This is a genomic window from Rathayibacter sp. VKM Ac-2801 (genome assembly GCF_009834245.1).
Taxonomy (GTDB): Bacteria; Actinomycetota; Actinomycetes; order Actinomycetales; family Microbacteriaceae; genus Rathayibacter.
On sequence record NZ_CP047183.1, the window covers coordinates 1,580,782 to 1,638,452 of the forward strand.

The window sequence follows — 57,671 nt, forward strand, 5'->3', positions numbered from 1 at the left end:
GCGAGACCCTCGGAGCGGGCCTTGCGCTCCGGGTTGCTGCGGTTCCAGTGCTCCTCGTCGAGCTTGCGGACGTGCGCCTCGACCTTGCGGAGGCGGTCCTCGACGGTGCGCACCTGCTCGCGCGGCACACGGCCGACGGCGTCCCAGCGCTCCTGGATCGAGAGCAGCACGCGCTTGGCCTTCTCGCGGTCCTGCTCCTGCAGGAGCGGCTCGGCCTCCTCGAGAAGGGCGAGCTTGAGGTCGAGGTTCTCGGTGTACTCGACGCTCTCCTGCGCGACGATCTCGGCCTTGGCGCCGTAGATCGCGTCGCCGGCGGCCTTGAAGCGGGCCCAGAGCGCGTCGTCGAACCGCTTGCCGGCGCGGCCGGCGACCCGCCAGCGCTCGAGGAGCGCCCGGTAGTCCGGGATGGCGTCGGCGCCCTGGGGCACCAGCGCCTCGGCCTGATCGATGAGCGCCTGCTTGGCCTGCTTGGCCTCGCGGTGCGCGGAGTCGAGGTCGGCGAAGAACGCCTTGCGGTTCTGCTCGATCGTGGTGCGCGCACCGCGGAACCGGCGCCACAGCTCGTTCGCGTCGTTCTTGGGCAGGCGCGGACCCTGCTGCTGGTGGTTCTGCCAGCGGGCGAAGAGGTCGTCGATCGCGGCGCTGGCCTGCTTCCACTGCGTCTTCGCCGGGTCGACCGCGGCCAGGGTCTCGGCCTCGGCGACGATGGCCTCGCGGTAGGCGAGGGCCTCGGACAGCGCGGCCTTCGACTCGGCCGCCTGCTGCTCGGTCAGATCCTCGACCGAGCCGCTCAGCGCGTCGACCCGGGCCTGCAGCGACTCGAGGTCGCCGACCGCGTTCGCCTGCGCGATGGCCGCGGACAGCGACTGCACCGTGCGGGCGACGTCTCCGGCGGGCGCGCCCCGCTTGGCGCGCTGCTCGAGCAGGGAGACCTGCCCGGCGAGCTCCGTGTACTTGCGCTCGTAGTAGGCGAGCGCCTCCTCGGGAGTCGCATCGGGGTACTGGCCGACCTCTCGCTCCCCGTCGCCGACGCGGACGTAGACCGTCCCGTCGTCGCCGACCCGTCCCCACGGCTGCTGGTCACTCATCGCTCGGAGCCTCACCTTGCTGTTCGATGTCGTGCTTCTCGGTGCCCGTCGCGTCGTCGGCCGGTGGGGCTCGACGGCCGGAGGGCCGAAGACCGCGCTCGGCCGCGAACGGGCAGTGACGACCAGCCTATTGCACTCCCCGCGCGGGCGGACCGTGACGACGCCGCCGGTGCGGCTACTGGACGGAGACGGAGGTGATGGTCACGGGCTCGGCGGGGGCGCCGTCGCCCGATCCGTCGGCCGTGCCCTTCGACACGACGTCGCTGACGAGCGCGTCCAGCCCCGAGGTGACCTGACCGAGCACGGTGTACCCGCCGGCCGCGTCGGCGGGCAGGGTCGTGTCCTGGTAGACGACGAAGAACTGGCTGCCCTGGCTGTAGCCGTTGCCGCCCTGGCGGGCCATCGCGATGGTCCCGGCCGGGTAGACGCCGTCCTCGGGTGCGTTCTCGACGGGGCCGTAGCTGTAGCCCGGTCCGCCGGTGCCGTCGCCGTTCGGGTCGCCGCACTGGAGGACGTAGAGGCCCTCGGTGGTGAGGCGGTGGCAGGAGACGCCGTCGTAGAAGCCGGACTGCGTGAGCGAGATGAAGGACGACACGGCCTGCGGGGCCGCGGCCCCGGCGAGCGTGATGCCCAGCGGGTCCTCGCCGATCGTGAGCGTGCCCGTCCAGTCGCGGCCCTCGGCGATGTCGGAGGAGGGGACGTCGCCGGTGTTCTCGCCCGTCGCAGCGGGCGTCGGGGTCGCGGAGGAGGACGAGGTCGGCGCGGCGACCGGGGTGCCGGGGCCGCCGGAGAAGTAGAGGATCTGGGCGACGACAGCGAGGCCGATCACGACGACGGCCGCGATCGCCGCGATCACGTTGTCGCGCACGCGCCGCTTCTGCCTCGAGCGGTGGAGGCTCTGACGGGCCTGGTAGGCCCGGAGCCGGGTGCGCGCCTCGCGGTCGTTCGACTTGCCCTGGGCCACGTGTTCCTCCGACGTCCTCGTCCGCGCGGCTTCGGCGCGGCGGCCCGCGCACGCAGGCCGCGTCGAGCCTACGAGAACCGCCGGAGGCGCGACAAACGCCGCTCCGTCGCGCCGAGCAGTCGGGCCGGGGCTCTGTCGGAGGCCCTCGTTACGCTGGGGGCATGACCATGCAGCAGGCCGGACTCCGCTCCGGGGCGACTCCGCTCGCCGTGCGGATGCGGCCGCGCAGCCTCGAGGAGGTCGCCGGTCAGCGCCACCTCCTCACGCCCGGGTCACCCCTGGTCGCCCTCGCCGCCGACACGACGGGGGAGCGGGGAGCGGTGTCCGTCATTCTCTGGGGCCCTCCCGGCACCGGCAAGACCACGCTCGCGCAGGCGGTCGCCCACTCCAGCGGCCGACGCTTCGTCGAGCTCTCCGCCGTCACGGCGGGCGTGAAGGACGTGCGGCAGGTGATGGAGGAGGCCCTCTCCACCCGCGACCTCTACGGCACGTCGACGGTGCTGTTCCTCGACGAGATCCACCGCTTCACCAAGGCCCAGCAGGACGCGCTGCTGCCCGGGGTCGAGAACGGGTGGGTGATCCTCATCGCGGCCACGACCGAGAACCCCTCGTTCTCGGTGATCGCGCCGCTGCTCTCGCGCTCGCTCCTGCTGACCCTCGAGCCGCTCAGCGACGACGACCTGGGCGTCCTGGTCGACCGCGCCCTGCACGACGAGCGTGGCCTCCGCGACTCCGTGACGCTGGAGGAGGAGGCCCGCGCGAGCATCGTGCGGCTCGCCTCCGGAGACGCCCGGCGGGCGCTGACCGCGCTCGAGGCCGCCGCCACGTCCGCCCGCTCGGAGGCGCGCGAGGCCGACCGGGTCGCCCGGGCCGCCGCCGCTGAGGAGCCGGATGAGGAGGACGACGAAGACGACGAGCCCACTCCCGTCGCCGCCGCCGAGGAGCCCGCGCTCCCGGTCATCACGACCGAGGTCGTCGCGCGTGCCGTCGACCGCGCCCTGCTGCGCTACGACCGCAACGGCGACGAGCACTACGACGTCATCAGCGCCTTCATCAAGTCCATCCGGGGCTCGGACGTCGACGCGGCGCTCCACTACCTGGCCCGGATGATCGAGGCGGGGGAGGATCCGCGCTTCATCGCCCGCCGCATCATCGTCTCCGCGTCCGAGGACATCGGCATGGCCGACCCGCAGGCTCTCGTCGTCGCGATCGCCGCGGCCGACGCCGTGCAGTTCATCGGCATGCCGGAGGGGCGCATCCCGCTCGCCCAGGCGGTCGTGCACCTGGCGACGGCCCCGAAGTCGAACGCGTCGTACTCCGCCATCGACGCGGCCATCGCGGACGTGCGGGCGGGCAGGGCTGGACGGGTGCCGGCGCACCTGCGCGACGCGCACTACCCCGGCGCCAAGAAGCTCGGCCACGGCAAGGGCTACCGGTACCCGCACGACGCCGACCTCGGCGTGCTCGAGCAGCAGTACCTCCCCGACCCCCTCCAGGGCGCGCGGTACTACCGGCCCACCGAGCACGGCAACGAGCGCGACGTCTCGGCGCGGCTGGCGAAGCTCCTGCGCATCATCCGCGGCGACCGCGGGTGAACGCTCCGACCGGAGGCTGACCAGGAAGACCGCGTGCTCCTGCGACCCGAGGAAGGACCGCGTGCTCCCGCGACCCGCACGGGAGGCCGCGGCCTGATAGTCTTGCGAGGTTGCCCACCGCTCTGTAGCCGAGCGGAGCAGCACATCCCTCTGAATCGCGCAGCCCGCCACTGCGGTCACCCTTCCCCCGCACCCGCGGAGGACACGACCGCGGCGTCCGCCCTCCTCCCGGAGCCGGCGGTCGAGAGCTGCGACCGAACCTCTCAGACCTTGGAAGGACCACCGTGTCGACCACGTCCCGTACCCGCTCGAAGACGCGCCTCTCGCGCGCCCTCGGCATCCCCCTGACCCCGAAGGCCGCCCGCTACCTCGAGAAGCGTCCCTACGCTCCCGGTGAGCACGGCCGCTCGAAGCGCAAGGCCGACTCCGACTACGCGGTCCGCCTGCGTGAGAAGCAGCGTCTGCGCGCCCAGTACGGCATCCGCGAGAAGCAGCTCCGCATCGCCTTCCAGGAGGCGCGACGCACCCAGGGCCTGACCGGTGAGAACCTGGTCGAGCTCCTCGAGATGCGCCTCGACGCCCTCGTCCTGCGCTCGGGCTTCGCCCGCACCACCGCGCAGGCCCGCCAGTTCGTCACCCACCGCCACATCATGGTGGACGGCAAGACGGTCGACCGCCCCTCCTTCCGCGTGAAGCCGGGCCAGGTCATCCACGTCAAGACCCGCTCCGAGGGCACCGAGCCCTTCCAGGTCGCCGCCGCCGGCGGACACGTCGACGTCCTCCCCAAGACCCCGGGCTACCTCGAGGTCGAGATCGACAAGCTGCAGGCGACGCTCCTGCGCCGCCCGAAGCGCGCCGAGGTCCCCGTGACCTGCGAAGTGCAGCTCGTCGTCGAGTACTACGCGGCCCGCTGAATCCAGCCCCGCAGAGAAAGGCCCCGGTGTCCGCACCGGGGCCTTTCCCGTTCCCGGGTGCAGCCGCCGTGCGATCTGCAGGAGCCGGTGCGGTCTGCAGGGGAAGGTGCGATCTGCAGGGGATGTCGGGGTTTCGGCTCCGATGATGCGGAGGAACGGCGGATCCGCACAGCAGAACCTCCAGACGGCACGCCCGCCCCCTGCGGACGGCACAGTGCCCTGCAAACGGCACAGTCTCCTGCAAACGGGACGGTCACCTGCAGACTGCACAGCCTCCTGCAAACGGCACAGTCACCTCAGACTGCACGGTCTCCTGCACACGGCACAGAGCCCTGCAGCTCGCGCGCGGAGTCCCGGCGCGCACGCCCGCTCCGCGGCCCGTCGGTAGGCTGGAGTGCCGCGCTGGGCGGCATCGAACGGAGGTCACCGTGACCGGTGGAGACATCGCAGGGCTCATCGCCGCGGGGGTGTTCGCGATACTGGTGGCGATCACCGCCGTCCCGCTCTGGAAGCTCGGACGCGTCTTCGACAGCACGAGCGAGGCCATCAAGCAGGCCAGCGACGGCCTGACGCCGATCCTCGACGAGTCGGCCTCCACCCTCCGCGAGGCCAACCACCAGCTCGCGCGGGTGGACACGATCACGAAGGACGTCGCCGAGGTCACCGGAAACGTCAACGCGCTCGTCGCCCTCACGGCCGCGACCGTCGGCGGTCCGCTCATCAAGCTCGCCGGCTTCACCGCCGGAGTCCGCGCCGTGCTCGTCGCCGGACGCACTGCCGACAAGGCCGGAGCCGCGGTCGGCCGCTCCGCAGAGAAGCGCACCAAGCGGCCGCGCTCGAAGTAGCGCCGCGCCCGCGCCCTAGAATCGAACGGGTCGTCGCCCCGTCGCGCCCGCCCCACCGCTGTGGAAGGACACCCCGTGAAGAACATCCTCCTGATCGTCATCGGGATCGGCCTCGGATTCGCGGTCGCCCACCAGGTCTCGCGCACCGAGGCGGGCGCCCGGCTCTTCGCCGACATCAACCGCACCGCGAAGGAGCTCGGCGAGGCCGTCTCCGAGGGCTACCACCAGCGCGAGGCCGAACTGAAGGCCGCCATCGGCGAGGGCTGACGCCCCGCCGCCCGACATCCTCGTCGTCACCGACCGAACCGTAACGGAACCCATGCAGACCGCAGACATCCGCAACCGCTGGCTCGACTTCTTCGGGAGCCGCGGCCACACCGTGGTCCCCTCCGCCTCCCTCGTGAGCGAGGACCCGAGCCTCCTCTTCACCGTCGCCGGCATGGTGCCGTTCGTGCCCTACCTCACCGGAGTGGTTCCCGCGCCGTACCCGCGCGCGACCAGCGTGCAGAAGTGCATCCGCACCAACGACATCGAGGAGGTCGGCAAGACGCCTCGTCACGGCACCTTCTTCCAGATGAACGGCAACTTCTCCTTCGGCGACTACTTCAAGGAGGGGGCGATCGGCTACGCCTGGGAGCTGCTCACGGGCGCCGAGAGCGACGGGGGACTGGGCTTCGACGAGAAGGACCTCTGGGTCACCGTCTACAAGGACGACGACGAGGCGATCGCGCTCTGGAAGAAGATCGCGGGACTGCCGGACGAGCGCATCCAGCGCCTGGACAAGGACACCAACTACTGGTCGACCGGCCAGCCCGGCCCCGCAGGCCCCTGCTCCGAGATCTTCTTCGACCGCGGCCCCGCCTACGGGATCGACGGCGGTCCGGCGACGGACGACGACCGCTACGTGGAGATCTGGAACCTGGTCTTCATGCAGTACCTCCGCGGCGAGGGCACGAGCAAGGTCGACTTCGACATCCTCGGCGAGCTGCCGCGCAAGAACATCGACACCGGCATGGGCCTCGAGCGCGTCGCCTTCCTCAAGCAGGGCGTCGAGAACATGTACGAGATCGACCAGGTCCGCCCGGTCCTCGACCGCGCCGCCGAGCTCTCGGGCCGCCGCTACGGAGCCGTCCACGAGGACGACGTCCGCATGCGCGTCATCGCCGACCACGTGCGCTCCTCGCTGATGCTGCTGTCGGACGGCGTGACGCCGTCCAACGAGGGGCGCGGCTACATCCTCCGCCGCCTGATGCGCCGCACCGTGCGCGCCATGCGCCTGCTCGGAGTGGACACCGCGACGTTCCCCGAGCTCTTCACCGCCTCGCGCGACGCGATGGCGTCGGCCTACCCCGAGGTGTCCACGGAGTTCGAGCGCCTCTCGACCAGCGCCTACGGCGAGGAGGAGGCGTTCCTGCGCACCCTCGAGGCCGGCACTGAGATCCTCGACCTCGCCGTGCTGAAGACGAAGAAGGCCGAGTCGCCGACGCTGCCGGGCGACACCGCGTTCCTCCTGCACGACACCTTCGGGTTCCCGATCGACCTCACCCTCGAGATCGCCGAGGAGTCGGGCCTGACGGTCGACCGCGAGGCGTTCGACTCCCTGATGACCGCGCAGCGCACGCGTGCGAAGGCCGACGCGAAGTCGAAGAAGTCGGCGCTGGCCGATCTCTCGGTCTACGCCGACTTCCGCGCCCGCGGGGAGACGCTCTTCACCGGCTACGACGTGCTCGACACCGAGACGCGCATCCTCGGACTCATCGTCGGCGGGCACTCCGTGACCAAGGCGGTCGCGGGCGACATCGCGGAGGTCGTCCTCGAGGCGACCAGCCTCTACGCGGAGTCGGGCGGCCAGGAGGCCGACGCGGGCCGCATCGTCGGCTCCGGCTTCGACCTCGAGGTCCTCGATGTGCAGAAGCCCGTCAAGGGGCTCATCAGCCACAAGGTCCAGGTCGCCAGCGGCGAGGTCGGGGTGGGCGACGCCGCCACCTCCGTCGTCGACCGCGACTGGCGCCGGGGCGCCACGCAGGCCCACTCGGGCACGCACCTCATCCACGCCGCGCTGCGGCAGGTCCTCGGCCCGCAGGCGCACCAGTCCGGCTCCTACAACAAGGCGGGCTACCTGCGCCTGGACTTCTCGTGGAACCAGGCCCTCTCGCTCGAGACCCGCAGCGAGATCGAGGAGATCGCCAACACGGCCATCCGGGACAACCTCGAGGTCGTCACGCGCGAGCTCCCGATCGACGAGGCCAAGGCGCTCGGCGCGATGGCCCTCTTCGGCGAGAAGTACGGCGACGTCGTCCGCGTGGTCGACATCGGCGGGCCCTGGTCGCGGGAGCTCTGCGCGGGCACCCACGTCGGACGCTCGTCCGAGGTCGGCGTGATCAGCCTGGTCAGCGAGTCCTCGGTCGGCTCGACCAACCGCCGCGTCGAGTCGCTCGTGGGCCGCGAGGCCTTCCAGGAGCTCGCCGCCGAGCGCGCCCTCGTCAGCACGATCTCGTCCTCGCTGAAGACCCCGCGCGAGCAGCTTCCCGAGCGGATCGGCGAGCTCGTCGCGAGCCTCAAGGCAGCCGAGAAGCGGATCGCCGCGTTCGAGGCCAAGGCCCTCGCCGACCGTGTGCCCGCCCTCGCAGCGACCTGTCGCACGGTGGGCGGCACGACCGTCGTCGCGGAGAGCATCGGCACCGCGGGCTCGACCGACGAGCTGCGCTCCCTGGTCACCTCCGTCCGCGAGCGGCTCGGCCAGGAGCCGGCCGTCGTCGCGCTGGCCGCCGACGTCTCGGGCAAGCCCGCCGTGATCGTCGCGACCAACCAGGCCGCCCGCGACCAGGGCCGCCGTGCGGGTGCGCTCGCCAAGCGCGCCGCCGGCATCCTCGGCGGCGGCGGAGGCGGCAAGGACGACGTCGCCCAGGGCGGCGGCTCCGACGTCTCCGCCATCGGCGCGGCGCTCGAGGCCGTGGTGCAGGAAGCGACCAGCTGAATGGGCCGGTTCGGCGTCCGGCTCGGCATCGATGTGGGCCGAGCCCGCATCGGGGTCGCCCGCTGCGACGCCGACGGCCTGCTCGCGGTGCCCGTCGAGACGGTCGCGCGGGCGGGTACTGACGGCGGATCCTCGGACGTCTCCCGGATCGCGCACCTCGCCGCCGAGTACGATGCCCAGGCGATCATCGTCGGACTGCCGTTGTCGCTGTCGGGGGCCGAGACGGCCTCGACGGAGGACGCGCGCGGATTCGCTCGACTGCTCGCCGAGGCGGTCCCCACCGCTCCGGTGCGGCTCGTCGACGAGCGGCTGTCGACGGTCACCGCTCAGAGCGCCCTGCACCGCTCCGGACGCACCACCCGCGGCTCCCGAGCCGTGATCGACCAGGTCGCCGCCGTGGTGATCCTGCAGCACGCCATCGATTCCGAGCGCTCGGCCGGCACCCCGGCCGGAGTCCTGCTCGAACCGAACGAAGGACCTCCTCGTGACCGACGTCCCCCCGAGCCGCCGCGACGCCCGCGCCGCCGAGCAGGCGCAGCCGACCCCGCCCGACCCGACTCAGGAGCAGCAGCCCGCGCCGACTGAGGCGCACGATCCGCTGGGCCGCCTCTTCACCGGGCCCGACGTGCCCGAGCCCCGTGGCCGCGACGACGCGGCCGCGTTCGACCCGGACGCGCGCCCGAAGCGGCGCCGTGCGGCCCGTGCGACGGGCGGCGCGAAGAAGCGCCGCAGCCGCCGCGGGCTGATCGGCGGGCTTCTGGCCTTCGGCGTCTTCGCCGCGCTCGTCGCCATCGCGGTGACGATCTTCCTCGAGCCCGTTCGCGGCCTGTTCGCCGAGCCCGAGCCGACCGACTACACCGGCACCGGCTCGAGCGAGGTGCTCTTCACGATCCACCAGGGCGACGGCGGCAGCGACATCGCCAACAACCTCGTCTCGGACGGGGTCATCAAGTCGTACGACCCCTTCTACGACCTCCTCCTCGCCCAGAGCCCGGAGCCCGTCTTCCAGCCCGGCGCCTACTCGCTCAAGGCCGAGATGAGCGCCAAGGCCGCGCTCTCGGCGCTGCTGGACTCCGAGTCGACGCGCCTCGCGAACACCTTCGTCATCCCCGAGGGGACGGCCCTCAAGGAGGCGCTGCCGCTCATCGCGGACGGCACCGGGGTCGCGCTGACGGACCTCGAGGCAGCAGCCGCCGACTGGGGCTCGTTCGGGCTCCCGGCCGGCGCGACGAGCCTCGAGGGGTTCCTGTTCCCCGCGACGTACGACATCGACCCGTCGACGCCCGCGCACGACATCCTGAAGACGCTGGTCGACCGGATGTACCAGGCGCTCGACCAGGCCGGCGTGCCGGTGGACGACCGCTACCGCGTCGTGGTGTTCGCGTCCCTCGTGCAGCGCGAGGCCCGCGTCGCCGAGGACTTCCCGAAGGTCGCGCGCGTGTTCCAGAACCGCCTCGACCAGGGGTGGCGCCTGCAGTCGGACGCGACCGTGGCCTACGGCACCGGAGCGACCGACCGCGTCTCGACCACGGACGCCGAGCGGAACGACGCCGGCAACGTCTACAACACCTACCAACGCGACGGACTGCCGCCCGCGCCGATCTCGAACCCGGGAGACGTGGCGATCGACGCGGTCATGCACCCCGCGGACGGGACCTGGATGTACTTCGTCACGGTGAATCTCGAGACGGGTGAGACGGTCTACTCCACCACCGACGCCGAGCACAACGCGGCCGTCGACCAGTGGCAGGCCTGGATGCGGGACCACCCGGAGTACCAGTGACGGCCGCCGGGTACCGCCTCGCGGTCCTCGGCGCGCCGATCGCGCACTCGAAGTCGCCCGCGCTGCACGCGGCCGCCTACCGGGTGCTCGGACTCGACTGGAGCTACCGTGCCGTCGAGACGACGGAGGCGACCCTCTCCGAGGTCGTGTCCGGCGAGCCCTGGCACGGCCTGTCGCTGACGATGCCGCTCAAGCACGCGGTGCGCCCGCTGCTGGCGGAGGAGGACGCCGTCGCCCGGGTCACCGGGGCGGTCAACACCGTGCTGGTCGACCGCTCCGGCCCGGCACTCCGCCTCCGCGGGTTCAACACCGACGTCGCGGGAATCCTGCGCGCCCTCGCCGAGGCGGGCGTCGTCTCAGCGGAGCGCGTCCAGGTGCTCGGCGGGGGAGCGACCGCCGCCTCCGCCCTCGCCGCCGCCGCCGAGCTGGGCGCGGTGCGGGTCGACCTCGTCCTGCGGACGGCGGCGAGGGCCGCCGAGCTCGCTCCCCTCGCGGAGTCGCTCGGCGTATCGCTCTCTGTCCGCTCCTTCGGCGACTGGTCCACCGGGGCGCCGCTGGTGATCTCGACTCTCCCCGGCGGAGCGGCGGACGGCCTCGACGTGCCCGACGCGGCGGTCGCCGGCTCGACCCTGTTCGACGTGGCGTACTCCCCGTGGCCGAGCGCGCTCGCCCGGCGCTGGGAGGAGGGCGGCTCCCCGGTCGTCTCGGGGCTCGGGATGCTGCTCCACCAGGCCCTCGTGCAGGTGCGGATCTTCGTCGGCGGCGACCCGGCCCTGCCGCTCGACCGCGAGGACGAGGTGCTCGCGGCGATGCGCCGAGCCGTCTCGGCGGCCCCGGCGCACTGACCTCGTGTGCCAGAATCGGAGGATGCTCCGTTGGCTCACGGCCGGGGAATCCCACGGTCCCGAACTCGTCGCCGTCCTCGAAGGACTGCCGGCGGGCGTCCCCGTCTCCCTCGACGACATCCGCGCCGATCTGGCGCGGCGCAAGCTCGGCTACGGCCGCGGCGCCCGGATGAACTTCGAGCAGGACGAGCTGACGATCTCCTCCGGCGTCCGGCACGGAGCGACGATGGGCAGCCCCATCGCCCTGCGCATCGGCAACACGGAGTGGCCGCGCTGGGTGGACGTCATGTCGGCCGAGCCCCGCGACCCCGAGAGCCTGCCGAAGGGCCGCGGAGCCGCGCTCACCCGTCCCCGCCCGGGCCACGCCGACCTCGTCGGGATGCAGAAGTACGGCTTCCCCGAGTCCCGCAACGTGCTCGAGCGCGCCTCCGCCCGCGAGACCGCGGCCCGCGTCGCCCTCGGCGCCGTCGCCCGCCGCTTCCTCGGCGAGCTCGGCATCTCGCTCGTCAGCCACACCCTCGCCATCGGGCCGGTCCGCGTACCCGAGGGCTCGCCGCTGCCGGCGCCGGCCGACGTCGCCGCCCTCGACGCGGATCCGCTGCGCTGCCACGACGCCGCGACCAGTGCCCTCATGGTCGCCGAGGTGGACCGCGCGCACGACGACGGCGACACCCTCGGCGGCGTGGTCGAGGTCCTCGCGTACGGCCTCCCGCCCGGACTCGGCTCCTACGTGCACTGGGACCGTCGTCTCGACGCCCAGCTCGCGGCGGCCCTGATGGGGATCCAGGCGATCAAGGGCGTCGAGGTCGGCGACGGCTTCCTCACCACCACCCGCCGCGGCTCGGAGGCGCACGACGAGCTGTTCCAGGCCGCCGCCGGGATCTCCCGGGCCAGCGACCGGGCCGGCGGCACCGAGGGCGGGATGAGCACGGGGACCGTGCTGCGGGTCCGCGCCGGCATGAAGCCGATCGCGACCGTGCCACACGCTCTGCGCACCGTCGACGTCGCCACGGGCGAGGCGGCGGGCGCCCACCACCAGCGCTCCGACGTCTGCGCGGTGCCGGCGTCCGGTGTCGTCGCGGAGGCGATGGTCGCCCTGGTGCTCGCGAACGCCGTGCTCGAGAAGTTCGGCGGCGACAGCGTCACCGAGACCCGCCGCAACCTGCAGGGCTACCTCGCCGCCCTCCCCGACGAGCTCCGCACGGCCGCCGCGAGCGACCCCGCTCTCGGGCTCGCCTGATGGCCGCGTCCTCGGCGGCCCGCTGATGGCGGGTCACGATACCGGCGCGGCCCGCGCTCGCGTCGTCCTGATCGGCCCGATGGGGGCCGGCAAGACGACGATCGGCAAGCGGGTCGCGAAAACGCTGAGCGCCGGGTTCGTCGACTCCGACGCGGAGTTCGTGCGCACCCACGGCCCGATCGCCCCCTACTTCGACGCCCACGGCGAGCCGGCCTTCCGCCGCGAGGAGCGCCGCGTCGTCGAGCGGGCCGTCCGCCGCGACGTGGTGCTGAGCCTGGGCGGGGGAGCGGTGCTCGATCCTGCGACCCGCGCCGATCTCGCCGACGTGCCCGTCGTGCTGCTCACCACCACGGCCGAGGCCGTCCGCGACCGGCTCGGCTCCGGCTCCCGCCCGCTGGTGCGCGGCGGGGTCGGCGACTGGGTCCGCATCTTCGACGAGCGGCGCCCGGTCTACGAGTCCCTCGCGGACACCGTGGTCGACACGTCCCGGCGGCCGATCACCCTGATCGCCGCCGAGATCGCGGAGTGGGTGCGCACGCAGCGCCCCTCCGCCACCCCTGCACCATCGGACCCGGCGGCCACGAGCCGCCCGAGCGGAAGACAGTCATGAACGACGGCACCACCGCCATTCCCGTCGCCGGAGAGAACGGCTACGACATCCGTGTCGGGCGCGGACTCCTCGACGGCCTCGCCGACGCGATCGGCCCCCGCGCCGCGAAGGTGCTCATCGTGCACCCGCCGACCCTCGCCGTGCTCGCCGCCGAGATCCGCGAGAGCCTGCTCGAGCGCTACGAGGTGCTGCTCGCCGAGGTCCCGGACGCCGAGGCCGCCAAGCGCGTGGAGGTGGCCGCCTTCTGCTGGCAGGTAATGGGGCAGTCCGACTTCACCCGCACGGACGTCGTCGTCGGCTTCGGCGGCGGAGCGATCACCGACCTGGCCGGCTTCGTCGCCGCCACCTGGCTCCGCGGGGTCGACCTCGTGCAGGTGCCGACCACGGTGCTCGGGATGGTCGACGCGGCCGTCGGCGGCAAGACCGGGATCAACACGGCCGAGGGCAAGAACCTCGTCGGCGCCTTCCACGCGCCGCGGGCGGTCGTCGCCGACCTCGATGTGCTGACGAGCCTCCCGCGCAACGAGATCCTCGCCGGCTTCGGCGAGATCGTGAAGTACGGGATGATCGCCGAGCCGCGCATCCTCGACATCATCGAGTCCGACATCGACCTGGCCACCGACCCGACGTCGGAGGAGTTCCGAAGCCTGGTCGAGCTGTCGATCGGCATCAAGGCGCGGGTCGTCGGCGAGGACTTCACCGAGAAGGGCCTCCGCGAGATCCTGAACTACGGGCACACCCTCGGGCACGCGGTCGAGCACGCGGAGCGCTACCAGTGGCGCCACGGCGCGGCCGTCTCCGTCGGGATGATGTTCGCGGCCGAGCTCTCGCGCCTGACCGGATCGCTCAGCGATGCGGTCGTGGACCGCCAGCGCCGCGTCCTCGAGTCCCTGACCCTGCCGACGAGCTACCCGCTCGGCCGGTGGGAGACGCTCCTCGCCGCCATGCAGCGCGACAAGAAGACCCGCGCGGGGATGCTCCGCTTCGTGGTCCTGGACGACATCGCCCGGCCGAGCATCCTGCAGGGTCCGGAGACGTCGCTGCTGTTCGCGGCGTACCAGGAGATCGGCTCGTAGCCCTCGTCGTCAGCCGCCCCCGAGCGCGGCTCTGCGGGCGGAGGCGTGCTCGGCCTCGCTGATCGTCCCGGCGGCGCGCAGGGCGTCGAGCTCGGCGAGCCGGTCGGCGAGCGGGCGGCCACCGCCGAGGCCGTCCCGCGCGATCCGCGCGGCGACGTCGGTCTGCACCGTCAACGGGTTCACGCCGAGGCGCTTCGCGCGGCGGACGTTCACGACGATCAGCACCGCGATCAGGGCGAGGACGAGGGCGATGACGATCGGGACGATCGTGAAGGCCGCGGCGATCCATCCCGGTGCGCCGATGTCCGGTGCAGGTCCCATGGTGCTCCTCCTCGTGTCCGGGTCTCCACCGTCCCGCAGCCGGGCGCGGCTGTCGACACATTCGCATGCGGCGTCCAGACTCCTCGGCCGGAGAGGCCTCGTCGACTACACTCGACGGGTCAGCCGGACCGGCCGATATCGCCGCGCCCGCGTACCGGGCTCGCCGGCGCAGACTTCCACCGAAACGGATCCCCCTTCGCATGGCCTCTACCACCGACATCAAGAACGGCACCGTCCTCAGCATCGACGGCCAGCTCTGGAACGTCATCGACTTCCAGCACGTCAAGCCGGGCAAGGGCGGCGCCTTCGTCCGCACCAAGATGAAGAACGTCCTCACCGGCAAGGTCGTCGACAAGACCTTCAACGCGGGCGCCAAGATCGACACGGCCAACGTCGACCGCCGCGACTTCCAGTACCTCTACCGCGACGGCGCGGACTTCGTGTTCATGGACACCAGCGACTACGACCAGATCACCGTCCCCGAGGCGGTCGTCGGCGACGCGGCGAACTTCATGCTCGAGAACCAGAACGTGACCCTCGCCCTGCACGACGGCGACCCGCTCTACATCGACCTCCCCGCCTCGGTCGTCCTCGAGATCACCTACACGGAGCCGGGCCTCCAGGGCGACCGCTCGACCGGCGGCACCAAGCCCGCGACGGTCGAGACCGGCTACCAGATCCAGGTCCCGCTCTTCCTCGAGCAGGGCACGAAGGTCAAGGTCGACACCCGCACGGGCGACTACCTCGGCCGCGTCAGCTGAGCCGGGCCTCCCGTGAGTGCTCGCACGAAGGCGCGCAAGCGCGCCCTCGACATCCTCTACAACGCCGACGTCCGGCAGATCAGCTTCGCCCAGTCGCTGCGCGCCGAGGCCGAGCGTGCGGTCAACGAGCCGGCCCGTGAGGCCTCGTGGCTCTACGCCCGCGAGATCGTCGACGGGGTCATCGACCACGCCGACGAGATCGACGAGCTGATCGCCCGGCTCGCCCAGGGCTGGACGCTCTCGCGCATGCCCCTGGTCGACCGCGCGATCCTCCGGATCGGGGTGTGGGAGATCCTGCACAACGACGCGGTGCCCGACGGCGTCGCGATCTCGGAGGCCGTCGAGGCCGCCACGTCGCTGTCGACCGACGACTCGGCGGGCTTCATCAACGGGCTCCTCGCCTCGGTCGCGGAGTCCCGCACGACGGCCTGACCCGCTTCGAAGCCCTCCTCGGCCCGCCGGATCCCCGTGACCCGGCGGGCCGAGGCCGTTCCCGGGGAGCCCGTCCGGCGAGGCGCGCGACGGCCCCTATACTCGACACGGCTTTTCCTTTAACAGCCGTCCTGTGAGGCGGGGAAGGAGGTCGGTGTGACGGCACGTATCGTGCTCAACGGCGCTGACATCACGCGAGCGCTCACGCGCATCGCCCACGAGATCCTCGAGTCGAACCGCGGCCCCGAGTCGCTGGTCATCCTCGGGATCCCGACGCGCGGCGTCGCCCTCGCGCGGCGCATCGCCGAGACGATCGCGCGGATCGAGCCGGACGCGGCCCCCGTGTTCGCCGGCTCGCTCGACGTGACGATGTACCGCGACGACCTCTCCCGGCACCCGGTCCGCACTCCTGCGCGCACCACTGTTCCCGCGAGCATCGACGGGCGGACCGTGGTCCTCGTCGACGACGTCCTCTTCTCGGGCCGCACCATCCGCGCCGCCCTGGACGCCCTCAGCGACATCGGGCGTCCGCGAGCCGTGCGGCTGGCCGCGCTGGTCGACCGCGGGCACCGCGAGCTCCCGATCCGGGCCGACTTCGTCGGCAAGAACCTGCCGAGCAGCCTGAGCGAGCGGATCAACGTGCGGCTCGTCGAGACGGACGGCGAGGACCTGGTCGCGATCGAGTCGCACACCACCGGCGAGGAGGCGGCTCCGTGAAGCACCTGCTCTCGACCCGCGACCTCGACCGCGCGAGCGCGGTCGCCCTCCTCGACATCGCCGAGGACATGGCGGACGTGCAGAACCGCGAGGTCAAGAAGCTGCCGACGCTGCGGGGGAAGACCGTGGTCAACCTCTTCTTCGAGGACTCGACCCGCACGCGGATCTCGTTCGAGGCGGCGGCGAAGCGGCTCTCGGCCGACGTCATCAACTTCAGCGCGAAGGGCTCCAGCGTCTCCAAGGGCGAGAGCCTGAAGGACACCGCGCAGACGCTCGCCGCGATGGGCGCGGACGGCGTGGTCATCCGCCACAGCGCCTCCGGAGCCCCCGCGGTGCTGGCGGCGAGCGGCTGGATCGACGCGTCCATCCTCAACGCCGGCGACGGGACCCACGAGCACCCGACCCAGGCGCTCCTGGACGCGTTCACCATCCGCCGACGCCTGCACGGCGCGTCCGCGTCCCGTGGCAAGAGCCTCGACGGCGTCGCGGTGACCATCGTCGGCGACGTCCTGCACTCGCGGGTGGCGCGCTCGAACGTCTGGCTGCTGACGGCGCTGGGCGCCGAGGTGACCCTGGTCGCTCCGCCGACCCTCGTGCCTGTCGACACGCGCGACTGGCCCGCGACCATCCGCTTCGATCTGGACGAGGCGATCGACACCGGGCTCCCCGACGTCGTGATGCTCCTGCGCATCCAGCTCGAGCGGATGTCGAGCGGGTTCTTCCCCAACGGTCGGGAGTACGCGCGGATCTGGGGCCTCGACGACGAGCGGCTCGCCCGGCTGGGTCCCGATACCATCGTCATGCACCCCGGGCCCATGAACCGGGGCGTCGAGATCTCCTCGGCGGCCGCCGATTCGAGCCGCTCCACGGTGCTCGAACAGGTCACGAACGGAGTGTCCGTCCGGATGGCCGCGCTCTACCTGCTGCTGTCCGGCGAACGGGAGGTCCACTGATGAGCACTGCCCAGCAACGTCCGAGCACGGCGCCGGAGCGGATCCTGATCTCGGGGGCGACGCTCGCCGACGAGTCGACCGCCGACCTGCTGATCGACGGGGGCGTGATCGTCGGGATCGGCGCCGACCTCGACTCGCGCGGGGCGCGCGTGATCGACGCCGACGGCCTGCTGGCGCTGCCCGGCCTGGTCGACCTGCACACCCACCTCCGCGAGCCGGGGTTCGAGCAGAGCGAGACGATCCTCACCGGCACGCGCGCTGCGGCCGCGGGAGGCTTCACCGCCGTCTTCGCGATGGCCAACACCTCGCCGGTGCAGGACACCGCGGGCGTGGTCGAGCAGGTCCAGAGCCTGGGCGAGGACGCCGGCTACGCGACTGTCCGCCCGATCGGCGCGGTGACCGTGGGGCTGGCGGGGGAGTCGCTCGCCGAGCTCGGCGCGATGGCCCGCAGCCGCGCGGCCGTGCGCGTCTTCTCGGACGACGGGAAGTGCGTCTCGGACGCGCTGCTGATGCGCCGCGCGCTCGAGTACGTCAAGGCGTTCGACGGAGTCGTCGCCCAGCACGCGCAGGAGCCGCGGCTCACCGTCGGCGCGCAGATGAACGAGGGCGCCGTCTCCAGCGCCCTCGGCCTGCAGGGCTGGCCCGCCGTGGCCGAGGAGGCGATCATCGCGCGCGACGTGCTCCTCGCCGAGCACGTGGGCTCCCGCCTGCACGTCTGCCACGTCTCGACCGCGGGCTCGGTCGACGTCATCCGCTGGGCGAAGGCCCGGGGGATCGACGTGACCGCCGAGGTCACCCCCCACCACCTGCTCCTCACCGAGCAGGCCGTCGCCGGCCAGGACGGGCCGAGCTACGACGCCCGCTTCAAGGTGAACCCGCCGCTGCGCCGCGACGAGGACGTGCTCGCCCTCCGCGAGGCCCTCGCCGACGGCACCATCGACATCGTCGCGACCGACCACGCGCCACACCCGGTCGAGGCGAAGGACTGCGAGTGGGACGCCGCGGCGTTCGGCATGGTCGGCCTCGAGAGCGCGTTGAGCGTGGTGCACGCCGCCGTCGTCGAGGACGGCCGGATGAGCTGGTCCGACGTCGCGCGCGTGCTCTCCTCCGCTCCCGCCCGCATCGGCCGGCTCGACGGCTACGACCGGGGCCTCGCCGTCGGGTCCGCCGCGAACGTCGTGCTCTACGACCCGGAGGCGCGCCGCCGCTTCTCGGCCGGAGACCTGCGCGGGCGCAGCGGCAACTCCCCGTACCTCGGACGAGAGCTCCCCGGCCGCGTCGTCGCCACCCTCCACCGGGGCTTCCCGACCGTGCTGGACGGCGAGCTCGTCGACGCGATGGTCGTCGCCGCCTCCGCGAAGGCCTCCCGTGGATAGGGCCGCGATCACGATCGTCATCGCCGCGGTCGTCGTCCTCGTCTTCGTCGGCATGCTGCTCTCCTGGCGCGCGCGGCGCCGCCGCTCGGCCGGCCTCGCGCCGGAGCCCGTGCCCGCGTCCTCGCTGGGCGCCGAGGTCGAGCGCGTCGACCTCCCGTACGTGGCCACGACCCGCTTCGAGCAGCCGCTCGAGCGCGTCGTGCTGCCGGGGCTCGGCTTCCGCGGCAACGCGGTGCTGCGCCTGCACGAGCGCGGCGTCGTGATCGCCCCCGTCGGCGAGCGCGAGACGGTGATCCCGGCCTCCCTCCTGCGCGGAGCGGGCCAGGGCAGCTACGTGATCGACCGCGTCGTCGAGGAGGGCGGCCTGCTCGTGATCTCCTGGTCCCCCCGCGGCGACGAGACCGTCGACAGCTACCTCCGCGTCGCCGAGCCCGCCCTCCGGGCGCACCTGCTCGCCGAGCTGCAGCGCCTCGCCGGCCCCCGTTCCTCCCCCTCCCACCCCGGGGCCGCCGACGGCGGCCCCGACACGACCCAGAAGGGCTCCTAGTCCGTGCCAACGACACGCCTCAGCACCGAACCCACCGCCGTCCTCGTCCTCGAGGACGGACGACGATTCCGGGGACAGGCCTACGGCGCCCGAGGCCGCACCCTGGGCGAGATCGTCTTCGCCACCGGCATGACCGGCTACCAGGAGACGCTGACCGACCCGAGCTACGCCGGCCAGATCGTCGTGCAGACCGCGCCCCACATCGGCAACACCGGGACGAACGACGAGGACATGGAGTCGCGCCGCATCTGGGTCGCGGGCTACGTCGTCCGCGACCCCTCCCGCGTCGTCTCCAACTTCCGCGCGCAGCGCTCCCTCGGCGACGACCTGGAGTCCGACGGCATCGTCGGGATCTCCGGGGTCGACACCCGGGCGATCACCCGCCACATCCGCTCGGCCGGCTCGATGCGCGCCGGCGTGTTCTCCGGCGAGGACCTCGCCCTCCCCGAGGAGGAGCAGCTCGCGCTGGTCCTCGGCGGCCGGCAGATGCAGGGCCTCAACCTCTCCTCCTCGGTCTCGACCGACGAGCAGTACACGGTCCCCGCCCGCGGCGAGCGCGTCGGCTCGGTCGCGGTGATCGACCTGGGAGTGAAGACCTCGACGGTCACCTACCTCGCGGAGCGCGGCTTCGACGTGCACGTGCTGCCCGAGTCGGTGACCGCCGAGCAGGTGCTCGCGCTCGACCCGTCCGCGCTCTTCTTCTCCAACGGCCCCGGCGACCCCGAGGCCTCGGACCGCCACGTCGAGCTGCTGCGCACCACCCTGCGCGCCGATCTGCCGTTCTTCGGCATCTGCTTCGGCAACCAGCTGCTGGGGCGCGCGCTCGGCTTCGGCACCTACAAGCTCCCGTTCGGCCACCGCGGGATCAACCAGCCCGTTCTCGACAAGCTCACCGGCCGCGTGGAGATCACCTCGCAGAACCACGGGTTCGCCGTGGACGCGCCGATCGAGGGCGAGCTGGACTCGCCCGAGGGCTTCGGTCGCGTCGAGGTGAGCCACTACTCCCTCAACGACTCGGTCGTGGAGGGTCTGCGCTGCCTCGACATCCCCGCCTTCTCGGTGCAGTACCACCCGGAGGCGGCGGCCGGCCCGCACGACTCCAACCACCTCTTCGACCGCTTCCGCGAGATGGTCGTGCAGCGCACGGCCGGGCGCCCAGGCTCGGAGCCCACCGACATCCCCACGACCAGCAGCATCGGAGAGCAGAAGTAATGCCGCGCAGGGAAGACATCCAGAGCGTCCTCGTCATCGGCTCCGGCCCGATCGTCATCGGACAGGCCGTCGAGTTCGACTACTCCGGCACCCAGGCCTGCCGCGTGCTGCGCGCCGAGGGGGTGCGCGTGATCCTCGTCAACTCCAACCCGGCGACGATCATGACCGACCCCGACTTCGCCGACGCCACCTACGTCGAGCCGATCACGCCCAAGGCGATCGAGGCGATCATCGCCAAGGAGAAGCCGGACGCGATCCTGCCGACCCTCGGCGGGCAGACGGCGCTGAACGCGGCCATCCAGCTGCACGACCTCGGGATCCTCGAGAAGTACGGCGTCGAGCTCATCGGCGCGAGCTTCGAGGCGATCAACCGCGGCGAGGACCGCCAGATCTTCAAGCAGCTGGTCCTGGACGCGGGCGCCGACGTCGCGAAGTCATACATCGCGCACACCGTCGACGAGGCGATCGAGTACGCCGAGGACCTGGGCTACCCCCTCGTCATCCGCCCGTCGTTCACCATGGGCGGCCTGGGCTCCGGCTTCGCCTACACCCGCGAGGAGCTGGTGCGGATGGTCGGCGACGGCCTGCACCAGAGCCCCACCACCGAGGTGCTCCTGGAGGAGTCGATCCTCGGCTGGAAGGAGTACGAGCTCGAGCTGATGCGCGACACGGCCGACAACACGGTCGTCGTCTGCTCGATCGAGAACGTCGACCCCGTCGGCGTGCACACCGGCGACTCGATCACCGTCGCTCCGGCGCTGACCCTCACCGACCGCGAGTACCAGAAGCTGCGCGACATCGGCATCCGGATCATCCGCGACGTCGGCGTGGACACCGGCGGCTGCAACATCCAGTTCGCGATCGACCCGGCGGACGGCCGGATCATCGTGATCGAGATGAACCCGCGCGTCTCCCGCTCCTCCGCCCTCGCCTCCAAGGCGACCGGCTTCCCGATCGCCAAGATCGCCGCGAAGCTCGCCATCGGCTACCGCCTCGACGAGATCCCGAACGACATCACCAAGGTGACCCCGGCGAGCTTCGAGCCGACGCTGGACTACGTGGTCGTGAAGGTCCCGCGGTTCGCGTTCGAGAAGTTCCCGGCCGCCGACAAGACGCTGACCACCACCATGAAGTCGGTGGGCGAGGCGATGGCGATCGGCCGCAACTACGCCCAGGCGCTGCAGAAGGCGCTCCGGTCGCTCGAGAAGCGCGGGTCGTCGTTCCACTGGGGCGCGCAGGAGCGCTCGGTCGAGGAGCTCCTCGAGATCGCGAAGACCCCGACCGACGGCCGCATCGTCACCGTGCAGCAGGCGTTGCGCCGGGGCGCCACGGTCGAGCAGGCGTTCGAGTCCACGAAGATCGACCCCTGGTTCCTCGACCAGATCGTGCTGATCAACGAGATCGCCGACCTGGTGCGCGAGCACGACGGCCTCGATGCCGGGCTCCTCCGTCTGGCGAAGGACCACGGCTTCTCGGACGCGCAGATCGCCGAGCTCCGCGGGCTCGACGAGGCGGAGGTGCGCCGCACCCGCCACGCGCTGGACGTGCGCCCGGTCTACAAGACCGTCGACACCTGCGCGGGGGAGTTCCCGGCGCTCACGCCGTACCACTACTCCTCGTACGACGAGGAGACGGAGGTCGTCGCCGCCGACCGCCGCAAGGTCGTCATCCTGGGGTCCGGCCCCAACCGCATCGGCCAGGGGGTCGAGTTCGACTACTCCTGCGTGCACGCCTCGTTCGCGCTCTCGGACGCGGGCTTCGAGACGATCATGATCAACTGCAACCCCGAGACGGTCTCGACCGACTACGACACCTCGGACCGCCTCTACTTCGAGCCGCTGACGCTCGAGGACGTGCTCGAGGTCATCCACGCGGAGTCGCAGTCCGGCGAGCTCGTGGGTGTCGTCGTCCAGCTGGGCGGCCAGACGGCGCTCGGCCTCGCCGCGGGCCTCGAGGCCGCCGGCGTGCCCATCCTCGGCACCACCCCCGCGAACATCGACCTCGCGGAGGAGCGCGGCGCGTTCTCTCGGATCCTCGACGAGGCGGGCCTGCTCGCTCCGCGCAACGGCACCGCGACCGACCTCGACGGCGCCCGCGAGGTCGCCGTGGAGATCGGCTACCCGGTCCTCGTCCGTCCGTCGTTCGTCCTCGGCGGGCGCGGCATGGAGATCGTCTACGGCACGCCGCAGCTCGAGGACTACTTCGAGCGGATGGCCGGCGAGGGGATCATCGACGAGGCGCACCCGCTGCTGGTGGACCGCTTCCTCGACGACGCGATCGAGATCGACGTCGACGCGCTCTTCGACGGCGAGCAGCTCTACATCGGCGGCGTGATGGAGCACATCGAGGAGGCCGGCATCCACTCCGGCGACTCGGCCTGCACGCTCCCGCCAGTGACGCTCGGCCGCCGCCAGATCGACCAGGTGCGGGACGCGACCCTCGCGATCGCGCAGGGCGTCGGCGTCCGGGGACTGCTCAACGTGCAGTTCGCGATCGGCCAGGGCGTGCTCTACGTGCTCGAGGCGAACCCCCGGGCCTCGCGCACCGTCCCGTTCGTGTCGAAGGCGCTGGGCATCCCGCTCGCGAAGGCCGCGTCGCGCCTGATGGTCGGCGAGACCATCGCCGCGCTGAAGGCCGAGGGCCTGCTCCCTGAGCGCGACGGCTCCGACGTCCCGATGGACTCTCCCATCGCGGTGAAGGAGGCGGTCCTGCCGTTCAAGCGCTTCCGCACCAAGGAGGGCCAGATCGTCGACTCGCTGCTCGGGCCCGAGATGCGCTCCACCGGCGAGGTCATGGGGATCGACCGAGACTTCCCGCGCGCCTTCGCGAAGAGCCAGGACGCCGCGTACGGCGGCATGCCGGCGAGCGGGACAGTGTTCATCTCGGTCGCCGATCGCGACAAGCGCTCGATCGTCCTGCCCGCGCTGCGCCTGCGCCAGCTCGGCTTCGACATCCTCGCGACCGAGGGCACGGCCGAAGTGCTGAACCGCAACGGCATCCAGGCCCGCGTGGTCCGCAAGTACAGCGAGACCGCCGAGGGCGACGCGCCCTCGATCGTCGAGCTGATCGCCCGCGACGAGGTCGACGTCGTGATCAACACGCCCAGCGGAGGAGCGACCCGCGCCGACGGGTACGAGATCCGCGCCGCCGCGGTCGCCGCGGACAAGCCGCTGTTCACCACGATCGCCCAGCTCGCGGCCGCGGTCGCCTCGCTCGACGCGGCGAACGAGCCCTTCGAGGTGACGAGCCTGCAGGACTACGCCCTGCGCCGCGCGGAGCGCACGGCGTGAGCGGCGGCGCGGCGGGCACCGCCTCCTTCGGCTCGCGCCTCGAGGCGGCGTTCGCCGCGCACGGCCGGCTCTGCGTCGGGATCGACCCGCACGCGTATCTGCTCGACGCCTGGGGCCTCTCCGACGATGCGGCCGGGCTCGAGAGCTTCGGCCGCACGGTCGTCGAGGCGGCGGCGGGCCGCGTGGGCGTGGTGAAGCCGCAGATCGCGTTCTTCGAGCGGCACGGCTCGGCGGGCTACGCCGCGCTCGAGCGCGTGCTCGCCGACGCCCGCGAGGCCGGACTGCTCGTGATCGCGGACGTCAAGCGCGGGGACATCGGCACCAGCGTCACCGCCTACGCCGAGGCGTGGCTCCGGCCGGGCTCGCCGCTCGAGGCGGACGCCATGACCGCGGCGGCCTATCAGGGGCTCGGCTCCCTCGAGGGGATGCTGACCCTCGCCGAGGAGGCGGGCAAGGGCGTGTTCGTCCTCGCGGCCACCTCCAACCTCGAGGCCCGCCCCGTGCAGCGCGCGCTCGTGCAGGACGGCGGCCGGGCGGGATCCACCGTGGCACGCGCGGTCGTGGCGGACGTGGCATCCTGGAACGACGCTCACGCTCGCGCGTCGATCGGCTCGGTCGGCGTGGTGCTCGGCGCCACGGTCGCCCTGGGCGACTTCGGCATCGGCATCGACGAGCCGCTGCACCCCGCACTCCCGGTGCTCGCGCCCGGCTTCGGCCACCAGGGCGCGGCCGTCGCGGACGCGCAGCGGCTGTTCGGCGCGCTGAGCGCCGCCACCATCGTCAGCGAGTCGCGCAGCGTGCTCGGCGCCGGCCCCTCGGGGATCGCGGCCGAGATCACCCGCCGCGCGACCGACATCCAGGAGACCCTTGTCCGCTGAAACCGTCAGCCCCGATCCCGGCGCCTCGTCGCGCCCGGAGGCCGTGCGCCGTCCCTCGCCGCCCGAGGTCGACCGGCGTGCCGCCTCCGAGGCCGCCATCGCGGCGCGCCGTGCCCGCGCCGCCGTGAAGAAGGCCGTCGCCGCCGGACGCCGCCCCGCGACCGCCGTGCTCGCGGCGGCCCAGGCCGAGCCGCTCGGAGTCGAGGGGCGGATGCGCGTCAGCGAGCTGCTCCGCGCCGTCCCCGCGCTCGGCGTGGTGAAGACGCCCCGGGTGATGGACCAGCTGCGGATCGCCGAGTCGAAGCGCCTCGGCGGGCTCGGCCGGCGCCAGGTCGAGGGCCTGGCGTCGTTCCTGGAGGAGCGGGAATCGCGGCAGCGCCGCCCCGCCCGCAACCGCCTGCTCGTTCTCGCCGGCCCGACCGCGGTCGGCAAGGGCACGGTGTCGACCTACATCCGCGAGAACTACCCGGACGTCCTGCTCTCGGTCTCGGCCACTACCCGGGCCCCGCGTCCGGGCGAGACGGACGGCGTCAGCTACTACTTCGTCGACGACGCCGAGTTCGACCGGATGGTCGCGGCGGGGGAGTTCCTCGAGTACGCCGTCGTCCACAACGCGCACCGGTACGGCACGCCCCGCGGCCCCATCGACGCCGCACTGGAGCAGGGCCGCCAGGTGATGCTCGAGATCGACATCCAGGGCGCGCGTCAGGTGCGCGAGCGGATGCCGGACGCGCGGCTGGTCTTCCTCCTGCCGCCGAGCTGGGACGAGCTGGTCCGTCGGCTGGTCGGCCGCGGCACTGAGAGCGCGGAGGAGCAGGAGCGCCGCCTGGCCACCGCGAAGGTGGAGCTGGCCGCGCAGGACGAGTTCGATTTCGCCGTCGTCAACAGCACCGTGCCCGAAGCGGCCCGCGAGGTCGTAGAATTGATGTCGCCTCGTGCCGACGGCGCGCCCGCTGACCCGGGCCGCTGACACCGGGCCACCGACCACCTCCGGGCCGACGCCCCGGGTCCCACCGGGCTCACGCCCCTCGGAGCCCGCGCGCCGTGTTGCTCCGGAGCCGCAGATCGGCGCTGATGCGCCTGCAAGGAGACACCCATGGCCAACAACCTCGGCATCATCGACCCGCCTATCGACGAGCTCCTCTCGAAGGTCGACTCGAAGTACGCGCTCGTGATCTTCGCCTCCAAGCGCGCCCGCCAGATCAACGACTACTACGCCGACCTCCACGAGGGCAGCCTGTTCGACAACGTCGGCCCGCTGGTCGACTCCACCATCGACGACAAGCCCCTCTCGGTCGCGCTGCACGAGATCAACGAGGACAAGCTCGTCGCCAAGCCCCTCGCCGAGTAGTCACCTCCGGGTGGGCTCCTCTCTCGAGGCCGGCCGACGGCTCAACGTCGTCGTCGGCATCACCGGCGGCATCGCCGCGTACAAGGCCGTCGGAGTCGTCCGCGCGCTGGTCCTCGCGGAGCACGACGTGCACGTCGTCGCGACCGAGGCGGCGCTGCGCTTCGTCGGGAAGCCCACCCTCGAGGCCATCTCGCGGAACCCGGTGCACACCGAGCTCTACGAGGGCGTCGCCGAGGTCCGGCACGTCGCCATCGGCCAGGCCGCCGACCTCATCGTGATCGTGCCTGCCACGGCGCACACGCTCGCCAAGCTCGCCACCGGACTCGCCGACGATCTGCTCGGCAACACGGTGCTCGCGAGCACCGCCCCGCTCGTGGTCGCCCCGGCGATGCACACCGAGATGTGGGCGAACGCCGCCACCGTCGCGAACATGGCGGTGCTCCGCTCCCGCGGCGTGCACGTCGTCGGCCCCGCGGTCGGGCGCCTCACCGGCGCCGACTCGGGCCCCGGCCGCATGGAGGAGCCCGAGACGATCGTCGCCGAGGCCCTCGCCGTCCACGCCCGCTCCGCCTCCGCCCGCCGCGACCTCGCGGGGGTGCGCGTCCTCGTGACCGCGGGCGGCACCCGCGAGCCGCTCGACCCGGTGCGCTTCGTCGGCAACCGCTCCAGCGGCAGGCAGGGCGTCGCGCTCGCGCTGGCCGCTGCGGCCCGGGGCGCGGAGGTCACCCTCCTCGCCGCGAACCTCGACGTGCCGGCGCCGGAGGGCGTCACGGTCCTCCCGGTGGGCACCGCGCTGGAGCTGCGCGAGGCGGCCCTCGCCGCCGCCCCCGGGGCGGACGTCGTGATCATGGCCGCGGCCGTCGCCGACTACCGGCCCGCCGCGGTCGCCGACGCGAAGATCAAGAAGGAGCAGCAGGGCGACCGGCTCGTCCTCGAGCTCGTCAAGAACCCGGACGTCCTCGCCGAGCTCTCCGCCTCCAGGCACGAGGGGCAGATCGTCGTCGGCTTCGCCGCGGAGACCGAGCCGGACCGGGACGCGATGCTCGCCCTCGGCCGCGCCAAGATCGTCCGCAAGGGCTGCGACCTGCTCGTCCTCAACAGGGTGGGCTGGGCCGAGGGTTTCCAGAGCGACAGCAACGCCGTCGTGGTCCTCGATCGGGCCGGCGATATAGTTGGCGAGGCCTCGGGCAGCAAGGCGGAGGTGGCCGACCGCGTCCTCGACGCGGTCGTGCGCTAGCCCCGCCGGTCCGCCCGCCCAGGCGCCGATCGCCTGCCGCCCGGCATCGCGCCCGCCAGGCCACTCCCGGTACGAACGACCCCGGTCCGCACGAGCCGGGACGAGAAGAGAAGCATGACCTCCGGTCCCCTCCGCCTGTTCACCTCCGAGTCCGTCACCGAGGGCCACCCGGACAAGATCTGCGACCAGATCTCGGACCGCATCCTCGACGCCCTGCTCCGCGAGGACCCGCACAGCCGGGTCGCCGTCGAGACGCTGGTCACGACGGGGCTCGTGCACGTCGCGGGCGAGGTCTCCACGAGCGGCTACGTCGAGATCCCCAAGATCGTCCGCGACACGATCGTCGAGATCGGCTACGACTCCTCGGACAAGGGCTTCGACGGCCGCTCCTGCGGCGTCTCCGTGTCGATCGGCCAGCAGTCGCCCGAGATCGCGGCGGGTGTCGACACGGCGCTCGAGGTCCGCTCCTCCGAGGCGGGCGAGGACGCCTTCGACCGCCAGGGCGCGGGCGACCAGGGCCTGATGTTCGGCTTCGCGACCGACGAGACCCCCGAGTACATGCCGCTGCCGAGCTGGCTCTCGCACCGCCTCGCCGAGCGCCTGGCCGCCGTCCGCAAGTCGGGCGAGCTCGACTACCTCCGTCCCGACGGCAAGACCCAGGTCACCATCGGCTACGACGGCACCACGCCGTCCACCATCGACACGGTCGTGCTGTCCACCCAGCACGCCGAGCACGTCAGCACCGAGACGATCCACGCGGACATCGAGGCGCACGTCATCCGCCCCGTGCTCGAGACGGTCGACCTCGACTCCTCCGCCGTGCGCCTGCTGATCAACCCGACCGGCCGCTTCGAGATCGGCGGTCCGCAGGGCGACGCCGGGCTCACCGGCCGCAAGATCATCGTCGACACCTACGGCGGAGCATCCCGCCACGGCGGCGGCGCGTTCTCCGGCAAGGACCCCTCGAAGGTGGACCGCTCGGCCGCCTACGCCATGCGGTGGGTCGCCAAGAACGCGGTCGCCGCGGGGCTGGCCTCGCGGCTGGAGGTGCAGGTCGCCTACGCCATCGGCAAGGCGGCCCCGGTCGGCCTCTACGTCGAGACCTTCGGCACCGGCACCGTCTCCGACGAGACGATCACCGAGGCGATCCGCTCGGTCTTCGACCTGCGCCCGGCCGCGATCATCCACGCGCTCGACCTGCTCCGCCCGATCTACGCGCAGACCGCGGCCTACGGCCACTTCGGCCGGGAGCTCCCCGACTTCACCTGGGAGCGCCTCGACCGGGTCGACGACCTGCGCTCCGCCGCGGGCCTCTCGTAGCGGGCGCGGCGGCGATGGCGACGAGCGGAGCCGTCGCGCGCGTGCTCCTGGACTCTCCCCTCCCGCAGCTCGACCGGCTCCTGGACTACGCGGTGCCGGAGGCGCTGCGGGGCGACGTGGTCCCCGGCGTGCGCGTGCGGGTGCCGTTGCGGACCGGAGGCCGGATCGCCGACGCGTTCGTCGTCGAGACGGGGGAGGGGACCGAGCACGCCGGAGCGCTGAGCGACATCGAGGAGCTGGTCTCGCCGCTCGTCGTGCTGACTCCGGAGGTCTGGGCCCTCGCCCGCCGGGTGGCCGACCGCGCGTCCGGAGGCGCGAGCGATGTGCTGCGCCTGGCCGTGCCGCGCCGCCACGTCCGCGTCGAGAAGGCGCGCCTCGCCGCGGGTCCCGCTCCTGCGGTGCCCGCGGTCGAGGCGGGCGGCGTGACGGGCTACCCCGACGCCTCCTTCGCAGGACTGGCCGGAGGGGCCCGGCTGGCGGTCGGCGCCGTGCCGGCTCCCGTGAGGCTCGACTCGGGTGCGTGGGTCGGCGGGTGGGCCGTCACGCTGGCCGAGCTCGCCCGCGACACGATCGCCGCGGGCCGCGACGCGATCCTGGCCGTCCCCGACTACCGCGACCAGGAGCAGCTGGAGCTCGCTCTCGCGGCCCTCGTCCCCGCGGAGGCGGTGGTGCGCCTCGATGCGCGGCAGAAGGGCGCCGAGCGCTACTCCGCCTTCGTCCGCTGCCTCGATCCCGGGCCGCGTATCGTCGTCGGCAACCGCTCCGTCCTCTACGCGCCCTCCTCCGCCCTCGGCCTGGTCGCGCTCTGGGACGACGGGGATCCGCTCTTCGCCGAGCCGCTCGCGCCCTACGCGCACGCCCGCGACGTCGCTCTGGTGCGGCAGGAGCAGAGCGGCGCCGGCCTCGTCCTGCTCGGCAACACGCGCACGGTCGAGGTCGAGCGGCTCGTCGAGATCGGCTTCGCGACCGAGGTGGAGCCGCGGCCGAGCCGCCGCCCGCACGTCGTGCCGACCGCGCAGCAGTGGGCGGCCGACGAGCACGACGCGGCCGCGCGCATCCCCTCCTCCGCCTGGCGGGAGGCGCGGAAGGCCCTCGACTCCGGCCCGGTGCTGGTGCAGGTCGCGCGCCCCGGCTACGCGCCCGTGGTCGCGTGCGCCCGCTGCCGGACCGTCGCGCGCTGCAACCGCTGCCAGGGTCCGCTCGGCGTGCACTCCGAGGGCGGGCGACCGAGCTGCGGCTGGTGCGGCCTGATCGCGGCCGACTGGACCTGCTCCGTCTGCGAGGCGACGGCTCTGCGCCTCGTCTCCCTCGGCGCCGGCCGCACCGCGGAGGAGCTCGGGCGCGCCTTCCCGGGTGCCAGGGTGATCGTCGCCGACGGGCAGCGCCCCGTGCTGACCCTCCCCGACGAGCCCGCGCTCGTCGTGGCCACGCGCGGAGCGGAGCCGCGGGCCGACGGCGGCTACCACGCCGTCCTGCTGCTGGACGGCGAGCGGATGCTGGCCCGCGAGAGCCTGCGGGTCGCCGACGACGCGCTCCGCACCTGGTCCAACGCCGCGGCACTGGCCCGCCCGGGCGCGCCGGTGCTGCTGGTCGGGGTCGGCGGCAGGCTCGCGACCGCCCTGGCGACCTGGCGGCAGGCCGAGTACCTCCGGGCCGAGCTGCAGGAGCGGCGCGCTCTGCGCTTCCCGCCCGCGGTCCGCCTGGCGACCGTGAGCGGCGACGCGCACGCGGTGGAGGAGGCGCTCGACGCGCTCGACGAGGACGACCGGCACGAGGTGCTCGGACCTGTCGGGCTCGAGGACGGCTCCGTCAGGGCGATCGTGCGGTTCGACTACGCTCGCGGTGCGGAGGTGGCCGCGCGCCTCCGCTCCGCCGTGATCCGCAACGCCACGCGCCGTCGTCGACCGCCGACCACGCCCGGCCGCTTCCGGCCGGCCCCCCAGCTCCGGGTCCGTCTCGACGACCCCGACATCCTCTGACTCCCCAGGAGATCCCCGTGCGCCTCGTCTTCGCCGGCACGCCCGCCGCCGCCGTCCCGACCCTCCGCGACCTCGCCGCCTCCGCGCACGAGGTCGTCGCCGTGGTCACCCGGGAGGACGCCCCGGTGGGCCGCAAGCGCGTGCTCACCCCCTCGCCGGTCGCCGTCGCGGCCGAGGAGCTGGGCATCCCGGTGATCCGGGCCAACCGACTCGACGAGGACGTGACGGACCGGATCGCGGGGCTCGCCCCCGACCTCGGCGTGATCGTCGCCTACGGCGGCCTCGTGCGGCAGCGCCTCCTGACCGTGCCGCGCCTGGGCTGGATCAACCTGCACTTCTCGCTGCTGCCGCGCTGGCGCGGGGCGGCTCCCGTCCAGCGGGCGCTGATGGCCGGCGACGCGCGGATCGGCGCGAGCGTCTTCCAGCTGGTCGCCGAGCTCGACGCGGGCGACGTGTACGCCGAGCTCGCCGTCGACGCGGGGGAGCGCACCGCGGGCGAGCTGCTGGCGGAGCTGGCCGAGAGCGGCGCCCGCCTCACCCTCGGCGTGGTCGACGCGCTGGAGGAGGGCACGGCCGTCGCGACTCCGCAGGCCGGAGAGGCGACCCCCGCTCCGAAGCTCGACGCGGCGGACGGCCGGATCGACTGGACCCTTCCGACGGCGCGGGTCCTCGCCCTCGTGCGCGGAACGACGCCCGAGCCCGGAGCCTCGACCGCGGTCGGCGACGCGCGCCTCAAGGTGCTCGCGGTCCGCGCGGCGGAGGGGGACTTCGGTCCGGGCGTCGTCCGCCTCGACTCGGGGCGCGCCCTCGTCGGCACCGCGGACGGAGCGGTCGAGCTGGTCACCGTCCAGCCCGCCGGCAAGAACCCGATGGCCGGCGCGGCCTGGGTCCGCGGCCTGCGCGAGAGTACGGTGCTCGCGTGAGCGCGCGCCGCGAGGCCGCTCCCGCCCGCCGGGTCGCCTACGACGTCCTGCTCGCCGTGAGCGGGTCGGACGCCTACGCGAACCTGGTCCTGCCCGCGCGGATCAGCGCCGCCGGCCTCTCGCCCGCCGACGCGGGACTGGCCACCGAGCTCTGCTACGGCACCCTGCGAATGTCCGGCTACTACGACCGCGTGATCGCCCTCGCGGCCGGCCGGTCCGTCGAGAGCATCGACCCGCCGGTGCTCGACGCGCTGCGCCTGGGCGTGCACCAGCTGCTCGCGACCCGCGTGGCCCCGCACGCCGCGGTGAACGAGAGCGTCGCGCTCGTCGCCGCCGGCTCCTCGCGGGGGGCGGTGGCCTTCGCCAACGCCGTGCTGCGCGCGGTCTCACGCTCGAGCGCGGACGAGTGGCGCGAGCGGGTCTCCGACGCCGCGGTCTCTGGCGACGACCGGATCGCCGCGCTGAGCTCGCACCCCGTGTGGATCGTGCGCGCCCTGCGGCGGGCGCTGGCGGCGGAGGGGGCTGCCGACGAGCTCGACGCGCTGCTCGCCGCCGACAACGCGGCTCCGCGGGTGAACCTGGTCGCTCTGCCGGGCCTGGCGTCTCCCGGTGAGATCGCCGACGCCGAGCCCGACCGGTTCTCGCCGGTCGGCATGACCAGCACCGGCGGCGACCCGGAGGCGTTCCCCGCGGTGCACGAGGGCCGCGTGCGCGTGCAGGACGAGGGCTCCCAGCTCGCCGCTCTCGCGCTCTCCCGGGCACGACCGGTCCGCCCGGGCGAGCGCTGGCTCGACCTGTGCGCCGGACCCGGCGGCAAGGCGGCGCTGCTCGCGGCGGAGGCGCGCGCGGGAGGGGCGGCGCTGCTCGCCAACGAGGTGGTCCCGGGCCGCGCGGGCCTGGTGCGGCAGGCACTGGCCGCCGTCGATCCGTCGGTCGAGGTGCGCACCGGCGACGGGCGCGACCTGGGTGACGAGCAGCCGGGATCGTTCGACCGCATCCTGCTCGACGCGCCCTGCACCGGTCTCGGTGCGCTGCGGCGCCGGCCCGAGGCGCGCTGGCGCAAGTCCGCGGCCGACGTGGAGCCGCTGGCCGCCCTCCAGGGCGAGCTGCTCGACTCCGCGGTGAGGGCTCTCGCTCCCGACGGGCTGCTGGCCTACGTAACCTGCTCGCCGCACCTCGGGGAGACCCGGCGCGTGCTCGCCCTCGCGCAGGAGCGGCACGCGCTCGAGCTGGTCGACACGCCGGCCGTGCTGCGCGAGGTGACGGCGGACCCGCTCCCGCTGCCGGAGGGCCCCCTTCATGCGCAGCTCTGGCCGCACCGGCACGGCACCGACGCCATGTTCGTCCAGCTCCTGCGCCGCCGACCACCCCTCGAGGCGGCGTCCGGAGGCGCCTGACGTCCGGAGCGGAAGCGCGCGGCGCCGGGCGGACGCGGAGCACGCGCCGATCTAGGCTGGAGGCATGCCCGCACGGATCAACCCCAGCATCCTCTCCGCCGACTTCGTGAACTTCGAGGCCGAGCTGCAGCGCATCGCCGGAGCCGACCTCGTGCACGTCGACGTGATGGACAACCACTTCGTGCCGAACCTCACCTTCGGGCTGACCATGGTCCAGCGCCTCCAGGAGGTCTCGCCCCGCCCGCTCGACCTGCACCTGATGATCGAGGACCCCGACCGCTGGGCCCCCGACTACGCCGAGACCGGCGCCTACTCCGTGACCTTCCACGCCGAGGCCGCGCGCGACGCCGTGGCCCTCGCGCGGCGCCTGCGCGAGATCGGGTCGCGGGCGGGGATCGCGCTCAAGCCGGGAACGATGGTGGACGAGTACCTCGACCTCCTGCCCGAGTTCGACCAGGTCCTCGTGATGACGGTCGAGCCCGGCTTCGGGGGCCAGTCCTTCATGGAGGAGACGATGCCCAAGCTGCGCACGCTCCGGAACGTGGTGGACCGCACCGGGCTCGACGTCTGGCTCCAGGTCGACGGCGGGATCGCTCCCGGCACGATCGAGATCGCGGCCGAGGCGGGAGCCGACACCTTCGTCGCGGGCTCCGCGGTCTTCGGCGCGGACGACCCGGAGGCCGCGATCGCGTCGCTGCGCGAGACGGCGACCGCGCACCTGCACCGGCACTGAGGCGGCCGCGCGCGCGGAGGCGGCGACCGCTCGCCGGCAACCCGCACGATCTGCAGGGGCTCGCGCGATCTGCAGGACCGCGTGCCGCCTGCAGGGTGGTGTGCGATCTGCAGGGTGGTGTGCGATCTGCAGGATCTCCTCGCCGGACGGTCGATCCTGCCGCGTGCGAGCCGCGGGGGAGCGAGCATCCCCTGCAGACGGCACGCCGCCCTGCACGCGGCACGCCGCCCTGCACGCGGCACGCCCCCCTGCACACGGCACGCCGCCCTGCTCGCGGCACGCCCCCCTGCAGACGGCACTGTCGCCTGCGGATCGCACCACCGCCTGCGGGCCGCACCGCGGAGGGACAGCGTCCGTCACTCCTGCGCCGCCGCCCCACGCGGCAGCGCCCCGGCCGCCGTATAGACTTCCCCGGTGAAAACTTTCGACGACCTCTTCGCTGAGCTGGGCGAGAAGGCCGCCGCCCGTCCCGAGGGTTCGGGCACCGTCCGCGAGCTCGACGCCGGCGTGCACTTCATCGGCAAGAAGATCGTCGAGGAGGCCGCCGAGGTGTGGATGGCCGCCGAGTACGAGGGCGATGAGCGCACCGCCGAGGAGATCTCGCAGCTGCTCTACCACCTCCAGGTGCTCATGCTCGCCAAGGGACTGACGACGGCCGACGTCTACCGGCATCTGTGAGCCCCGCCCCGCTCGCCGGGGTGCGCCTCCGCTCCGCGCCGTCGCGCCCGCACGCTCCCCGAGGAGCTGTGCCGCCCCCTGAACAGCCGTCGAGTCATGAAGGACGTCCCGTGACCACCACCCCCGCCCCGGCGCTCCTGCGCGTCGCCGTCCCCAACAAGGGCTCCCTCTCGGAGACCGCCGGTCAGATGCTCGCGGAAGCGGGCTACACCGGCCGCCGCGACCCGAAGGAGCTGCACGTCGTCGACGAGCGCAACGGGGTGGAGTTCTTCTACCTGCGCCCGCGCGACATCGCCACCTACGTCGGCTCCGGCGCTCTCGACGTCGGGGTCACCGGCCGCGACCTCCTGATCGACTCCGGCTCCGAGGCGCGCGAGATCGCGAGCCTCGGCTTCGCGAACTCCACCTTCCGCTTCGCCGGGCCCGCCGGCCGCTACGACGAGCTCGCGCAGATCGACGGCCTCCGCGTGGCGACCAGCTACCCGGGCCTCGTCGGCCGCTTCCTCCGCGAGCACGGCGTCGAGGTGACGCTGATCCGCCTCGACGGCGCGGTCGAGTCCGCGATCCAGCTCGGCGTCGCCGACGTCATCGCCGACGTCGTCGAGACCGGCACCACGCTCCGCAAGGCCGGCCTCGAGATCTTCGGCCCGGTCATCCTGGACTCGACCGCCGTCCTCGTGTCCGCCGCGGGGGAGCCCGAGGGCATCCCGGTGCTGCTGCGCCGCCTGCAGGGCGTGCTGGTCGCCCGCGAGTACGTGCTGCTCGACTACGACTGCCCCGTCGCGCTCCTGGAGAGCGCCACGGCGATCGCGCCCGGCTTCGAGTCGCCGACGGTCTCGCCGCTGCACGACGCCGAGTGGGTGGCCGTCCGCGTGATGGTGCCGCGCTCGGACATGAACCAGGTGATGGACCGCCTGTACGACCTGGGCGCCCGCGCGATCCTGGTCACCTCCATCCACGCCGCGCGCCTGTAGAGGGGGAGCCGATGAGTCTCGCCGTCCGCGTCATCCCCTGCCTCGACGTCGCCGCCGGCCGCGTCGTGAAGGGCGTCAACTTCCAGAACCTGCGCGATGCGGGCGACCCCGTCGAGCTCGCCCGCCTCTACTTCGAGCAGGGCGCCGACGAGCTGACCTTCCTCGACGTCACCGCCACGGTCGACGACCGCTCGACCACCTACGACGTGGTGCGGGCGACGGCCGAGCAGGTCTTCATCCCGCTCACGGTCGGCGGAGGCGTGCGCAGCGCCGAGGACGTCTCGCGGCTGCTCGCGCACGGGGCCGACAAGGTGGGCGTCAACTCCGCCGCGATCGCCCGGCCCGAGCTCCTCGGCGAGATCGCCGACGTCTTCGGCGCGCAGGTGCTCGTGCTCTCGCTCGACGTGAAGCGGAGCGACGCCACGGCGTCCGGCTTCGTCGTCACCACCCATGGCGGCCGCCGCGAGACCGAGCTCGACGCCCTGGCCTGGGCGGCCGAGGCCGTCGAGCGCGGCGCCGGGGAGCTGCTGGTCAACTCCATCGACGCCGACGGCACCAAGCAGGGCTTCGACCTCGAGCTGATCGCCGCGATGCGGGAGCTGAGCTCCGTGCCGGTGATCGCCTCCGGAGGCGCCGGCGCCGTCGAGCACTTCGCCCCGGCCGTCGACGCCGGAGCCGACGCCGTGCTCGCCGCCTCCGTCTTCCACAACCGCGAGCTGACGATCGGGGACGTCAAGCGAGCGCTCGACGCCTCCGGGATCGAGATCCGATGACCCCCGCCGAGCTCGACGCCGTCCTCGACCGCGCCGCCTTCGATCCGACCGGGCTGCTGCCCGCGATCATCCAGCAGCACGACACCCGCGAGGTGCTCATGATGGGCTGGATGGACCGCGAGGCGCTCCGGCGGACCCTCACCGAGGGCCGCGTCACCTTCTGGTCTCGCTCGCGTCAGGAGTACTGGCGTAAGGGCGACACGTCCGGGCACGCGCAGTACGTGCGGGGTGCCGCCCTCGACTGCGACGCCGACACCCTGCTGGTGCAGGTCGAGCAGATCGGCGCCGCCTGCCACACCGGCGAGCACGCCTGCTTCGACGTCGATCCCCTCGTGCCGTTCACCGGCCTCGGCCCGGCGGAGTGAGCATGAGCGGACGGCGGCTGAAGTACACCGCGATCCTCGGGGTCGTGCTGCTCGCCGCGCTCGAGCTGACCTCCTCCACGCAGACCTGGTCCACGCTGACCCTGGCCGCGACGGAGGGCGAGGGCCAGCGGATCGACGTGGCCGGAACCGTCGCCGCGCCCGCGCTCTCCGCCCTGGCGCTCGCGGGCCTCGCCCTCGCCGCGGCCCTCGCCATCGCCGGCCCCGTCTTCCGGATCGTGCTCGGTCTGCTCCAGGCCGTCCTCGGCGCCTCGGTGGTGCTCGCGGCCGCGACGGCTCTGGGCGATCCCGTGCGCGCCGGAGCCTCGCTCGTCACGGAGGCGACCGCCATCGCGGGGGAGCAGTCTGTCGCAGCGCTGGTGGCCTCGTCGTCCGTGACGGCCTGGCCCGTCGTCGCCCTGGTCTGCGGCGTCCTCACGGCGCTGCTCGGGATCGGCGTCCTCGCGACCTCCCGCCGCTGGCCGGGAGCGGCTCAGAAGCGCGCGTCGCGCTTCGAGCCCGCCGACGGCTACGGCCACGGGGCGTCGACCGTGCAGACGGACGACGGCGACATCGATCCGGTCGTCTCCTGGGACGAGCTCTCGCGCGGCGACGACCCCACCTCCGGCCGCTGACACCGGCCGGGCCCGCGTCCGGCGGTCATGCCGGCCCGCTGCGGGCGGCTGCGCAGGGCGAGTCCGGGGCCGGGCGCTCAGGCGCCTCACGCTAGACTGCTCTGGTCCCGATGCACCCCCAGGAGGAGACCCATGAGCACCGAGCACGACGACGACAACCACGGCCACTCGCCCGCAGCGTGGACGGCCGTCGTCATCATGCTGGTCGGATTCACGATCGGCACGATCGCGTTCTGGTTCGACGTGCCCCTGGTCGTCTGGCTCTCGGCCGGCCTGGTCGTGGTGGGTCTGCTCGTGGGCATGGGCATGGCCAAGGCGGGCTACGGCGTCGACGGCGCGAAGGCGAACCCGAAGGCGCGCGCCTAGGTGCTCGCCGACCTGACCGCCGGCGCCCTGGCCGACGCGGCCCGGCGCCGCGAGAGCGCCCCGCTCGAGGCGGTCGAGCGCCGCGCGCTGGCCCAGGCGCCCGCCCTCGACGCCCTGGCCGCGCTGGCCCCGGCCCAGCGCGTCAAGATCATCGCCGAGGTCAAGCGCGCCAGCCCGTCGCGCGGAGCCCTCGCCGACATCCCCGTCCCCGCCGAGCTGGCCGGGCAGTACGAGCTCGGGGGAGCGAGCGCGATCAGCGTCCTCACCGAGGAGCGCCGCTTCAAGGGGTCCCTCGCGGACCTCGAGGCGGTCCGCGAGCGCGTGTCGATCCCCGTCCTGCGCAAGGACTTCGTCGCCGAGCCGTACCAGGTCCTCGAGGCCCGCGCGGCCGGAGCCGACCTGGTCCTCCTCATCGTCGCCGCGCTCGAGCAGCCCCTGCTCGCCGAGCTGCACGCCCTCGTCCTCGAGCTGGGGATGACCCCGCTCGTCGAGACCCATTCGGCCGACGAGCTCGAGCGGGCCGCCGACCTCGGCGCGCGGCTCATCGGCGTGAACGCCCGCGATCTCTCCACCTTCCAGCTCGACCGCGACCTCTTCGGCCGCCTCTCCGAGCGCTTCCCCGACGACGCGGTGAAGGTGGCCGAGTCGGCCGTCCTCACCGCTGACGACGTCGCGCACTACCGCGGCTCCGGAGCCGACGTCGTCCTCGTGGGCGAGGCTCTCGTCACCGGCGGCGACCCCGTCTCCACCCTCGCCGGCTTCCTGGCGCACTGACCACACCGATAGGCGGTACCCCCATGGCACTCCGGGATGAACTCGGCCCCTACTTCGGCGAGTTCGGCGGACGCTACGTCCCCGAGTCCCTCGTCGAGGCCCTCGACGAGCTGAGCGCCGAGTACGAGCGCACGAAGGTCGACCCCGCGTTCGCGGCCGAGCTGATGGAGCTGCACCGCAGCTACACCGGCCGTCCGTCGATCATCACCGAGGTGCCGCGGTTCGCCGAGCACGCCGGCGGTGCGCGGATCATCCTCAAGCGCGAGGACCTCAACCACACCGGCTCGCACAAGATCAACAACGTGCTGGGCCAGGCGCTGCTCACCAAGCGGATCGGCAAGACCCGCGTCATCGCCGAGACGGGAGCGGGCCAGCACGGCGTCGCGACCGCCACCGCCGCCGCGCTGTTCGGCCTCGACTGCGTCGTCTACATGGGCGAGGTCGACACCGAGCGCCAGGCCCTCAACGTCGCCCGCATGCGCCTGCTCGGCGCCGAGGTCATCCCCGTGACGACCGGCTCGCGCACCCTCAAGGACGCGATCAACGACGCGATGCGCGACTGGGTCACGAACGTCGGCACCACCAACTACATCTTCGGCACCGTCGCGGGCCCGCACCCGTTCCCGGCCCTCGTCCGCGACTTCCAGAAGATCATCGGCGAGGAGGCGCGCGAGCAGGTCCTCGAGCTCACCGGCTCGCTGCCCACCGCGGTCACCGCCTGCGTCGGCGGCGGCTCCAACGCGATGGGGATCTTCCACGCGTTCCTCGACGACCCCGAGGTCCGCCTCGTCGGCTTCGAGGCCGGCGGCGACGGGATCGAGACCCCCCGCCACGCGGCGACCATCAGCAAGGGCCGCCCCGGCGTCCTGCACGGCGCCCGCAGCTTCCTCCTCCAGGACGAGGACGGCCAGACCGTCGAGTCGCACTCGATCTCGGCCGGCCTCGACTACCCGGGCATCGGCCCGGAGCACGCGTGGCTCTCGAGCATCGGCCGCGCCGACTACCGCGCGGTCACCGACTCGGCCGCGATGGACGCGCTCATGCTGCTCAGCCGCACCGAGGGGATCATCCCGGCGATCGAGTCCGCGCACGCGCTGGCCGGCACGCTGGAGCTCGGGCGCGAGCTCGGCCCCGAGGCCACCATCCTGGTGAACCTCTCCGGCCGCGGCGACAAGGACATGACGACCGCAGCGCACTACTTCGGCCTCATGGACCAGGGCGCGGTGCAGTCGTGAGCGGCCGCGGACCGAGCGTCGTCGAGACCGTCCGGCGCCGGAACGAGGAGGCGGCGGGCGCCCTGATCGGCTACCTCCCCGTCGGCTTCCCCGACCTGCCGACCAGCATCGACGCCGCCGTGGCCATGGCCGAGAACGGCGTCGACGCGATCGAGCTGGGCCTGCCCTACTCCGATCCGGTGATGGACGGACCGGTCATCCAGGAGGCGACCCAGGCCGCCATCGCGGGCGGCTTCCGCCTCCGCCACGGCTTCGAGGCGGTCCGCGAGATCCGGGCGCGCGTGGACGTGCCGGTCCTGGTGATGACCTACTACAACCCCGTCCTGCAGTACGGGGTCGAGCGCTTCGCCACCGATCTGGCTGAGGCCGGCGGGTCGGGGCTCATCACCCCCGACCTGATCCCGGACGAGGGCGCCGAGTGGCTCGCCGTCTCCGAGCGGCTCGGACTCGACCGCGTGTTCCTCGCGGCACCGTCCTCGACGGACACGCGCCTGCGCCAGGCCGTCGACTCGAGCCGCGGCTTCGTCTACGCGGTGTCGACGATGGGCATCACCGGCGCGCGTACCGACGTCGACTCCGCGGCCCGCACCCTGGTCGACCGCCTCCGCGCCGCCGGCTCCGAGAGCGCGTGCGTCGGCCTGGGCATCTCGACCGGCGAGCAGGTGGCCGAGATCCTCGCCTATGCGGACGGCGCCATCGTCGGCTCAGCCCTGGTGCGGGCCCTCGCGTCCGGAGGGGTCGACGCGGTCGCCGAGACCTCCCGCGGCCTCGCCGAGGGCACCCGCCTGCGCTCCGCGCGCTGACACCCTCCCGCTACAATCGGGATGCCCACCGGGGCGCGGCCGAGCCGTGCCCGGGGGACCCCCTCCTTCGAAAGGTCGAGTACCGGTGTCCGTACCGCTGAGCATTCCGAGCCCCCCCGACGCGTGGAGTCAGTACGACCTCACGATCGGCAACTGGACGCTCGCGATCCACACCTACGCGCTCTGCATCCTCGCGGGGATCATCGTGGCGACGATCATGACGAACCAGCGCCTGAAGCGCCGTGGTGCCGAGCCGTGGGTCGTCCTCGACATCATCATCTGGGCGGTGCCGCTCGGCATCGTCGGCGCCCGCGCCTACCACGTGCTCACCCACCCCGGCGACTACTTCTACGACGGCGCCGACCCGTGGGAGGTCGTCCGCATCTGGAACGGCGGCAACGCCATCTTCGGCGGGCTGATCGGCGGCGCGGTCGGCGCGTTCATCGGCTGCCGCTGGACCGGCGTGCGCTTCTGGACCTTCGCCGACGCCCTCGCTCCCGGCATGCTCGCCGCGCAGGCGCTCGGGCGCCTGGGCAACTGGTTCAACCACGAGCTCTTCGGCCTGCCCACCACCCTGCCCTGGGGACTCGAGATCGAGACCACCAACCCGGCCTTCCCCGTCGGCCTCCCGGCGGGCACGCTCTTCCACCCGACCTTCCTCTACGAGATCCTCTGGAACGTCGTGGGCATCGCGGTCATCCTGCTGCTCGAGCGCCGTCTCAAGCTGCAGTGGGGCACCGTCTTCGCCGCCTACCTGATCTGGTACGGGATCGGCCGCGTCTGGTTCGAGTCCATCCGGATCGACCCGAGCGAGTTCTTCTGGGGCATCCGCACCAACGTCTGGGCCGCGCTCATCGCCGTGGTCATCGGCCTGGTCCTCGTGGTGATCCAGAAGCGCGAGCACCCGGGCGCCGAGCCCTCGGCCTACCGGCCGGGTCGCGAGTGGACGCCCGCCCCGGCTGCGGTAGAATTCGAGGACGTCGAGTCCGACTCCGACGACACCACCACCCCTGCTTCCGGCACCGACGCCGAGAAGCCGACGGTCTCCCGCACCTGACGGAGGTCGCGGAGCCTCCGCGACCGCCTCCCGGGTGCCCGACACCTCCACGACCGCCCCATCGCGGCGCAGCCACGAGCGCTGCCGCGGGCGGGTCGTCGTGCAGGCACCGCCGACGGCGCGCGACGCTCGCGCCGCGGCAGAACCCTGCGGCCCTCCCGATCGGGGAGCCGCCCCTCCTCCACCACCGCGGGCCAGCGACGTCCCGATCAGCCATCACCCCCGTGAGGACGGTTCCCATGGCCTCCGCCCAGCCCTCGACCCCGGCCCGCGCCGTGCCCTTCCTGGGCATGCCGCCGGCGCAGGGGATGTACGACCCGGCCGCCGAGAAGGACGCGTGCGGTCTCGCGATGGTCGCCACCATGCGCGGCACCGCCGGCCACGACATCATCGACGCCGCGCTGAACGCGCTGCGCAACCTCGAGCACCGCGGCGCCGTCGGCTCCGACGCGGGAACGGGCGACGGCGCGGGCATCATCACGCAGATCCCGGACGACTTCCTCCGCGCGGTCGCTCCCTTCGAGCTCCCGCCGCTGGGCCAGTACGCCGTCGGCAACGCCTTCCTCCCGGTCGACGTGTTCGAGCGCGAGCGGGTCAAGGCGACGATCGCCGACATCGCCCGCGAGGAGAACCTCGCCGTGGTCGGCTGGCGCTCCGTGCCCGTGCAGCCCGACGAGATCGGCACGCTCGCCCGAGCCGCCATGCCCGCGATCGAGCAGCTGTTCATCCGGAGCGAGCTGACCGACGAGAGCGGCACGCCCCTCTCCTCCGTGCGCCTCGACCGCCTGACCTTCCGCCTCCGCAAGCGCGTCGAGCGCGAGCTCGAGGTCTACTTCATGTCGCTCTCGAGCCGCACGCTCGTCTACAAGGGCATGGTGACGACGCTCCAGCTGGAGCCGTTCTACCCGGACCTGTCCGACGAGCGCTTCGCGTCGAAGCTCGCGCTGGTGCACTCCCGCTACTCCACCAACACCTTCCCGTCGTGGCCGCTCGCTCAGCCGTTCCGCATGATCGCGCACAACGGCGAGATCAACACGGTGCAGGGAAACCGCAACTGGATGCGCGCGCGCCAGTCGCAGCTGAAGAGCCGTGAGCTGGGCGACCTGGCTCCGCTGTTCCCCATCGTCTCGCCCGGCCGCAGCGACTCCGCCTCGTTCGACGAGACCGTCGAGCTGCTCAACCTGGCCGGCCGGTCGCTCCCGCACGCGGTCATGATGATGGTCCCGGAGGCCTGGGAGAACCAGGACGGCGCGCTCGACCCGAAGCGCCGCGCGTTCTACGAGTACCACTCGATGCTCATGGAGCCGTGGGACGGCCCGGCCGCGATCGTCTTCACCGACGGCGAGCTCGTCGGCGCGACCCTCGACCGCAACGGACTCCGCCCCGGCCGCTACGTCGTCACCGACGACGGGCTCGTGGTGCTCGCCAGCGAGATCGGCGTGCTCGACATCGACCCCGCGAAGGTCGTCCGCAAGGGGCGCCTGCAGCCCGGCCGCATGTTCCTGGTCGACACCGAGCAGGGCCGCATCGTCGAGGACGAGGAGATCAAGGGGCAGCTCGCCGCCTCCGGTCCGTTCGAGGAGTGGCTCGAGAAGGGCCGCATCAACCTCAAGGACCTCCCCGAGCGCGAGCACATCGTGCACACGCCCGCGTCGGTCAACCGCCGCCAGCGCACCTTCGGCTACACGGAGGAGGAGGTCCGCCTCCTCCTGCTGCCGATGGCGCGCGCCGGTGCGGAGCCGCTCGGAGCGATGGGGTCGGACACCCCCGTGGCCGTGCTGTCCAAGCGCCCTCGCCTGCTCTTCGACTACTTCACGCAGGCCTTCGCGCAGGTGACGAACCCGCCGCTGGACTCGATCCGCGAGGAGGTCGTGACCTCGCTCCGCCTGGGCCTCGGCCCCGAGCGCAATCTGCTGACCGCCGGTGCCGAGCACGCCCGCCAGGTCGTCCTCGACTTCCCGGTCATCGACAACGACGAGCTCGCGAAGATCCAGCACATCGCGCCGCGCCCGCTGAGCCACATCACCACGACGATCCGCGGCCTCTACCGCGTCGACGCCGGGCCCCGCGCGATGCAGGACCGCATCGACGAGATGTGCGACGAGGCCGACGAGGCCATCGCCGCGGGAGCGCAGTTCCTGGTGCTCTCGGACCGCGACTCCACCAAGGACCTCGCGCCGATCCCGTCGCTGCTGATGCTCGCCGCCGTGCACCACCACCTCATCCGCACCGAGAACCGGATGCGCGTGGGGCTCGTGGTCGAGGCGGGCGACGTCCGCGAGGTGCACCACGTGGCGACCCTGATCGGCTACGGCGCCTCCGCGGTCAACCCGTACCTGGCGATGGAGACCTGCGAGGACCTGGTCCGCAGCGGCATGCTGTCGGACATCTCGCCGGAGAAGGCCGTGAAGAACGTGATCAAGGCGCTCGGCAAGGGCGTGCTGAAGATCATGTCCAAGATGGGCATCTCCACCGTGTCGAGCTACGCCGGCGCGCAGACCTTCGAGGCCGTCGGCCTCAGCCAGGCGTTCGTCGACCAGTACTTCACCGGCACCGTCTCGAAGCTCGGCGGCATCGGCATCGACGTCGTCGCCGAGGAGAACGCCGCGCGCCACCGTGCCGCGTACCCCGAGGACGGCGCGATCGTCGCTCACGAGCGCCTGGCGGTCGGCGGCGAGTACCAGTGGCGCCGCGACGGCGCTCCCCACCTGTTCAACCCGGACACGGTCTTCCGCCTGCAGCACTCGACGCGCAACCGCCGCTACGACGTCTTCCGCGAGTACACGAAAATGGTCGACGACCAGGCGAGCTCGCTGATGACCCTCCGCGGCATGTTCAAGCTCGACACCGCCGGGCGCACGCCGATCCCGATCGACGAGGTCGAGCCGGTCGAGACGATCGTCAAGCGCTTCTCGACGGGCGCGATGAGCTACGGCTCCATCTCGCCGGAGGCGCACGAGACCCTTGCCATCGCGATGAACCGCCTCGGCGCCAAGTCGAACACCGGTGAGGGCGGCGAGGACACCGAGCGGCTGCTCGACCCGGAGCGCCGCTCGGCGATCAAGCAGGTCGCCTCGGGCCGCTTCGGGGTCACGAGCATGTACCTCACCCACGCCGACGACATCCAGATCAAGCTCGCTCAGGGCGCCAAGCCCGGCGAGGGCGGTCAGCTGCCGCCCACGAAGGTGTACCCGTGGATCGCGCGCACCCGGCACGCGACCGCCGGCGTCGGCCTGATCTCGCCGCCGCCCCACCACGACATCTACTCGATCGAGGACCTGAAGCAGCTGATCTTCGACCTCAAGCGGGCGAACCCGTCGGCGCGCATCCACGCGAAGCTGGTCAGCCAGTCGGGCATCGGAGCGGTCGCCGCCGGCACCGCGAAGGCCCTCGCCGACGTGATCCTCGTCTCGGGCCACGACGGCGGAACCGGTGCGAGCCCGGTGAACTCGCTCAAGCACGCGGGCACGCCCTGGGAGCTCGGCCTGGCCGAGACCCAGCAGACGCTGATGCTCAACGGCATGCGCGACCGCGTGGTCGTGCAGGTCGACGGCCAGATGAAGACCGGTCGCGACGTCGTCATCGGCGCGCTGCTCGGAGCCGAGGAGTTCGGCTTCGCGACGGCTCCGCTGATCGTCGAGGGCTGCATCATGATGCGCGTCTGCCACCTCGACACCTGCCCTGTGGGCGTCGCGACGCAGAACCCGGAGCTGCGTCAGCGGTTCTCCGGCAAGCCCGAGTTCGTCGTCAACTTCTTCGAGTTCATCGCCCAGGAGGTGCGCGAGTACCTCGCGCAGCTCGGCTTCCGGAGCGTCGACGAGATCGTCGGCCACCGCGAGCTGCTCGACGTCGACCAGGCGATCGAGCACTGGAAGGCGAGCGGGCTCGATCTGACGCCGATCCTCGTCGGACCGGTCTTCACGGCCGAGGAGCCGCGCCGTCACTGCCGCGCGCAGGAGCACGAGCTCGAGCACCACTTCGACAACGAGCTGATCCGCCTCGCGGCGAACGTGCTCGACCACCGCGGCACCGTCCGGATCGAGCGCGAGATCAAGAACACCGAGCGCGCCGTCGGCACCATGCTCGGCCACGAGGTCACCGTCCGCTTCGGCGAGAACGGCCTGCCGGCCGACTCCATCGTCGTGTCCCTCCGCGGCTCCGCCGGGCAGTCGCTCGGAGCGTTCCTCCCCGCCGGCATCACGCTGCGGCTCGAGGGCGACTCCAACGACTACGTCGGCAAGGGCCTCTCGGGCGGTCAGATCGTGGTGCGGCCGGACCGCCGCAGCACCTTCGACGCCTCGACGAACGTGATCGCGGGCAACGTGATCGGCTACGGGGCGACCCAGGGCACGATGTTCATCCGCGGGATGGTCGGCGAGCGCTTCCTGGTCCGCAACTCCGGCGCCACCGCGGTCGTCGAGGGAGTGGGCGACCACGCGCTCGAGTACATGACCGGCGGCCTGGCGGTGATCCTCGGCGAGACCGGGCGGAACCTCGGCGCCGGCATGTCGGGCGGCACGGCCTACATCCACGGCCTGCGCCGCGAGCTCGTGAACCGCGACGCGATCGCCTCCGGCGAGCTGACCCTCTCCGAGCTCGGAAGCGCCGACGTGGAGATCCTGCGCGACCTGCTCGAGCGGCACGTCGCCGAGACCGAGTCGACCCTGGCCCAGGGGATGCTCGACGATTTCGACGGAACGGTCTCGCGTTTCGTCAAGGTACTGCCCCGCGACTTCGCCGCGGTGCTCGCGACGCGCGCATCCGCTGTGGAGGAGGGGCTCGACCCCGACGGCGACGTCGTCTGGGGACGGATTCTGGAGGTGACCGGTGGCTGATCCCAAGGGGTTCCTGAAGGTGCAGGACCGGGAGCTGCCCAAGCGGCGTCCCGTGTCCGTCCGCCTGATGGACTGGAAAGAGGTCTACGAGCAGGGCGACTCCGCCGTGCTGCGCCGGCAGGCGGGCCGTTGCATGGACTGCGGCATCCCGTTCTGCCACAAGGGCTGCCCGCTGGGGAACCTGATCCCCGAGTGGAACGACCTGATGTGGCGCGGCGAGGGCCGCCAGGCGATCGAGCGCCTGCACGCGACGAACAACTTCCCGGAGTTCACGGGCCGGCTCTGCCCGGCGCCGTGCGAGTCGTCCTGCGTGCTCGGCATCAACCAGCCGGCCGTCACCATCAAGCAGATCGAGGTCTCGATCATCGATCAGGCCTTCGGCAACGACTGGGTGCAGCCGCACCCGCCGGAGCGCCTGACCGGCAAGACCGTCGCGGTCGTCGGCTCCGGACCCGCGGGACTCGCCGCCGCGCAGCAGCTCACCCGCGCCGGGCACACCGTCGCGGTCTACGAGCGCGACGACCGCATCGGCGGCCTCCTGCGCTACGGCATCCCGGACTTCAAGATGGAGAAGAAGCACCTCGAGCTGCGCCTGAACCAGATGAAGGCCGAGGGCACCCGGTTCCGCGCGGGCGTCGACATCGGCTCCGACATCACCTGGGACGACCTGCGGGCGCGCTACGACGCGGTCGTGGTCGCCACCGGCGCTCTCGTGCCGCGCGACCTGCCGATCCCCGGCCGCGACCTCGACGGCGTGCACTTCGCGATGGAGTACCTCGTGCAGTCGAACCGCGCGATCGCGGGCGACCGCGTCTTCGAGCAGATCTCGGCCGAGGGCAAGCACGTGGTCGTCCTGGGCGGAGGCGACACCGGAGCGGACTGCATCGGCACCGCTCACCGCCAGAAGGCCGCGTCGGTCACGAACCTCGCGATCGGGCAGCAGCCGCCGTCGCAGCGCCCGGACAGCCAGCCCTGGCCGATGGACCCCACCGTGTTCGAGGTCTCGAGCGCCCACGAGGAGGGCGGGGAGCGGATGTTCCTCGCCTCGACCGTGGAGTTCCTCGCGAACGAGGGCGGCGAGGTCCGCGCTGTGCGCGTGGCCGAGACCGAGTACCTCGACGGACGCCGCGTCCCCAAGGCGGGCACCGAGCGCGAGATCCCGGCCGACCTGGTCCTGCTCGCCCTCGGCTTCACCGGCCCGGAGGCGGACCACCTCGGCCGTCAGCTGGACGTCCCCTTCACCGAGCGCGGCAACGTCGCGCGCGGCGACGCCTTCGAGACCAGCGTCCCCGGCGTCTTCGTGGCCGGCGACGCCGGGCGCGGCCAGTCCCTGATCGTCTGGGCGATCGCGGAGGGCCGCTCCGTCGCGGCCGAGGTCGACCGCTACCTCGAGGGCACGACCCAGCTGCCGGCGCCGGTCGGCCCGAACGACCGGGGCTTCACGCTCTAGTCCGCGGGACGCGATAGTCTCGGCCCGCCAGCAATCAGCTCACCCTCCCCGCTAACGACGCGCCTCCGGGCGCAGAACAACGGAGCACCCCCTCAATGAGACGAGCGAAAATCGTCGCCACCCTCGGCCCGGCAACGTCGTCGTACGAGACCATTCGTGCGATCATCGACGCCGGCGTGGACGTGGCCCGCATGAACCTCAGTCACGGAAGCTACGACGTCCACGAAGGCATCTACCGCATCGTGCGGAAGGCCGCGGACGACGCCGGGCGCGCGGTCGCGATCCTCGTCGACCTCCAGGGTCCGAAGATCCGACTCGGCAAGTTCGAGGGCGGCCCGTACGCTCTCGCCGAGGGCGACGTCTTCACCATCACCACCGAGGACGTCCTCGGCACGCGCGAGCTCTCGGGCACCACGTTCAAGGGCCTCCCGGACGACGTGAACCCGGGCGACATGCTCCTCATCGACGACGGCAAGGTCGCTGTCCGCGTCACCGCCGTCGAGGGCCCCCGGGTCGTCACCGAGGTCGTCGTCCCCGGCAACGTCTCGAACAACAAGGGCATCAACCTGCCCGGCGTCGCGGTCAACGTCCCCGCCCTCTCGCAGAAGGACGAGGACGACCTCCGCTGGGCGATCCGCCTCGGGGCCGACATCATCGCCCTCTCCTTCGTGCGCAACGCCAGCGACATCGAGCGCGTGCACGAGATCATGGCGGAGGAGGGCCGCAAGGCTCCCGTCATCGCCAAGATCGAGAAGCCGCAGGCGGTCGACAACCTGCAGGAGATCATCGACGTCTTCGACGGCATCATGGTCGCCCGCGGCGACCTCGGCGTCGAGCTGCCCCTCGAGGCGGTGCCGATCGTGCAGAAGCACGCCGTCGAGCTCGCCCGCCGCTGGGCGAAGCCGGTCATCGTCGCCACCCAGATGCTCGAGTCGATGATCGAGAGCCCCCGCCCCACGAGGGCCGAGGCCTCGGACGTCGCGAACGCGATCCTCGACGGCGCGGACGCGGTCATGCTCTCGGGCGAGACCAGCGTCGGCGCCTGGCCCGTCGTCACCGTGCAGACCATGGCCCGCATCGTCGAGTCCACCGAGGAGCACGGCCTGGAGCGCATCCCCCCGCTGGGCAGCAAGCCCCGCACCCAGGGCGGCTCGGTCACGCTGGCCGCCGCCGAGGTCGCGGAGTTCGTCGAGGCGAAGTTCCTCTGCGTCTTCACGGAGTCGGGCGACTCGGTCCGCCGCATGACGCGCCTGCGCCACGGCATCCCGATCATCGGCTTCACCCCTGAGCCCGCCGTCCGCCGCCGCATGGCGCTGAACTGGGGCGTGCAGTCCTTCGTCACGCCGCGCGTCAACCACACGGACGCGATGTTCGCGCAGGTGGACGCGGTGCTGCTCCGCGAGGGCCTCGCCCAGGCGGGCGAGACCGTGGTCGTCGTCTCCGGATCGCCTCCCGGGCGCGCCGGCACGACGAACGACATGCGGGTGCACATCGTCGGCTCGTCCAGCTCGGCCGACAGGGCCGAGAACTGGGACCACTGAGTCCAGCATCCCCGGAGGGCCCGGTCGCGCGAGCGGCCGGGCCCTCCGCCGTTCCCCGGCGGTCCGCGTGGCGGGACTCGCCTCTGCAGGCGGATACCGTGGAACCATGCGACTCGGCGTGCTCGACATCGGCTCCAACACGGTCCACCTGCTCCTCGTCGACGCGCACCCCGGCGCCCGCCCGGTGCCCTACCGCTCGCACAAGCGGAGCCTCGCTCTCGTGGCGCACCTCGACGAGGCGGGCGAGATCACCGAGCGGGGCCAGCGCGAGCTCATCGCGTTCGTCGCCGAGGCCGCCGAGGTCGCCCGCGAGCACCGCGCCGAGGACCTGCTGGCGTTCGCCACCTCCGCGATCCGCGAGGCCGGCAACGGCGCGGCGGTCCTCGACCGGGTCCGCGCCGAGACGGGCGTGCACCTCCAGGAGCTCGGCGGCGAGGCGGAGGCCTCGGCCACCTTCCTCGCCGTGCGCCGCTGGTTCGGCTGGGGTGCCGGCTCGATCCTGGACCTCGACATCGGCGGCGGCTCGTTCGAGCTCTCGATGGGCGTGGACGAAGTGCCCGAGCTCGCCGTGTCGGTCCCGCTCGGAGCGGGCAGGGTGACCCGCGACCTGCTGGTCGGCGATCCCGCCTCGGCGACGAGCGTCAAGGCCGCCCGCCGTCACGCCCGCGAGGTGCTCGCGGAGCCCGTCCGCGGCTTCCTCGCCCTCGGGCGCCCCGACCTCGTCGCGGGCACCTCGAAGACCTTCCGCTCCCTCGCGCGGATCACCGGCGCCGCTCCGAGCGCGGCCGGTCCGCTGGTGCGCCGCGAGCTGCACCTGGTCGACCTCCGGCTGTGGTCCTCCCGCCTCGCCGCGATCAGCGCGGCCGACCGCTCAGCGCTCCCAGGCGTCTCCGCTCTGCGGGCTCCGCAGCTGCTCGCGGGCGCTCTCGTCGCGGAGGCCGCCATGGACGCCCTCGGCCTCGAGACGCTGGTGATCTGCCCCTGGGCCACCCGTGAGGGGCTGATCATCCGCCGCTTCGAGCTGCTCGACGCGCAGATCCAGCGCGACGACCTTCAGCTCAGCGCGATGCCGTAGGACAGCGACCGCCGGCCGCCCGGCTCGAGGACGATCTGGCGCGGCTTGTCGACGATGTCGCCGTCCCAGCCCTCGGGCGTCGGGACGCTCCGCCACGGCTCGAGGCAGACGAACGGGGCCCCGACGGGCTTCCACACGCCGACCACGTCGAAGTCCCCGGTGTCGACGACGATCGCGCGGGCGGCGCCGTCGGCCTCGAGCCGGAGGGTCCGGCGGCGCGGCTCGTCGAAGATCATCACGCCCTCCTCGAAGTGCGCGTCGTCCACCGTCAGCACCCCGTCCTCGAGCGGTGCCGGGTGGCGCGCCTCCAGCAGCAGGTTCTCCGGAGCGCGGCGGTACCCCTCCGGCTCGGGCTGCGCGAAGCGGATGCGGTGCTCGCCGCGGCCCTCGGGCAGCGGCAGCGCGAAAGCCGGGTGGTTGCCGAGCGAGAAGCCCAGGGGAGAGGGCCCCCTGTTCTCCACGGTCTGGGTGATCCGGAGCGAGGCGCCGGTCACGGCGTAGGCGATGAGGAGCGTCCAGTCGAAGGGGAACACCGCGCGCGTGGCGTCGTCGCTCCGGAGCCGGAACACCGCCTCGTCCGCCGAGACGCCCGCGAGCTCGAAGACGCGGTCCCGCGCGAAGCCGTGCTGCCCCATCCGGTGGTCCGCGCCGTCGTGGTGCAGCGTGTCGCCGGGGAGGCGGCCGATGATCGGGAACAGGACGGGAGCGTGCCGGCGCCACTCCGGGCCGGCCTGCCACAGGTACTCGCGGCCCTCGTCGTCGCGGAGGGACGTCATCTCGGCCCCGGCTGTCGTCAGGGCGAGGCGCAGGCTCTCGCTGCCGAGGGTGAGGACGGTCGGTGCGGGGGAGTCGCTGCTGGTCATCCTCCGATTCTGCCCGTCGCGCGGTGCGGGCGGGCGTGTCGGCGGCGCGTGGCAGCATGGGGCGGTGCCTCCCGAGTCGACCCCCTCCTCCTGGCGCGCCCGTGTCGGCGAGCTCAGCGGCTCCGCCGAGGCCGAGTCACCGCCGGTCCTCACACCGATCGGGCTGCAGTTCGAGCTGCGCCGGCTCGTGCGCCGCGCCGACGATCCGTGGCGGGCGCCGGCGAGCGAGCGCGTCACGGCGAAGACCTACGACCCCGCCGAGCGCCGCGACCACCGTCTGGCCACCCGCCCCGTCGTCCGCGGGCGCGGGGGCGCATGGAACCGCACCACCCTCACCTGGAAGTCCCTGAACTTCCAGACCCACCGGCTCTCGCTCGACCCCGCCCACCAGCGCTGGTTCGCCGAGTTCGCGGCCCTGCACCGCGCCACGCGCACCGTCCACCTGGGGCAGGACCCCGACTGGATCCACCTCGACGACTACGAGAGCCCGCTGCTGTGGCGGCTGCTCGAGCAGGCGCAGGCGGCCGGGATCCCGCTGCTCGCCCCGGACAAGGGCTCGGTGCGCCTCACGGGTCCCGCCCACGTGGCGGTGACGGTCTCGGTCGAGGAGGGAGGCCTCCGGCTGCGGCCCGTCCTGCGGATCGACGGCGCGGAGCACGCACCGGAGTCCGCGCGTCCGGTCGCCCGGAACGGCGTCTACGCGGTCGAGGGCGACGACCCGTCCACGCTCCTGCTCGCGCCCGCGTCCCTGCCCTTCGACGACGAGGAGCTGCGTCTCCTCGACCACCCCGAGGAGACGCAGGTCCCGGCGGAGGACGTGCCCGAGTTCGTCGGCGAGCACCTCCCCGCCCTCCGCGGCCGGGTCGCGGTCCGCGAGGAGGGCGTCGACCTCGTGCTGGACGATCCGGAGCCGCCGCGCCTGGTCTGCACGGTCTCGTTCGAGCCGCGGCGCGCCGTCCGGGTCGGCTGGCACTGGCGCCGCTCGCCCGATCGCGCCGGCGAGCTCGACGGCACCGCCGATGCGGCCCTCGAGCGCGCGGTGCTCCGCCGGGTGCGCTCGGTGCTCGGCGAGGCCGGATCCGCCCTCGTGCCGGAGCCGGGGACGAGCGCGGTCCTGCGCGGAGCCGAGGCGGCGGTCTTCGCGGTGGAGCAGCTCCCGCAGCTGGAGGGGATCGGCGGCGTCCGGATCGAGCGCGAGGGCGCGGCCCCCGACTACCGCCTGCTGAACGGGCCGCTCACCCTCACCATCACCGCCGTCGACACCGAGAGCGCCGACTGGTTCGACCTCGGCGTCGTCGTGACGATCGGCGACGCGACTGTGCCGTTCCTGCCCCTCTTCCGCGCTCTGGCGGCGGGCGGCGACCGCATCCGCCTGGTCGACCACTCCTACCTCTCGCTCGCGCACCCCGGCCTCGACCGGCTCCGGGAGCTGCTGACCCGGGCGGACGAGCTCGAGGAGTGGGAGACGGGACCGCGGCTCGGCCGGCACCAGACCGAGCTCTGGAACGAGCTGGAGGAGCTCGCCGACGAGAGCGTCCCCTCCGACGCCTGGCGCGCCGTGCTCGACTCCGCCCTGGCCGCCGGTTCGCCGGAGGACGTGGAGCCGCCGGAGGGCCTCACCGCCCGGCTGCGCCCGTACCAGCGGGTGGGCTACGCCTGGCTCGTGCACCGCCTCCGCCACGGGCTCGGCGGGATCCTGGCCGACGACATGGGCCTCGGCAAGACCCTGCAGGCGCTGGCCCTGATGCTCGACGCGGTCGAGGAGGCGGGCCGCGTCGGGGTCCGCCGCGCGCCGTTCCTCGTGGTCGCCCCCACATCGGTCGTGCCGGGCTGGCGCTCGGAGGCCGAGCGCTTCGCGCCCGCCCTGCGCGTCCACGTCGTCGCGAGCTCGCGGGAGGGCGCGCTCGAGGCGATCCCGGCCGACGCGGACGTGGTCCTCACCAGCTACGCGGTCCTGCGCCTCGGGGGCGAGCGCTGGGCGGCGAAGCAGTGGTCGGCGCTGATCCTCGACGAGGCCCAGTTCGTCAAGAACCCCGCGTCGCAGACGCACCGGGCCGCCCGCGGGGTCGGCGCGCCGGTCACGCTCGCGCTCACCGGCACCCCGCTGGAGAACTCGCTCGACGAGCTCTGGGCGGTCCTCGCCCTCGTAGCGCCCGGGCTCCTGCCGCCGTTGCGTCGTTTCCGCGAGGAGTACACCCGGCCGATCCTGCACGCGGAGGCGCCCGTCGGCATCGCCTCGCCCGACCTGTCCGAGGGGCGGACCGTCAGCCACACCGAGGGCGCGCGCCGCCGCCTCGAGAGACTGCGCCGGCGACTGCGTCCGTTCCTGCTCCGGCGCACCAAGGAGGCGGTGGCGCCGGAGCTCCCCGAGAAGCAGGAGCAGACGATCGAGGTCGCGCTGACGCCCGGCCACCGGGTGCTCTACGACGGCTACCTCCAGCGCGAGCGGCGGAAGCTCCTGGGCCTGGTCGACGACCTCGACCGGCAGCGCTTCACGGTGTTCCGCTCGCTCACCCTGCTGCGCCTGCTCGCGCTCGACGCGTCCCTGGTCGACCCGGCCTACCGGCACGTTCCGTCCGCGAAGCTCGACGTGCTCGTGGAGCAGCTCGACGACGTGATCGCGGAGGGCCGCCGGGCGCTCGTCTTCAGCACCTTCACCTCGTACCTGGAGCGGGCGGGGGAGCGACTGCGCCGGCGCGGCATCCCCTTCGTGCAGCTCGACGGCTCCACGCGGGACCGTGCGGGCGTGATCGAGGAGTTCCGCTCGGGAGCCGCGCCCGTCTTCCTGATCAGCCTCAAGGCGGGCGGCACCGGACTCACGCTCACCGAGGCCGACCACGTCTTCATCCTCGACCCGTGGTGGAACCCCGCGGCCGAGGCGCAGGCCGTCGACCGCGCGCACCGCATCGGCCAGGAGCGGCGGGTGAACGTCTACCGGCTGGTGGCGACGGACACGATCGAGGAGAAGATCGTGCGCCTGCAGGAGCGCAAGGGTCGCCTCAGCACGGCGGTGCTCGACGAGGGCGAGCTCTTCGCCCGCTCGCTGACGGCCGACGACGTCCGCGAACTGCTGTCCGAGTGACCATGGCCCCACGAAGGGTGGCAGAACGGCCAGCCGCGACCCAGGGTCCGGGCGCACACTGAGCGGATGAGACGCCGCCGCCCCCGCCCCCGCGCCGACTGGATCGTGGCCCTCGAGAAGGGCGACGACGCCGGGCTCTTCGGACCGGGCAGCGCGGTCTGGGCGGTCAACGGCGGCCTGCCCACGATGATCGCCGGAGTGCGGGCCCTGCTGATGCAGACCCTCCACGCGGGAGCGATGGCCGGGGTGCACGACCACTCCCGCTACCGCGAGGACCCGATGGGCCGGCTCGACAACACGGTCCGCTGGGTCCTGACGACCAGCTTCGGGGACACCGCCGCGGCGAGCGGAGCAGCGCGCTGGGTGACCGGCGTGCACGAGCGGATCGTCGGCTCCTACGAGGACGCCGGTGGGCGCGAGCGCTCCTACTCGGCGCAGGATCCCCGCCTGCTGCTCTGGGTGCACGACGCCTTCACCGACGCCTTCCTCGGCGCCCACGAGATCTGGGGCGGACCGATCCCCGGCGGCCCCGACGCCTACGTGCGCGAGTGGGCCGCCTCCGGCCGACTGCTCGGAGTGGAGGATCCGCCCGCGAGCGTCGCGGAGCTCCGCGCGCAGCTCGCCGGATTCGCCGGCGAGCTCAAGCCCGACGCCCGGGTGCACGAGGCGGTCGGCTTCCTCCGCGACATCCGGCTGCCGGGCGAGGCGGGCGTGGTGTACCCGCTGCTGTTCGCCGGCGCGGTCGCCTCGCTCAGTCCCGAGGTGCGGAGGCTCCTGGGCCTCCGGCGCCCGTGGTGGCCCGCGATCACGGCGAACCGCCTGCTGTTCGTGTTCCTGGGCCGGTATCTCGGCCGGGTCTCGCCGAGCGAGCAGGCCGCGATCGACCGCATCGCCGGCCTCGATCCGGTGCGCACCGGCGCCTGACCCTCTTCCCGTACACCTGTCCGGGAAGTGGTAGACTGCCGTCGATGACTTCCGCCCGCCTCGCCTCCGTGCCCGCGGCGGAGTCCCCTTCGGTGCTCGGCTCCGCTGATCCGCGAGCCCGGCGGACCCGCGGTCGCGTGTTCGACGCGGTCGAGCGGCTCGTCATGCAGAGCGACGGCGAGAGGGCCGAGGGCATCGCCGTGAGCGACATCGTGCGCGAGGCCGGGATCAGCCGCAGCTCGTTCTACGCCCACTTCGACGACGCGGCGGGAGTCGCCTCCGCGCTGCTCCGCCAGGACCTCGTGGTCGCCGACGTCGCCGCGGGCGATCCCGCCGACTCCTCCGGGGCCGAGGCGCTGCAGCGCGGCTACTCGCGGCTCGTCGAGCGGCTGGTCGACCGCCACGCCTTCCACGCCCGGCTCCGCGCGCGCGCCTCCGCCCGGGTCGCCTCGGACGACGCCGTGCTCGACACGGCGCTCGCCCTCCACCGCGAGGTGCTCGCCCGGGTCGACGTCCCCGCATCGGTCGATCCCGAGCTCACCGCGGTCTTCGCGGCCGGGGGCGTCCTCTCCGTGGTCGGCGCCTGGCTCGCCGGCACTCTCGACGGCACCGACGAGGAGCTGGTCGAGCACCTCGTCGCGCTGCTCCCGGCCTGGCTCGCCGAGGCGCCGCTGCGCCCTCTGGTCTCCTCACTCCCACCACGCCCCACGACGAAAGGCACGACATGATGACATTCGAGGTCGGCGAGACCCTGGTCTACCCGCACCACGGAGCGGTGACGATCACCGGGCTCGAGAAGCGCTCGGTCAAGGGCGTCGAGAAGACGTTCATGACCATGAACGTGCACACCAGCGAGCTCACCATCACCCTCCCCGTCGAGAACGCCGAGCTCGTCGGCGTCCGCGAGATCATCGACGACGCCGGAGTCCAGGCGGTCTACGACGTCCTGCGCAGCGACGTCGCGGAGGAGGCCAGCAACTGGTCCCGCCGCTTCAAGGCCAACCAGGAGAAGATGGCCAGCGGCAGCGTGTACCGCGTCAGCGAGGTCGTCCGCGACCTGTGGCGCCGCGAGCAGGCGGGCGGCGTCTCGGCCGGCGAGAAGCGGATGCTCCTCAAGGCGCGTCAGATCCTCGTGTCGGAGCTGTCGCTGGCCCTGAAGGGCACCGATGAGGAGGCCTCGGCCAAGCTCGACGAGGTCCTCGCCTCGGCGATCTGACCTCGCGTCGCGGCGGGTCGGCTCACACTGGCCGGCACGCCGCGATGATCCTCGCGGCGACCTCGTCCTGCGAGGCGGAGCCGTCGATCCGCACCAGGAGCTCGCGCTCGTCGTAGACCTCCGCCAGGGGAGCCGTCTCGCGCTCGTAGACCTCGATCCGGTTCCGTACGACCTCGGGGTCGTCGTCGGCGCGGTCCTGCTCCTGCGCCCGCACGTGCAGCCGCTCGAGGACCACGTCCGCGTCGGCCGTCAGCAGCACGACGCACGAGAGCGGCGTCCCCCGCTCCTCGAGGAGCTCCGCCAGCGCGTCCACCTGGGCGAGCGTGCGCGGGTAGCCGTCGAGGATGAACCCGTCCCGGGCGTCCTCCTCGGCGATCCGCTCGGCCACCAGCGCGTTCGTCATCTCGTCCGGCACGTACTCGCCGGCCTCCACGAGCGCCCGCAGGCGCCGTCCGAGGTCGGTGCCGTCGGCGACGTGGGCGCGGAACAGATCGCCGGTGGAGATCGCCGGCACCCCCAGCTCGCGCGACAGCACTGCCGCCTGGGTGCCCTTGCCCACGCCGGGCGGGCCCATCATGATGACGCGCATCGCTCGTCCTCCTCGGTGTCGTCAGGCGATGCTAGCGGTGCGGAGCGGGGAGGCCGGTGCGCACCGCGCCCGTAGGCTGGCGGGAGGAGCCGAGGAGGAGCGATGACCGCAGCACCCGGGGCCGAGCAGGCCGCGGCCGATCTGGCCGCGCTCCTGCGCGAGGTCTCCGCCGAGCTCGACGCCCGCGGCATAGCCGATCAGGCCGTCGCCGAGCTGCGGACGCCGCGGGCGATCCTCGGCTTCCGGCGCAAGCCCGTGATGGCACCGGTGACCCGGGCGTGGCGCCTCGGCGTGGTGCTCCTCGGGCACGAGGGCGAGCTCTTCGCGACGGGCTCGGTCACGCGTGCCGTCGCTCCGCTGCACGCCAACAATCAGTCGGAGTCGCAGGAGGCGCGCCGCGAGATCCGGCGCGCCGCCTTCGACGGCCCGTTCCAGGAGGGCGAGATCGTCAACTACGGCTGGCGACGGCTCGCACGGGACGCCGCAGCGCTCGAATCGGGCCAGGAGCCGCTGACCCTGCGCGGCTCCGAGGTGCTCGTGCGCTGGGCGCCCGGCCTCGGCGAGCAGGGCCTGATGCCCCTGCGCCGGTACCTGGCCGACCGCCTCGACCTCCTCGAGGCCGATTAGGCCCGGGTCACTCCTCCTCGGCCACCGGGTGGAACCACGGCGGGTAGACGGCGACGCGAGGAGAGGCGTCGATGCCCTCGAAGAGAGCCTTGACGCGGTTGCGGGCGGCGACCGACGCCACGCCGACCGTCGCGACACCCTCGAGCGGGAAGCGCTCGGGCACGAGCGCCTCGGCGCTGCGCAGGGCCGGCTCGTCGACCAGGAGGCGCGCGAAGGTGCGCACGAGCGCGTCGCCCTCGGTGAAGCGGGTCAGGACGTGGGAGGCGTCGCCGTCGCTGAGCACCGGGGCGGAGGCGAGCGAGCCCACCAGGACGACGAACTGCGAGGCCGTGGTCTTCTGGGCGCTCGGCGACCAGTGCGGAGCGACCCGCTCGCCGCGCAGATCGGCCCAGAGCGCGGCGTCGGGGGAGAGGAAGAAGGGCACGAACCCGGCGACGCTCATGCCGTC

General features: G+C 72.9%; 52 protein-coding genes and 1 pseudogene (2 of these 53 only partly in view). 47 read left to right on the forward strand and 6 right to left on the reverse strand.

The features are described 5' to 3' along the window. Together GSU45_RS07310 and GSU45_RS07315 are read right to left on the reverse strand one after the other, a co-directional pair. On the reverse strand, positions 1-1,088 hold the 5' portion of the coding sequence (locus GSU45_RS07310; protein ID WP_159913891.1) for a DUF349 domain-containing protein. The gene continues 136 nt to the left of window position 1, outside the view; only the first 1,088 of its 1,224 coding nucleotides appear in the window; the start codon lies at positions 1,086-1,088; its stop codon lies off the left edge, out of view. A 175-nt stretch (positions 1,089-1,263) separates the two neighbouring features. Beyond that, entirely contained in the window at positions 1,264-2,052 is a 789-nt protein-coding gene (locus GSU45_RS07315) for a peptidylprolyl isomerase (RefSeq protein ID WP_159913893.1), read from the reverse strand. A 161-nt stretch (positions 2,053-2,213) separates the two neighbouring features. On the opposite strand from GSU45_RS07315, the gene GSU45_RS07320 reads away from it, so the two are divergent. The 11 genes and pseudogenes from GSU45_RS07320 (at position 2,214) to aroB (ending at position 13,937) form a co-directional block, all read left to right on the forward strand. Further along, positions 2,214-3,647, forward strand: a complete 1,434-nt coding sequence (locus GSU45_RS07320; protein ID WP_159913895.1) for a replication-associated recombination protein A — start codon at positions 2,214-2,216, stop codon at positions 3,645-3,647. Positions 3,648-3,931: 284 nt separating this feature from the next. Next, a complete protein-coding gene (gene rpsD / locus GSU45_RS07325; protein WP_068210518.1) occupies positions 3,932-4,561 on the forward strand; it encodes a 30S ribosomal protein S4 in 630 nt (209 codons plus the stop codon). Positions 4,562-4,989: 428 nt separating this feature from the next. Beyond that, positions 4,990-5,406, forward strand: a complete 417-nt coding sequence (locus GSU45_RS07330) for a DUF948 domain-containing protein (RefSeq protein ID WP_159913897.1) — start codon at positions 4,990-4,992, stop codon at positions 5,404-5,406. A gap of 75 nt (positions 5,407-5,481) precedes the next feature. Next, positions 5,482-5,673, forward strand: a complete 192-nt coding sequence (locus GSU45_RS07335) for a hypothetical protein (protein ID WP_104225329.1) — start codon at positions 5,482-5,484, stop codon at positions 5,671-5,673. 52 nt (positions 5,674-5,725) lie between these two features. Continuing rightward, a complete protein-coding gene (gene alaS, locus GSU45_RS07340) occupies positions 5,726-8,383 on the forward strand; it encodes an alanine--tRNA ligase (RefSeq protein ID WP_159913899.1) in 2,658 nt (885 codons plus the stop codon). Further along, a pseudogene (ruvX, locus tag GSU45_RS07345) lies at positions 8,384-8,845 on the forward strand (Holliday junction resolvase RuvX); the annotation flags it as partial. A gap of 22 nt (positions 8,846-8,867) precedes the next feature. After that, the gene (gene mltG / locus GSU45_RS07350) at positions 8,868-10,166 is read left to right on the forward strand and encodes an endolytic transglycosylase MltG (RefSeq protein WP_159913903.1); all 1,299 of its coding nucleotides are present in this window, start codon (positions 8,868-8,870) and stop codon (positions 10,164-10,166) included. After that, positions 10,163-11,011 carry a shikimate dehydrogenase gene (locus tag GSU45_RS07355; protein WP_244248255.1) on the forward strand — a complete coding sequence of 283 codons (849 nt, stop codon included), beginning with the start codon at positions 10,163-10,165 and terminating at the stop codon, positions 11,009-11,011. The genes mltG and GSU45_RS07355 overlap by 4 nt, the downstream gene beginning before the upstream one ends. Before the next feature lie 22 nt (positions 11,012-11,033). Continuing rightward, the gene (gene aroC, locus GSU45_RS07360; protein ID WP_159913906.1) at positions 11,034-12,251 is read left to right on the forward strand and encodes a chorismate synthase; all 1,218 of its coding nucleotides are present in this window, start codon (positions 11,034-11,036) and stop codon (positions 12,249-12,251) included. 25 nt (positions 12,252-12,276) lie between these two features. Then, the gene (locus tag GSU45_RS07365; RefSeq protein WP_159913908.1) at positions 12,277-12,861 is read left to right on the forward strand and encodes a shikimate kinase; all 585 of its coding nucleotides are present in this window, start codon (positions 12,277-12,279) and stop codon (positions 12,859-12,861) included. Continuing rightward, positions 12,858-13,937: a 3-dehydroquinate synthase gene (gene aroB / locus GSU45_RS07370; protein ID WP_159913910.1), complete on the forward strand. Its 1,080-nt coding sequence runs from the start codon at positions 12,858-12,860 to the stop codon at positions 13,935-13,937. Before GSU45_RS07365 ends, aroB begins: the two co-directional genes overlap by 4 nt. Positions 13,938-13,946: 9 nt before the next feature. On the opposite strand, the gene GSU45_RS07375 is transcribed toward aroB, so the two are convergent. After that, positions 13,947-14,258, reverse strand: coding sequence for an SHOCT domain-containing protein (locus GSU45_RS07375; RefSeq protein ID WP_159913912.1), 312 nt, complete (start codon positions 14,256-14,258; stop codon positions 13,947-13,949). 200 nt (positions 14,259-14,458) lie between these two features. On the opposite strand from GSU45_RS07375, the gene efp reads away from it, so the two are divergent. The 31 genes from efp (at position 14,459) to GSU45_RS07530 (ending at position 49,922) form a co-directional block, all read left to right on the forward strand. Next, entirely contained in the window at positions 14,459-15,019 is a 561-nt protein-coding gene (efp, locus tag GSU45_RS07380; protein ID WP_068210208.1) for an elongation factor P, read from the forward strand. A gap of 12 nt (positions 15,020-15,031) precedes the next feature. Beyond that, the gene (gene nusB / locus GSU45_RS07385; protein ID WP_159913914.1) at positions 15,032-15,451 is read left to right on the forward strand and encodes a transcription antitermination factor NusB; all 420 of its coding nucleotides are present in this window, start codon (positions 15,032-15,034) and stop codon (positions 15,449-15,451) included. A 156-nt stretch (positions 15,452-15,607) separates the two neighbouring features. Next, a complete protein-coding gene (gene pyrR / locus GSU45_RS07390) occupies positions 15,608-16,168 on the forward strand; it encodes a bifunctional pyr operon transcriptional regulator/uracil phosphoribosyltransferase PyrR (RefSeq protein WP_159913916.1) in 561 nt (186 codons plus the stop codon). Then, positions 16,165-17,121 (forward strand): aspartate carbamoyltransferase catalytic subunit, encoded by a 957-nt coding sequence (locus tag GSU45_RS07395; protein WP_159913918.1) that lies wholly within the window; start codon positions 16,165-16,167, stop codon positions 17,119-17,121. The genes pyrR and GSU45_RS07395 overlap by 4 nt, the downstream gene beginning before the upstream one ends. Then, positions 17,121-18,497, forward strand: a complete 1,377-nt coding sequence (locus GSU45_RS07400; RefSeq protein ID WP_159913920.1) for a dihydroorotase — start codon at positions 17,121-17,123, stop codon at positions 18,495-18,497. The genes GSU45_RS07395 and GSU45_RS07400 overlap by 1 nt, the downstream gene beginning before the upstream one ends. Next, entirely contained in the window at positions 18,490-19,044 is a 555-nt protein-coding gene (locus tag GSU45_RS07405; protein ID WP_159913922.1) for a hypothetical protein, read from the forward strand. The genes GSU45_RS07400 and GSU45_RS07405 overlap by 8 nt, the downstream gene beginning before the upstream one ends. A gap of 3 nt (positions 19,045-19,047) precedes the next feature. After that, a complete protein-coding gene (carA, locus tag GSU45_RS07410; RefSeq protein ID WP_159913924.1) occupies positions 19,048-20,256 on the forward strand; it encodes a glutamine-hydrolyzing carbamoyl-phosphate synthase small subunit in 1,209 nt (402 codons plus the stop codon). Continuing rightward, entirely contained in the window at positions 20,256-23,546 is a 3,291-nt protein-coding gene (carB, locus tag GSU45_RS07415) for a carbamoyl-phosphate synthase large subunit (RefSeq protein ID WP_159913926.1), read from the forward strand. Before carA ends, carB begins: the two co-directional genes overlap by 1 nt. Beyond that, positions 23,543-24,424, forward strand: a complete 882-nt coding sequence (pyrF, locus tag GSU45_RS07420; RefSeq protein ID WP_159913928.1) for an orotidine-5'-phosphate decarboxylase — start codon at positions 23,543-23,545, stop codon at positions 24,422-24,424. The genes carB and pyrF overlap by 4 nt, the downstream gene beginning before the upstream one ends. Positions 24,425-24,467: 43 nt before the next feature. Further along, positions 24,468-25,394 carry a guanylate kinase gene (gene gmk, locus GSU45_RS07425; protein ID WP_167302075.1) on the forward strand — a complete coding sequence of 309 codons (927 nt, stop codon included), beginning with the start codon at positions 24,468-24,470 and terminating at the stop codon, positions 25,392-25,394. Between the two features lie 126 nt (positions 25,395-25,520). Then, positions 25,521-25,775, forward strand: coding sequence for a DNA-directed RNA polymerase subunit omega (gene rpoZ / locus GSU45_RS07430; protein WP_104221835.1), 255 nt, complete (start codon positions 25,521-25,523; stop codon positions 25,773-25,775). A 10-nt stretch (positions 25,776-25,785) separates the two neighbouring features. Then, positions 25,786-27,012: a bifunctional phosphopantothenoylcysteine decarboxylase/phosphopantothenate--cysteine ligase CoaBC gene (gene coaBC, locus GSU45_RS07435; RefSeq protein ID WP_159913932.1), complete on the forward strand. Its 1,227-nt coding sequence runs from the start codon at positions 25,786-25,788 to the stop codon at positions 27,010-27,012. A 114-nt stretch (positions 27,013-27,126) separates the two neighbouring features. Then, positions 27,127-28,332 (forward strand): methionine adenosyltransferase, encoded by a 1,206-nt coding sequence (metK, locus tag GSU45_RS07440; protein ID WP_159913934.1) that lies wholly within the window; start codon positions 27,127-27,129, stop codon positions 28,330-28,332. A 14-nt stretch (positions 28,333-28,346) separates the two neighbouring features. Continuing rightward, positions 28,347-30,311, forward strand: coding sequence for a primosomal protein N' (locus tag GSU45_RS07445; protein ID WP_159913936.1), 1,965 nt, complete (start codon positions 28,347-28,349; stop codon positions 30,309-30,311). Between the two features lie 17 nt (positions 30,312-30,328). Next, positions 30,329-31,234 carry a methionyl-tRNA formyltransferase gene (locus tag GSU45_RS07450; RefSeq protein WP_244248256.1) on the forward strand — a complete coding sequence of 302 codons (906 nt, stop codon included), beginning with the start codon at positions 30,329-30,331 and terminating at the stop codon, positions 31,232-31,234. Continuing rightward, positions 31,231-32,631 (forward strand): transcription antitermination factor NusB, encoded by a 1,401-nt coding sequence (locus tag GSU45_RS07455; RefSeq protein ID WP_244248257.1) that lies wholly within the window; start codon positions 31,231-31,233, stop codon positions 32,629-32,631. Before GSU45_RS07450 ends, GSU45_RS07455 begins: the two co-directional genes overlap by 4 nt. 64 nt (positions 32,632-32,695) lie before the next feature. Continuing rightward, entirely contained in the window at positions 32,696-33,364 is a 669-nt protein-coding gene (rpe, locus tag GSU45_RS07460; RefSeq protein ID WP_104277692.1) for a ribulose-phosphate 3-epimerase, read from the forward strand. Positions 33,365-33,778: 414 nt separating this feature from the next. Beyond that, the gene (locus tag GSU45_RS07465) at positions 33,779-34,042 is read left to right on the forward strand and encodes a phosphoribosyl-ATP diphosphatase (RefSeq protein WP_055791842.1); all 264 of its coding nucleotides are present in this window, start codon (positions 33,779-33,781) and stop codon (positions 34,040-34,042) included. Positions 34,043-34,152: 110 nt separating this feature from the next. Continuing rightward, complete coding sequence (gene hisG, locus GSU45_RS07470; RefSeq protein WP_104221851.1) at positions 34,153-35,016, forward strand: ATP phosphoribosyltransferase; 864 nt, start codon at positions 34,153-34,155, stop codon at positions 35,014-35,016. An 11-nt stretch (positions 35,017-35,027) separates the two neighbouring features. Further along, a complete protein-coding gene (gene hisF / locus GSU45_RS07475) occupies positions 35,028-35,789 on the forward strand; it encodes an imidazole glycerol phosphate synthase subunit HisF (RefSeq protein WP_159913938.1) in 762 nt (253 codons plus the stop codon). Then, complete coding sequence (gene hisI / locus GSU45_RS07480) at positions 35,786-36,154, forward strand: phosphoribosyl-AMP cyclohydrolase (RefSeq protein WP_104221855.1); 369 nt, start codon at positions 35,786-35,788, stop codon at positions 36,152-36,154. The genes hisF and hisI overlap by 4 nt, the downstream gene beginning before the upstream one ends. 2 nt (positions 36,155-36,156) lie before the next feature. Then, positions 36,157-36,786, forward strand: a complete 630-nt coding sequence (locus tag GSU45_RS07485; RefSeq protein ID WP_159913940.1) for a Trp biosynthesis-associated membrane protein — start codon at positions 36,157-36,159, stop codon at positions 36,784-36,786. 132 nt (positions 36,787-36,918) lie between these two features. Next, positions 36,919-37,152 (forward strand): DUF6704 family protein, encoded by a 234-nt coding sequence (locus tag GSU45_RS07490; RefSeq protein WP_104275568.1) that lies wholly within the window; start codon positions 36,919-36,921, stop codon positions 37,150-37,152. Beyond that, positions 37,153-37,926: an indole-3-glycerol phosphate synthase TrpC gene (gene trpC, locus GSU45_RS07495; RefSeq protein WP_159913942.1), complete on the forward strand. Its 774-nt coding sequence runs from the start codon at positions 37,153-37,155 to the stop codon at positions 37,924-37,926. A 23-nt stretch (positions 37,927-37,949) separates the two neighbouring features. Continuing rightward, on the forward strand, positions 37,950-39,161 hold the full coding sequence (trpB, locus tag GSU45_RS07500) for a tryptophan synthase subunit beta (protein WP_104225310.1): 1,212 nt from the start codon (positions 37,950-37,952) through the stop codon (positions 39,159-39,161). Then, a complete protein-coding gene (gene trpA / locus GSU45_RS07505; protein ID WP_159913944.1) occupies positions 39,158-39,964 on the forward strand; it encodes a tryptophan synthase subunit alpha in 807 nt (268 codons plus the stop codon). The genes trpB and trpA overlap by 4 nt, the downstream gene beginning before the upstream one ends. A gap of 85 nt (positions 39,965-40,049) precedes the next feature. Beyond that, positions 40,050-41,021: a prolipoprotein diacylglyceryl transferase gene (lgt, locus tag GSU45_RS07510; RefSeq protein WP_167302028.1), complete on the forward strand. Its 972-nt coding sequence runs from the start codon at positions 40,050-40,052 to the stop codon at positions 41,019-41,021. Between the two features lie 290 nt (positions 41,022-41,311). Then, positions 41,312-45,856 (forward strand): glutamate synthase large subunit, encoded by a 4,545-nt coding sequence (gene gltB / locus GSU45_RS07515; protein WP_244248287.1) that lies wholly within the window; start codon positions 41,312-41,314, stop codon positions 45,854-45,856. Further along, the gene (locus GSU45_RS07520) at positions 45,849-47,306 is read left to right on the forward strand and encodes a glutamate synthase subunit beta (RefSeq protein ID WP_104221867.1); all 1,458 of its coding nucleotides are present in this window, start codon (positions 45,849-45,851) and stop codon (positions 47,304-47,306) included. Before gltB ends, GSU45_RS07520 begins: the two co-directional genes overlap by 8 nt. 95 nt (positions 47,307-47,401) lie before the next feature. Continuing rightward, positions 47,402-48,847 carry a pyruvate kinase gene (gene pyk, locus GSU45_RS07525; RefSeq protein WP_104221869.1) on the forward strand — a complete coding sequence of 482 codons (1,446 nt, stop codon included), beginning with the start codon at positions 47,402-47,404 and terminating at the stop codon, positions 48,845-48,847. Between the two features lie 106 nt (positions 48,848-48,953). Further along, positions 48,954-49,922 (forward strand): Ppx/GppA family phosphatase, encoded by a 969-nt coding sequence (locus tag GSU45_RS07530; protein WP_159913950.1) that lies wholly within the window; start codon positions 48,954-48,956, stop codon positions 49,920-49,922. Here the strand turns inward: GSU45_RS07530 and GSU45_RS07535 are convergent. Then, positions 49,901-50,785 carry an aldose 1-epimerase family protein gene (locus tag GSU45_RS07535; RefSeq protein WP_159913952.1) on the reverse strand — a complete coding sequence of 295 codons (885 nt, stop codon included), beginning with the start codon at positions 50,783-50,785 and terminating at the stop codon, positions 49,901-49,903. The genes GSU45_RS07530 and GSU45_RS07535 overlap by 22 nt on opposite strands. Before the next feature lie 64 nt (positions 50,786-50,849). Between GSU45_RS07535 and GSU45_RS07540 the strand changes: the two genes are divergently transcribed. The 4 genes from GSU45_RS07540 to GSU45_RS07555 all read left to right on the forward strand — a co-directional run bounded on the left by GSU45_RS07540 (position 50,850) and on the right by GSU45_RS07555 (position 56,007). Continuing rightward, a complete protein-coding gene (locus GSU45_RS07540) occupies positions 50,850-53,867 on the forward strand; it encodes a DEAD/DEAH box helicase (protein WP_159913954.1) in 3,018 nt (1,005 codons plus the stop codon). A 66-nt stretch (positions 53,868-53,933) separates the two neighbouring features. Beyond that, positions 53,934-54,791 carry an oxygenase MpaB family protein gene (locus GSU45_RS07545; RefSeq protein ID WP_159913956.1) on the forward strand — a complete coding sequence of 286 codons (858 nt, stop codon included), beginning with the start codon at positions 53,934-53,936 and terminating at the stop codon, positions 54,789-54,791. A 44-nt stretch (positions 54,792-54,835) separates the two neighbouring features. After that, positions 54,836-55,519 (forward strand): TetR/AcrR family transcriptional regulator, encoded by a 684-nt coding sequence (locus GSU45_RS07550; RefSeq protein ID WP_159913958.1) that lies wholly within the window; start codon positions 54,836-54,838, stop codon positions 55,517-55,519. Continuing rightward, the gene (locus GSU45_RS07555) at positions 55,519-56,007 is read left to right on the forward strand and encodes a CarD family transcriptional regulator (protein WP_068257183.1); all 489 of its coding nucleotides are present in this window, start codon (positions 55,519-55,521) and stop codon (positions 56,005-56,007) included. Before GSU45_RS07550 ends, GSU45_RS07555 begins: the two co-directional genes overlap by 1 nt. Positions 56,008-56,029: 22 nt before the next feature. Here GSU45_RS07555 and GSU45_RS07560 read toward each other — a convergent pair whose 3' ends face one another. After that, on the reverse strand, positions 56,030-56,596 hold the full coding sequence (locus GSU45_RS07560) for an adenylate kinase (protein WP_159913960.1): 567 nt from the start codon (positions 56,594-56,596) through the stop codon (positions 56,030-56,032). A gap of 102 nt (positions 56,597-56,698) precedes the next feature. Between GSU45_RS07560 and GSU45_RS07565 the strand changes: the two genes are divergently transcribed. Further along, positions 56,699-57,223, forward strand: a complete 525-nt coding sequence (locus GSU45_RS07565; protein ID WP_159913962.1) for a hypothetical protein — start codon at positions 56,699-56,701, stop codon at positions 57,221-57,223. Positions 57,224-57,230: 7 nt separating this feature from the next. Here GSU45_RS07565 and GSU45_RS07570 read toward each other — a convergent pair whose 3' ends face one another. Next, positions 57,231-57,671: the 3' portion of a DarT ssDNA thymidine ADP-ribosyltransferase family protein gene (locus GSU45_RS07570; RefSeq protein WP_159913964.1), read on the reverse strand. The gene runs 345 nt beyond the window's last position; the window shows 441 of its 786 coding nt (coding positions 346-786); its start codon lies off the right edge, out of view; it ends in the stop codon at positions 57,231-57,233.

Excerpts from the sequence above, each read along its gene's own strand:
- GSU45_RS07365 (WP_159913908.1), top strand. The coding sequence starts at position 12,277 with ATGGCGGGTCACGATACCGGCGCGGCCCGCGCTCGCGTCGTCCTGATC.
- trpB (WP_104225310.1), top strand. The coding sequence starts at position 37,950 with ATGGCACTCCGGGATGAACTCGGCCCCTACTTCGGCGAGTTCGGCGGA.
- GSU45_RS07320 (WP_159913895.1), top strand. The coding sequence starts at position 2,214 with ATGACCATGCAGCAGGCCGGACTCCGCTCCGGGGCGACTCCGCTCGCC.
- GSU45_RS07545 (WP_159913956.1), top strand. The coding sequence starts at position 53,934 with ATGAGACGCCGCCGCCCCCGCCCCCGCGCCGACTGGATCGTGGCCCTC.
- GSU45_RS07375 (WP_159913912.1), bottom strand. The coding sequence starts at position 14,258 with ATGGGACCTGCACCGGACATCGGCGCACCGGGATGGATCGCCGCGGCC.
- GSU45_RS07560 (WP_159913960.1), bottom strand. The coding sequence starts at position 56,596 with ATGCGCGTCATCATGATGGGCCCGCCCGGCGTGGGCAAGGGCACCCAG.
- GSU45_RS07550 (WP_159913958.1), top strand. The coding sequence starts at position 54,836 with ATGACTTCCGCCCGCCTCGCCTCCGTGCCCGCGGCGGAGTCCCCTTCG.
- GSU45_RS07400 (WP_159913920.1), top strand. The coding sequence starts at position 17,121 with ATGAGCACTGCCCAGCAACGTCCGAGCACGGCGCCGGAGCGGATCCTG.
- aroC (WP_159913906.1), top strand. The coding sequence starts at position 11,034 with ATGCTCCGTTGGCTCACGGCCGGGGAATCCCACGGTCCCGAACTCGTC.
- pyk (WP_104221869.1), top strand. The coding sequence starts at position 47,402 with ATGAGACGAGCGAAAATCGTCGCCACCCTCGGCCCGGCAACGTCGTCG.
- GSU45_RS07445 (WP_159913936.1), top strand. The coding sequence starts at position 28,347 with ATGGCGACGAGCGGAGCCGTCGCGCGCGTGCTCCTGGACTCTCCCCTC.
- GSU45_RS07555 (WP_068257183.1), top strand. The coding sequence starts at position 55,519 with ATGACATTCGAGGTCGGCGAGACCCTGGTCTACCCGCACCACGGAGCG.
- hisI (WP_104221855.1), top strand. The coding sequence starts at position 35,786 with ATGACCCCCGCCGAGCTCGACGCCGTCCTCGACCGCGCCGCCTTCGAT.
- GSU45_RS07565 (WP_159913962.1), top strand. The coding sequence starts at position 56,699 with ATGACCGCAGCACCCGGGGCCGAGCAGGCCGCGGCCGATCTGGCCGCG.
- GSU45_RS07485 (WP_159913940.1), top strand. The coding sequence starts at position 36,157 with ATGAGCGGACGGCGGCTGAAGTACACCGCGATCCTCGGGGTCGTGCTG.
- GSU45_RS07535 (WP_159913952.1), bottom strand. The coding sequence starts at position 50,785 with ATGACCAGCAGCGACTCCCCCGCACCGACCGTCCTCACCCTCGGCAGC.
- efp (WP_068210208.1), top strand. The coding sequence starts at position 14,459 with ATGGCCTCTACCACCGACATCAAGAACGGCACCGTCCTCAGCATCGAC.
- gltB (WP_244248287.1), top strand. The coding sequence starts at position 41,312 with ATGCCGCCGGCGCAGGGGATGTACGACCCGGCCGCCGAGAAGGACGCG.
- carB (WP_159913926.1), top strand. The coding sequence starts at position 20,256 with ATGCCGCGCAGGGAAGACATCCAGAGCGTCCTCGTCATCGGCTCCGGC.
- rpe (WP_104277692.1), top strand. The coding sequence starts at position 32,696 with ATGCCCGCACGGATCAACCCCAGCATCCTCTCCGCCGACTTCGTGAAC.
- alaS (WP_159913899.1), top strand. The coding sequence starts at position 5,726 with ATGCAGACCGCAGACATCCGCAACCGCTGGCTCGACTTCTTCGGGAGC.
- hisF (WP_159913938.1), top strand. The coding sequence starts at position 35,028 with ATGAGTCTCGCCGTCCGCGTCATCCCCTGCCTCGACGTCGCCGCCGGC.
- metK (WP_159913934.1), top strand. The coding sequence starts at position 27,127 with ATGACCTCCGGTCCCCTCCGCCTGTTCACCTCCGAGTCCGTCACCGAG.
- rpoZ (WP_104221835.1), top strand. The coding sequence starts at position 25,521 with ATGGCCAACAACCTCGGCATCATCGACCCGCCTATCGACGAGCTCCTC.
- GSU45_RS07490 (WP_104275568.1), top strand. The coding sequence starts at position 36,919 with ATGAGCACCGAGCACGACGACGACAACCACGGCCACTCGCCCGCAGCG.
- GSU45_RS07530 (WP_159913950.1), top strand. The coding sequence starts at position 48,954 with ATGCGACTCGGCGTGCTCGACATCGGCTCCAACACGGTCCACCTGCTC.
- aroB (WP_159913910.1), top strand. The coding sequence starts at position 12,858 with ATGAACGACGGCACCACCGCCATTCCCGTCGCCGGAGAGAACGGCTAC.